General features: G+C 72.0%; 52 protein-coding genes and 1 pseudogene (1 of these 53 running past the window's edge). 37 read left to right on the top strand and 16 right to left on the bottom strand.

Annotation, left to right across the window (positions count from 1 at the left end; all coding sequences use genetic code 11):
- Window positions 1-122: 122 nt before the first annotated feature.
- The 8 genes from BJ979_RS01585 to BJ979_RS01550 all read left to right on the top strand — a co-directional run bounded on the left by BJ979_RS01585 (window position 123) and on the right by BJ979_RS01550 (window position 9,913).
- Entirely contained in the window at window positions 123-965 is an 843-nt protein-coding gene (locus BJ979_RS01585) for a sugar phosphate isomerase/epimerase family protein (RefSeq protein WP_179564546.1), read from the top strand.
- Between the two features lie 5 nt (window positions 966-970).
- Window positions 971-2,017 (top strand): Gfo/Idh/MocA family protein, encoded by a 1,047-nt coding sequence (locus tag BJ979_RS01580; RefSeq protein WP_179564544.1) that lies wholly within the window; start codon window positions 971-973, stop codon window positions 2,015-2,017.
- The gene (locus BJ979_RS01575) at window positions 2,014-3,180 is read left to right on the top strand and encodes a Gfo/Idh/MocA family protein (RefSeq protein ID WP_179564542.1); all 1,167 of its coding nucleotides are present in this window, start codon (window positions 2,014-2,016) and stop codon (window positions 3,178-3,180) included. Before BJ979_RS01580 ends, BJ979_RS01575 begins: the two co-directional genes overlap by 4 nt.
- 247 nt (window positions 3,181-3,427) lie before the next feature.
- Window positions 3,428-4,966, top strand: coding sequence for an ABC transporter substrate-binding protein (locus BJ979_RS01570; protein ID WP_179564540.1), 1,539 nt, complete (start codon window positions 3,428-3,430; stop codon window positions 4,964-4,966).
- A 70-nt stretch (window positions 4,967-5,036) separates the two neighbouring features.
- Window positions 5,037-5,978, top strand: a complete 942-nt coding sequence (locus BJ979_RS01565) for an ABC transporter permease (protein ID WP_179564538.1) — start codon at window positions 5,037-5,039, stop codon at window positions 5,976-5,978.
- Window positions 5,975-7,846 (top strand): dipeptide/oligopeptide/nickel ABC transporter permease/ATP-binding protein, encoded by a 1,872-nt coding sequence (locus BJ979_RS01560; RefSeq protein ID WP_179564536.1) that lies wholly within the window; start codon window positions 5,975-5,977, stop codon window positions 7,844-7,846. Before BJ979_RS01565 ends, BJ979_RS01560 begins: the two co-directional genes overlap by 4 nt.
- On the top strand, window positions 7,843-8,811 hold the full coding sequence (locus BJ979_RS01555; RefSeq protein WP_179564534.1) for an ATP-binding cassette domain-containing protein: 969 nt from the start codon (window positions 7,843-7,845) through the stop codon (window positions 8,809-8,811). Before BJ979_RS01560 ends, BJ979_RS01555 begins: the two co-directional genes overlap by 4 nt.
- Before the next feature lie 82 nt (window positions 8,812-8,893).
- Entirely contained in the window at window positions 8,894-9,913 is a 1,020-nt protein-coding gene (locus tag BJ979_RS01550; protein WP_246286656.1) for a LacI family DNA-binding transcriptional regulator, read from the top strand.
- Between the two features lie 120 nt (window positions 9,914-10,033).
- Here BJ979_RS01550 and BJ979_RS01545 read toward each other — a convergent pair whose 3' ends face one another.
- The gene (locus BJ979_RS01545) at window positions 10,034-10,891 is read right to left on the bottom strand and encodes a sugar phosphate isomerase/epimerase family protein (RefSeq protein ID WP_343046551.1); all 858 of its coding nucleotides are present in this window, start codon (window positions 10,889-10,891) and stop codon (window positions 10,034-10,036) included.
- Between the two features lie 129 nt (window positions 10,892-11,020).
- On the opposite strand from BJ979_RS01545, the gene uxaC reads away from it, so the two are divergent.
- From uxaC to BJ979_RS01520, 5 genes are all read left to right on the top strand, one after another.
- The gene (uxaC, locus tag BJ979_RS01540) at window positions 11,021-12,436 is read left to right on the top strand and encodes a glucuronate isomerase (RefSeq protein ID WP_425502443.1); all 1,416 of its coding nucleotides are present in this window, start codon (window positions 11,021-11,023) and stop codon (window positions 12,434-12,436) included.
- Entirely contained in the window at window positions 12,433-13,893 is a 1,461-nt protein-coding gene (locus BJ979_RS01535) for a mannitol dehydrogenase family protein (RefSeq protein WP_343046550.1), read from the top strand. Before uxaC ends, BJ979_RS01535 begins: the two co-directional genes overlap by 4 nt.
- A gap of 164 nt (window positions 13,894-14,057) precedes the next feature.
- Window positions 14,058-15,590: a glucuronide transporter gene (gene uidB / locus BJ979_RS01530; RefSeq protein WP_179564530.1), complete on the top strand. Its 1,533-nt coding sequence runs from the start codon at window positions 14,058-14,060 to the stop codon at window positions 15,588-15,590.
- Entirely contained in the window at window positions 15,587-16,834 is a 1,248-nt protein-coding gene (gene manD / locus BJ979_RS01525; RefSeq protein WP_179564528.1) for a D-mannonate dehydratase ManD, read from the top strand. Before uidB ends, manD begins: the two co-directional genes overlap by 4 nt.
- A 219-nt stretch (window positions 16,835-17,053) precedes the next feature.
- Window positions 17,054-17,587: a gluconokinase gene (locus BJ979_RS01520; RefSeq protein WP_343046549.1), complete on the top strand. Its 534-nt coding sequence runs from the start codon at window positions 17,054-17,056 to the stop codon at window positions 17,585-17,587.
- A 394-nt stretch (window positions 17,588-17,981) separates the two neighbouring features.
- Here BJ979_RS01520 and BJ979_RS01515 read toward each other — a convergent pair whose 3' ends face one another.
- The 3 genes and pseudogenes from BJ979_RS01515 to BJ979_RS01500 form a co-directional block, all read right to left on the bottom strand.
- Window positions 17,982-18,152, bottom strand: a complete 171-nt coding sequence (locus tag BJ979_RS01515) for a hypothetical protein (protein ID WP_179564526.1) — start codon at window positions 18,150-18,152, stop codon at window positions 17,982-17,984.
- 84 nt (window positions 18,153-18,236) lie between these two features.
- A pseudogene (locus tag BJ979_RS18025) lies at window positions 18,237-19,013 on the bottom strand (VOC family protein).
- Window positions 19,014-19,066: 53 nt separating this feature from the next.
- Window positions 19,067-20,224 carry a Gfo/Idh/MocA family protein gene (locus BJ979_RS01500; protein WP_179564519.1) on the bottom strand — a complete coding sequence of 386 codons (1,158 nt, stop codon included), beginning with the start codon at window positions 20,222-20,224 and terminating at the stop codon, window positions 19,067-19,069.
- Window positions 20,225-20,586: 362 nt separating this feature from the next.
- Here BJ979_RS01500 and BJ979_RS01495 point away from each other — a divergent pair, with 362 nt between their 5' ends.
- A complete protein-coding gene (locus tag BJ979_RS01495) occupies window positions 20,587-21,987 on the top strand; it encodes an MFS transporter (RefSeq protein ID WP_179564517.1) in 1,401 nt (466 codons plus the stop codon).
- A gap of 115 nt (window positions 21,988-22,102) precedes the next feature.
- Here BJ979_RS01495 and BJ979_RS01490 read toward each other — a convergent pair whose 3' ends face one another.
- The 4 genes from BJ979_RS01490 to BJ979_RS01475 form a co-directional block, all read right to left on the bottom strand.
- Entirely contained in the window at window positions 22,103-23,032 is a 930-nt protein-coding gene (locus BJ979_RS01490) for an LLM class F420-dependent oxidoreductase (RefSeq protein WP_179564515.1), read from the bottom strand.
- A 105-nt stretch (window positions 23,033-23,137) separates the two neighbouring features.
- The gene (locus BJ979_RS01485; protein WP_179564509.1) at window positions 23,138-23,842 is read right to left on the bottom strand and encodes a GntR family transcriptional regulator; all 705 of its coding nucleotides are present in this window, start codon (window positions 23,840-23,842) and stop codon (window positions 23,138-23,140) included.
- 27 nt (window positions 23,843-23,869) lie between these two features.
- A complete protein-coding gene (locus BJ979_RS01480; RefSeq protein WP_179564507.1) occupies window positions 23,870-24,868 on the bottom strand; it encodes a 2-hydroxyacid dehydrogenase in 999 nt (332 codons plus the stop codon).
- A 124-nt stretch (window positions 24,869-24,992) separates the two neighbouring features.
- Window positions 24,993-25,916 carry a LysR substrate-binding domain-containing protein gene (locus BJ979_RS01475; RefSeq protein WP_179564505.1) on the bottom strand — a complete coding sequence of 308 codons (924 nt, stop codon included), beginning with the start codon at window positions 25,914-25,916 and terminating at the stop codon, window positions 24,993-24,995.
- Between the two features lie 165 nt (window positions 25,917-26,081).
- On the opposite strand from BJ979_RS01475, the gene BJ979_RS01470 reads away from it, so the two are divergent.
- The 7 genes from BJ979_RS01470 (at window position 26,082) to BJ979_RS01440 (ending at window position 32,327) form a co-directional block, all read left to right on the top strand.
- Complete coding sequence (locus tag BJ979_RS01470) at window positions 26,082-26,858, top strand: LamB/YcsF family protein (protein WP_179564503.1); 777 nt, start codon at window positions 26,082-26,084, stop codon at window positions 26,856-26,858.
- Between the two features lies 1 nt (window position 26,859).
- Window positions 26,860-27,660, top strand: a complete 801-nt coding sequence (locus tag BJ979_RS01465; RefSeq protein ID WP_179564501.1) for a 5-oxoprolinase subunit B family protein — start codon at window positions 26,860-26,862, stop codon at window positions 27,658-27,660.
- Window positions 27,657-28,757: a 5-oxoprolinase subunit C family protein gene (locus BJ979_RS01460; RefSeq protein ID WP_179564499.1), complete on the top strand. Its 1,101-nt coding sequence runs from the start codon at window positions 27,657-27,659 to the stop codon at window positions 28,755-28,757. The genes BJ979_RS01465 and BJ979_RS01460 overlap by 4 nt, the downstream gene beginning before the upstream one ends.
- A gap of 44 nt (window positions 28,758-28,801) precedes the next feature.
- Window positions 28,802-29,479, top strand: coding sequence for a 4-carboxy-4-hydroxy-2-oxoadipate aldolase/oxaloacetate decarboxylase (locus BJ979_RS01455; RefSeq protein ID WP_179564497.1), 678 nt, complete (start codon window positions 28,802-28,804; stop codon window positions 29,477-29,479).
- Between the two features lie 79 nt (window positions 29,480-29,558).
- Entirely contained in the window at window positions 29,559-30,644 is a 1,086-nt protein-coding gene (locus BJ979_RS01450) for a M24 family metallopeptidase (RefSeq protein ID WP_179564495.1), read from the top strand.
- A gap of 31 nt (window positions 30,645-30,675) precedes the next feature.
- Window positions 30,676-31,458: an aldo/keto reductase gene (locus BJ979_RS01445; protein WP_343046548.1), complete on the top strand. Its 783-nt coding sequence runs from the start codon at window positions 30,676-30,678 to the stop codon at window positions 31,456-31,458.
- A gap of 2 nt (window positions 31,459-31,460) precedes the next feature.
- Complete coding sequence (locus BJ979_RS01440) at window positions 31,461-32,327, top strand: NAD(P)-dependent oxidoreductase (protein ID WP_246286845.1); 867 nt, start codon at window positions 31,461-31,463, stop codon at window positions 32,325-32,327.
- A 114-nt stretch (window positions 32,328-32,441) separates the two neighbouring features.
- On the opposite strand, the gene BJ979_RS01435 is transcribed toward BJ979_RS01440, so the two are convergent.
- Window positions 32,442-33,221 carry a hydroxypyruvate isomerase family protein gene (locus tag BJ979_RS01435; protein WP_179564491.1) on the bottom strand — a complete coding sequence of 260 codons (780 nt, stop codon included), beginning with the start codon at window positions 33,219-33,221 and terminating at the stop codon, window positions 32,442-32,444.
- Window positions 33,222-33,386: 165 nt separating this feature from the next.
- Here BJ979_RS01435 and BJ979_RS01430 point away from each other — a divergent pair, with 165 nt between their 5' ends.
- The 11 genes from BJ979_RS01430 (at window position 33,387) to BJ979_RS01380 (ending at window position 44,506) form a co-directional block, all read left to right on the top strand.
- Window positions 33,387-34,595, top strand: a complete 1,209-nt coding sequence (locus BJ979_RS01430; RefSeq protein ID WP_179564489.1) for an aspartate transaminase — start codon at window positions 33,387-33,389, stop codon at window positions 34,593-34,595.
- Window positions 34,596-34,661: 66 nt separating this feature from the next.
- Window positions 34,662-35,435 (top strand): SDR family NAD(P)-dependent oxidoreductase, encoded by a 774-nt coding sequence (locus BJ979_RS01425; RefSeq protein WP_179564487.1) that lies wholly within the window; start codon window positions 34,662-34,664, stop codon window positions 35,433-35,435.
- Window positions 35,428-36,423: a sugar phosphate isomerase/epimerase family protein gene (locus BJ979_RS01420; protein WP_218853408.1), complete on the top strand. Its 996-nt coding sequence runs from the start codon at window positions 35,428-35,430 to the stop codon at window positions 36,421-36,423. The genes BJ979_RS01425 and BJ979_RS01420 overlap by 8 nt, the downstream gene beginning before the upstream one ends.
- Before the next feature lie 58 nt (window positions 36,424-36,481).
- Window positions 36,482-37,270 carry an SDR family NAD(P)-dependent oxidoreductase gene (locus BJ979_RS01415; RefSeq protein ID WP_179564485.1) on the top strand — a complete coding sequence of 263 codons (789 nt, stop codon included), beginning with the start codon at window positions 36,482-36,484 and terminating at the stop codon, window positions 37,268-37,270.
- On the top strand, window positions 37,267-38,043 hold the full coding sequence (locus tag BJ979_RS01410) for an SDR family NAD(P)-dependent oxidoreductase (protein WP_179564483.1): 777 nt from the start codon (window positions 37,267-37,269) through the stop codon (window positions 38,041-38,043). The genes BJ979_RS01415 and BJ979_RS01410 overlap by 4 nt, the downstream gene beginning before the upstream one ends.
- A 62-nt stretch (window positions 38,044-38,105) precedes the next feature.
- Complete coding sequence (locus tag BJ979_RS01405) at window positions 38,106-39,140, top strand: alcohol dehydrogenase catalytic domain-containing protein (RefSeq protein WP_179564481.1); 1,035 nt, start codon at window positions 38,106-38,108, stop codon at window positions 39,138-39,140.
- A 149-nt stretch (window positions 39,141-39,289) separates the two neighbouring features.
- Window positions 39,290-40,624, top strand: a complete 1,335-nt coding sequence (locus tag BJ979_RS01400) for an MFS transporter (RefSeq protein ID WP_179564479.1) — start codon at window positions 39,290-39,292, stop codon at window positions 40,622-40,624.
- Between the two features lie 69 nt (window positions 40,625-40,693).
- Window positions 40,694-42,352, top strand: a complete 1,659-nt coding sequence (gene araB / locus BJ979_RS01395) for a ribulokinase (protein ID WP_179564477.1) — start codon at window positions 40,694-40,696, stop codon at window positions 42,350-42,352.
- A gap of 41 nt (window positions 42,353-42,393) precedes the next feature.
- A complete protein-coding gene (locus BJ979_RS01390) occupies window positions 42,394-43,104 on the top strand; it encodes an L-ribulose-5-phosphate 4-epimerase (RefSeq protein ID WP_179569892.1) in 711 nt (236 codons plus the stop codon).
- Window positions 43,101-43,703 carry a gluconokinase gene (locus tag BJ979_RS01385; protein WP_179564475.1) on the top strand — a complete coding sequence of 201 codons (603 nt, stop codon included), beginning with the start codon at window positions 43,101-43,103 and terminating at the stop codon, window positions 43,701-43,703. Before BJ979_RS01390 ends, BJ979_RS01385 begins: the two co-directional genes overlap by 4 nt.
- A 38-nt stretch (window positions 43,704-43,741) precedes the next feature.
- Window positions 43,742-44,506, top strand: coding sequence for an SDR family oxidoreductase (locus tag BJ979_RS01380; RefSeq protein ID WP_179564473.1), 765 nt, complete (start codon window positions 43,742-43,744; stop codon window positions 44,504-44,506).
- A gap of 73 nt (window positions 44,507-44,579) precedes the next feature.
- On the opposite strand, the gene BJ979_RS01375 is transcribed toward BJ979_RS01380, so the two are convergent.
- The 3 genes from BJ979_RS01375 to BJ979_RS01365 form a co-directional block, all read right to left on the bottom strand.
- On the bottom strand, window positions 44,580-45,662 hold the full coding sequence (locus BJ979_RS01375; protein WP_343046547.1) for a D-2-hydroxyacid dehydrogenase: 1,083 nt from the start codon (window positions 45,660-45,662) through the stop codon (window positions 44,580-44,582).
- The gene (locus BJ979_RS01370; protein WP_179564471.1) at window positions 45,659-46,414 is read right to left on the bottom strand and encodes an SDR family oxidoreductase; all 756 of its coding nucleotides are present in this window, start codon (window positions 46,412-46,414) and stop codon (window positions 45,659-45,661) included. The genes BJ979_RS01375 and BJ979_RS01370 overlap by 4 nt, the downstream gene beginning before the upstream one ends.
- A gap of 168 nt (window positions 46,415-46,582) precedes the next feature.
- Entirely contained in the window at window positions 46,583-47,155 is a 573-nt protein-coding gene (locus BJ979_RS01365) for an IclR family transcriptional regulator domain-containing protein (RefSeq protein ID WP_179564469.1), read from the bottom strand.
- A gap of 138 nt (window positions 47,156-47,293) precedes the next feature.
- Here BJ979_RS01365 and BJ979_RS01360 point away from each other — a divergent pair, with 138 nt between their 5' ends.
- From BJ979_RS01360 to BJ979_RS01350, 3 genes are all read left to right on the top strand, one after another.
- The gene (locus tag BJ979_RS01360; RefSeq protein ID WP_179564467.1) at window positions 47,294-48,109 is read left to right on the top strand and encodes a hypothetical protein; all 816 of its coding nucleotides are present in this window, start codon (window positions 47,294-47,296) and stop codon (window positions 48,107-48,109) included.
- Entirely contained in the window at window positions 48,106-49,530 is a 1,425-nt protein-coding gene (xylB, locus tag BJ979_RS01355) for a xylulokinase (RefSeq protein ID WP_179564465.1), read from the top strand. The genes BJ979_RS01360 and xylB overlap by 4 nt, the downstream gene beginning before the upstream one ends.
- Before the next feature lie 214 nt (window positions 49,531-49,744).
- Window positions 49,745-49,993 (top strand): hypothetical protein, encoded by a 249-nt coding sequence (locus BJ979_RS01350; protein WP_179564463.1) that lies wholly within the window; start codon window positions 49,745-49,747, stop codon window positions 49,991-49,993.
- A gap of 187 nt (window positions 49,994-50,180) precedes the next feature.
- Here BJ979_RS01350 and BJ979_RS01345 read toward each other — a convergent pair whose 3' ends face one another.
- The gene (locus BJ979_RS01345; protein WP_179564461.1) at window positions 50,181-50,645 is read right to left on the bottom strand and encodes a MarR family winged helix-turn-helix transcriptional regulator; all 465 of its coding nucleotides are present in this window, start codon (window positions 50,643-50,645) and stop codon (window positions 50,181-50,183) included.
- 56 nt (window positions 50,646-50,701) lie between these two features.
- Here BJ979_RS01345 and BJ979_RS01340 point away from each other — a divergent pair, with 56 nt between their 5' ends.
- Window positions 50,702-51,346: an MBL fold metallo-hydrolase gene (locus tag BJ979_RS01340; protein ID WP_179564459.1), complete on the top strand. Its 645-nt coding sequence runs from the start codon at window positions 50,702-50,704 to the stop codon at window positions 51,344-51,346.
- 20 nt (window positions 51,347-51,366) lie between these two features.
- On the opposite strand, the gene BJ979_RS01335 is transcribed toward BJ979_RS01340, so the two are convergent.
- The 3 genes from BJ979_RS01335 to BJ979_RS01325 all read right to left on the bottom strand — a co-directional run bounded on the left by BJ979_RS01335 (window position 51,367) and on the right by BJ979_RS01325 (window position 55,958).
- Window positions 51,367-51,726, bottom strand: a complete 360-nt coding sequence (locus BJ979_RS01335) for a DUF5655 domain-containing protein (protein WP_179564457.1) — start codon at window positions 51,724-51,726, stop codon at window positions 51,367-51,369.
- 87 nt (window positions 51,727-51,813) lie between these two features.
- Complete coding sequence (locus tag BJ979_RS01330; protein WP_179564454.1) at window positions 51,814-52,743, bottom strand: aldo/keto reductase; 930 nt, start codon at window positions 52,741-52,743, stop codon at window positions 51,814-51,816.
- A 68-nt stretch (window positions 52,744-52,811) separates the two neighbouring features.
- Window positions 52,812-55,958 (bottom strand): aminotransferase, encoded by a 3,147-nt coding sequence (locus tag BJ979_RS01325; RefSeq protein ID WP_179564452.1) that lies wholly within the window; start codon window positions 55,956-55,958, stop codon window positions 52,812-52,814.
- A 553-nt stretch (window positions 55,959-56,511) separates the two neighbouring features.
- Between BJ979_RS01325 and BJ979_RS01320 the strand changes: the two genes are divergently transcribed.
- Window positions 56,512-56,835: the 5' portion of a TolB family protein gene (locus BJ979_RS01320; RefSeq protein ID WP_179564450.1), read on the top strand. The gene runs 603 nt beyond the window's last position; only the first 324 of its 927 coding nucleotides appear in the window; the start codon lies at window positions 56,512-56,514; its stop codon lies beyond the right edge, outside the window.

Below are 56,835 nucleotides of genomic sequence, written 5' to 3'. Positions count from 1 at the left end.
CATCGCCCCGATCACATTTTGGCAACCGCTTGCACAACTCGGATCACCGCCCTACAGTGATGGCCACGGCCACCCGAGAGGGGTGGTATCCCCGATGCCGTGGAAAGCGATGTGAGGCGACGATGACGACCCCGACCTGGACGCTCTCGGGCTTCGGCGATGAGATCGACCCGGACCCGGCCATCCAGGTCGCCGTTCTCAAGGCGCTCGGCGCGAACCACATCGAGGTGCGCAGCGCCTGGGGCGTCAACGTGGTCGACCTCGACGACGAGCAGCTCGCCGCGCTCGCCGACATCCTGAAGAACGCCGGCATGGGCGTCAGCGCGATCGCCTCGCCGATCGGCAAGGTCGACATCGCCCTCGACCCCGAGCTCGAGGTCGCCCGACTGCGCCGCATCATCCGCGTCGCGCAGGCGCTCGGCACCGACCGCATCCGCATCTTCTCCTTCTTCCGCGCCGAGGGCGTGAGCGTCGACGAGATCCGCGAGCCGGTCATCCACGCGCTCACGCTGCTCGCCGCCGAGGCCGCGTCGGCCGGCGTCGTGCTGCTGCACGAGAACGAGAAGGCCATCTACGGCGACACCCCCGAGCGCGTGCTCGACCTGGTCACGGCCGTCGACTCGCCCGCCCTGCGCCTCGCCTGGGACAGCGCCAACTTCGTGCAGGTCGGCGTCGCCCACCCGCACGACGACGGCTTCGAGCAGCTCGCGCCCTACATCGACTACCTGCAGGTGAAGGATGCGCTGACCGCCACCGGCGAGGTCGTGCCGGCTGGGCAGGGCGACGGCCAGGTCGCCGACACGATCCGCGCCCTGCGCGACCGCGGCTACAGCGGCTTCGCCTCGCTCGAGCCGCACCTCGCGGCCGCGCACGAGCTCGGCGGCTTCTCGGGTCCGACCGCGTTCGGGGAGGCCGGGCGCGCGCTCGCCAAGATCCTCGACGCCGAGGGGATCGCGACACGATGAGTGACATGAGCGACAGCACCGCCCTCGTCCGCGCCGCCGTCATCGGCTGCGGCGACATCTCAGCCGTTCACCTCGCCGCGATCGCCGCGCGCCCCGGCACGCGTCTCGTCGCGATCGCCGACACCGACGTGGGTCGCCGCGAGGCCGCATCCGCGACCCACGCCGTGCCCGGATTCGCCACGCTCACCGAGCTGCTGGATGCGATCGAGGTCGACGTCGTGCACATCACGACCCCGCACTCCGAGCACGCCCCGCTCGCGATCGAGGCGCTCGGCCGCGGCGTGAACGTGCTGCTCGAGAAGCCCTTCGCGCACAGCCTCGAGGCCGGCCGCGCACTGGCCGACGCCGTAGCCGCGCCCGGCGCCGGAAAGCTCGCCCTCTGCTTCCAGAACCGCTACAACACCCCGGTGCGCGCGCTGTTCGATCGCCTGCGCTCGGGCGACCTGGGCGAAATCCGCGGCGCCGTCGGAACCGTGCTCTGGCACCGCACCGCCGACTACTACCGCAACCGCCCGTGGCGCGGCACCTGGTCGGGTGGCGGCGGCGGACTGCTGATGAACCAGGCCATCCACACCCTCGACCTGCTGCAGTGGATGCTCGGCCCCGTCGAGCAGGTCAGCGGCAGCGCATCCACCCGCTCGCTCGCCGACGTGATCGAGGTCGAGGACACCGCCGAGATGCTGCTCACCCACGCCGGGGGAGCGCAGAGCGTATTCTTCGCGACGCTCGCCAACAGCCGCAACGCGCCCATCGAGATCCAGCTCGAGACCGAGCACGCCGTCGCGACCCTGCGCGGAGACCTCACGATCGAGTGGGCCGACGGCCGCGTCGAGACCGTCACCGAGCCGGTCACCGCGACCGGCGAGCGCTCGTACTGGGGCGTCTCGCACGAGCTGCTGATCGACCACTTCCACTCGACCCTCGCCGACCCCGAGCCGTTCTGGATCGGCGTCGACGCCGGCCTCGACACCCTCACCACCATCAACGCGGTCTACGACGCCTCGTTCCCCGATCGAGCCGCCCGCACCGCAGTCAAGGAGACAGCAGAATGACCGACCAGGTCCGCCTCGGCATCGTGGGCTACGGCGCCCAGGGCTCGATGTACGCGAAGCTCATCCGCGACGGCGCGGTGCCGAGCATGACGATCGGCGCGATCGCCGACATCGACGCCGACAAGCGCGCGAAGGCCGCCGAGGCCAACCCGGGCGTGGCGATCCACGAGAGCTTCGACGCGCTCGTCGCGAGCGGCGACGTGGATGCGGTCATCACCACCGTTCCGCACTTCCTGCACCCCGAGATGGGCATCGCCGCCCTCAACGCGGGGCTGCACGCCCTCGTCGAGAAGCCGGCCGGCGTCTACACGAAGCAGGTCGCCGAGCTCAACGCGGTCGCCGCCTCCAAGCCCGAGCTGACCTTCGCGATCATGTTCAACCAGCGCAACAACCCGCTGTACCGCCGCCTCAAGGAGATCGTCGACGCGGGCGAGATCGGCGACATCCTGCGCACCAACTGGCTCATCACGAACTGGTGGCGTCCGCAGGGCTACTACGACCAGAGCGAGTGGCGCGCCACCTGGGGCGGCGAGGGCGGCGGCGTGCTCGTCAACCAGGCGCCGCACCAGCTCGACCTCTGGCAGTGGATCTGCGGCGTGCCCAAGTCGGTGTTCGCCAAGGCCGCCTTCGGCTACCGCCGCGAGATCGCCGTCGAAGACGAGGTCACCGCGCTGATCGACTACGGCAACGGCGCCACCGGCGTCTTCGTCACCGCGACGCACGACATCGTCGGAACCGACCGCTTCGAGATCCTCGGAACCCAGGGCAAGATCGTCGTCGAGGGCAGCAAGACCGCCACCGTGACCCGCCTGAACAAGCCCGAGATCGAGCTCAGCGCCGGCATGGACATGAGCGACGTCATGCGCCTCTTCATGGGCGAGTTCGACCCGGCCGAGCTCTACACGACCGAGGTCATCGAGTTCGAGTCCGCCTGGGGCGGCCAGCACGCCGGCGTGCTCGAGAACTTCGCGCAGGCCATCCTCACCGGCGCCGAGCTGCTCGCACCGGGCAGCGAGGGCATCAACGGGGTGCGACTGGCGAACGCCATCCACCTCTCCGCCTGGACCGGACGCGAGGTCGACCTCGACTCCGACCCCGACGTGTACCTGGATGCGCTCAACGAGCACATCGCCGAGGAAGGGAAGTTCCCGACCCGGGCCTGAGCTGACGAGCGGGTCGCGACACCGCGGCCCGCTCCACTCCCCGAACGCGCCGCGACCGGCCCGTGACACCGCACGGACCCGGTCACGGTGATCCGTCGCGCCCCGGCGCGATCAACCGCACCACCAGAACGCATCACCCGAACACGGAACGACAGCACCACCTGCACAGCACCACACGAACACCGCACCACCGCCATCCCGGCACCCCTGCACTGCACTCGACGACGAGATACACACAGGAGAGACGATGAAGTTTCGCAAGATCGTGACGGGCATCTCCGTCACCGCCGTCGCGGCGCTCGCCCTCGCGGGCTGCGCCCCCGGAGGCTCCGGCGACAGCTCGGGCGCATCCACCGACCAGATCCTCACGATCGGCGCGCTCGGCGACATCACCGACTGGGATCCCGCCCAGGCGCACGTCGGCCACGCGCTCCAGCCCTACCAGGCGCCCTACGACACGCTCATCCTGCGCGAGCCCGACGGCAAGCTGTCGCCGATGCTCGCCACCAAGTGGAGCTACGACGACAGCCTCACCAAGCTGACCGTCGACCTGCGCGACGACGTGACCTTCAGCGACGGTGCGAAGTTCGACGCGGATGCCGTGGTCGCCAACTTCACGCACTTCCAGAAGGAGAACGGCCGCCAGGCCGCCCAACTGGTGAACCTCGACAAGGCCGTCGCCACCGACGAGGACACCGTCGAGATCACCCTCAAGCAGGCCGACCCGGCCTTCACCTACTTCCTCAGCCAGGCCGCCGGCCTGATGGGCAGCCCGAAGGCGCTCGACGGGGACGGGATCGGTGCCGACCCGGTCGGCACCGGACCCTACGTGATGGACAAGAAGGCCTCGGTGGCCGGATCGCAGTACGTCTTCACGAAGCGCAAGGGCTACTGGAACCCCGACCTGCAGAAGTTCGGCGGCGTGACCTTCAAGATCCTCATCGACGTGACCGCCCGCACCAACGCGCTCGTCTCCGGCCAGGTCAACGCGACCCTGCTGGACGCCCGCAGCGCCGCGCAGGCCGAGGGCGCCGGCTTCACGCTGACCAAGTCGCAGGTCGACTGGGGCGGACTCCTGCTGCTCGACCGCGACGGGAAGCTGCTGCCCGAGCTCGGTGACGTTCGCGTGCGCCAGGCGATCAACTACGCGCTCGACCGCAAGGCCCTCGTGAAGTCGCTGCAGGTCGGCTACGGCACCCCGACCGCTCAGGCCTTCGGCCCGGCATCCGGCGCCTACGACAAGTCGCTCGACAACGCCTACCCCTACGACCCCGCCAAGGCGAAGAAGCTCCTCGCCGAGGCCGGCTACGCCGACGGCTTCACGCTGACCGTGCCCGGTGTCGCGTCGTTCGAGACGATCTTCGCCGCCGTCGGCCAGCAGCTCTCCGAGGTCGGCATCACGCTGAAGGCCGACCCGGTGCCCGACCAGGAGATCGTCAACAAGATCGCCGGCGGGTCGTACCCGGCCGCCTACTTCCAGCTCTTCCAGGGCGAGGCGTGGGTCGCGATCAACCAGATCATCTCGACCAACGCGCTCTACAACAGCCTCGACAGCACGACGCCCGAGCTGCAGAAGCTCATCGACGAGGTGCAGGCCGCGCCGAGTGCGAAGGAGGGCGACGCGGCGGCGAAGAAGATCAACGAGCTCGTGGTCGATCAGGCCTGGTTCGCACCGCTCTACCGCCTCGACCAGCTCTACTTCACCGACAAGACGGTGACGGTCGTCGCGCAGACGCAGATGGCGATCCCGTCCATCTACAACTACGCCCCCGCCGGGGCCAAGTAGGTCCGATCCGCATCGCGGGGGCGAGGATGCCTCCTCGCCCCCGCACCGGATCCTCGACGAAGGAGTCGACATGCTCAGCTTCACGCTCCGCCGCCTCGGCGCCGGCGCGGTGCTGCTCGTGGTGATCAGCGCGCTCGCCTACGTGCTGATGTTCGCCTCGGGCACCAACATCGCCCGCAACATCCTCGGCGAGACCGCGACCGAGGATCAGGTCGCCCTCAAGCAGCAGCAGCTCGGGCTCGACCAGCCGCTCTGGCAGCGCTACCTCGGCTGGGCCGGGTCGGCGCTCACCGGCAGCCTCGGCCGCTCGTGGTTCGGCTCCGAGCCGGTCGCGCAGACCATCGCCACGCGCCTGCCCGTCACGCTGACGCTCGTGCTCACCGCGATCGTGCTGACCGCGATCATCGCCCTCGCGCTCGGCGTGCTCGCCGCGACGAAGCGCGGCTGGGTCGACAAGCTGCTGCAGGTCTCGGTGGTCGTCGGGGATGCGATCCCCGGCTTCGTGCTGGCGATCATCCTCGCCTTCGTCTTCGCCATCCAGCTCAAGCTCGTCCCGGCGGTCAGCACGATCACGCCGAACGCGCCCGCGAGCGCGTGGCTGCTGTCGCTGACCCTGCCGGTGCTCGCGATCGTGATCAACGCGGTCACCTCCAGCGCGCAGCAGATCCGCAGCGCCGTCATCCGCCAGTACGAGCGCGACTCGATCCGCACCCTGCGCAGCCGCGGGCTCGGCGAGGGGGAGATCCTCTTCAAGCACGTGCTGCGCGGAGCCTCGCCCGCCGGACTCACCGTGCTGAGCCTGCAGTTCATCGGCATGCTCGGCGGCGCCGTGATCATCGAGAAGCTCTTCGCCATCCCCGGCATCGGCAACCTGGCCGTCACGGCCACCCAGCTCGGCGACGTGCCCGTGGTGATGGGCGTCGTGCTCTACACGGTCGTGATCGTCGTCATCGTGAACCTGCTGGTCGATCTGCTGAACGGCTGGCTCAACCCGAAGGTGCGTGTCGCATGACCTCCGCCACCCGCAGCGCCGGACAGACCGGCGACGTCGTCCGGCCGAACACGCTGCGCCGCCTGCTGCGCAACCCGCTCGGCCTGATCTCGATCATCGTGCTCGGCATCCTGCTGATCGTCGCGATCATCGGCCCGTGGATCGCGCCCTACAGCCAGACCCACGCCGACATCGCGGCGTCGCTCGCCGGGCCCTCGGCCGACCACCTGCTGGGCACCGACTCTCCCGGTCGCGACGTGCTCAGCCGACTGCTCTTCGGCACGCAGCTGACGATCTTCTCCGGCCTGCTCTGCGCAGCCGTCGCGATCGCGATCGGCCTGCCCTCGGGCCTGCTCGCCGGCTACTACGGCGGCTGGTTCGACTCGGTCGCCGGCTGGGCCGGCAACATGCTCATGAGCCTGCCCGGCATCGTCGTGCTGCTCGCGGTGCGCGCCGCCCTCGGGCCGTCGGTGTGGATCAGCATGATCATCTTCGGCGTGCTGCTCAGCCCCGGCTACTTCCGGCTGACGCGCACGGCCGTGCAGTCGGTGCGCAACGAGCTGTACGTGGATGCGGCCCGCGTCGCGGGCCTCTCCGACGGCCGCATCATCGCGCGGCACATCTTCTCGGTCGTGCGGGCGCCCATCATCATCCAGACCGCCATCGTCACCGGCGTCGCCATCTCGATCCAGGCGGGCCTGCAGTTCCTCGGGCTCGGCGACCCCGGCGAGGCCAGCTGGGGTGCGATGGTCAACGAGGGCTTCAAGAACATCTACGTCGCCCCGGGGCTGATCGTGGCGCCGATCGTCATGATCGGCCTGACGATCGGCGCGCTCGTGCTGCTCGCCAACGCGCTGCGGGATGCGCTCGAAGACGGACAGAAGGTGTCGCGCAAGCGGCGGCTCACCGACATCGCGACCGGCGCCGTGACCCTGGCGATGCCGGTCGTGAAGACGGGCGGCTCGGCCGAGCGCGCGGCGGCGCCGGCTCGCGGCAAGCGCGCCGCGGCGACCGTCGAGGCCGGCACCGAGCACCACCTCGTCAAGGTCACCGGCCTCGGCGTCGGGTACCCGCAGGCCGACGGCAGCACGAAGCACGTCGTCGACGACGTGAGCTTCCACGTCGACCGCGGCGAGGTGCTCGGCATCGTCGGCGAATCGGGATCGGGCAAGTCGCAGACCGCCTTCTCGATCCTCGGGCTGCTGCCCGACAACGCCGAGATCATCGCCGGCAGCATCCAGTTCGACGGCAGGTACACGGTCGAGCCGGGCGACACGAAGGTCGACCAGGCGCGGGTGCGGCCGCTGCGCGGCAAGCGCATCGCCTACATCCCGCAGGAGCCGATGTCGAACCTCGACCCGAACTTCACGATCGGGCACCAGCTCTCGCGCCCGCTGCGTGTGGTGATGGGGATGTCGAAGGCAGCCGCGAAGGCGCGCGCGATCGAGCTGCTCGGCCTGGTCGGCATCGTCGACCCGGTGCGCACCTACGACCTGCACCCGCACGAGATCTCGGGCGGCATGGCGCAGCGCGTGCTCATCGCCGGCGCCATCAGCTGCGAGCCCGACCTGATCATCGCCGACGAGCCGACCACAGCCCTCGACGTGACCGTGCAGGCCGAGGTGCTCGACCTGCTGCGCGGACTGCAGAAGCGCATCGGCATGGGCATCGTGCTCGTGACGCACAACTTCGGCGTCGTCGCCGACCTCGCCGACCGGGTGCTCGTCATGCAGTCGGGCCACGTCGTCGAGAGCGGCGAGGTGCGGCAGATCCTGCGCGACCCGCAGAACCCCTACACGCGGATGCTGCTCAGCGCCATGCTCGAAGGGAAAGAGCCCATGACGATGCTCACCGAGGTCGGCCGCGAGCGGGCGGGGGTCCGCGCATGAGCGCGGCGCAGCCGCTGCTGACCGTCGACCAGCTCGAGGTCGCCTACCCCGGCCGCGGATTCCGGGCGAAGCCCGCCCGCATCCTCAAGGGCGTCTCGATCGAGATCGGCGCCGGCCGCACGCTCGGCCTCGTCGGCGAATCCGGCTCGGGCAAGACCACCCTCGGTCGGGCCCTGCTCGGGCTCGCGCCGGTCACGGGCGGTCGCATCACCTTCGACGGCAAGGACGCGACGCACGTGTCGCGAGCCGAGCGCAAGCGGCTCAGCCGCGACATGCAGGTCGTCTTCCAAGACCCGTACACCTCGCTCAACCCGGCGATGGAAGTCGGCGCGATCCTCGCCGAGCCGCTCGTCGTGCAGGGCATCGGAGGAGTGGACGCGAAGAAGCGCATCGCCGAGCTGCTCGACCAGGTCGGGCTGCCGAGCGACAGCATCCACCGTCTGCCGCGCGAGTTCTCGGGCGGACAGCGGCAGCGCGTCGCGATCGCCCGCGCCCTCGCGCTGCGGCCCAAGCTGATCGTCTGCGACGAGCCCGTCAGCGCCCTCGACCTGTCGACGCAGGCGCGCGTGCTCGACCTGTTCCTCGCGATCCAGCAGGAGACCGGGGTGTCGTACCTCTTCATCTCGCACGACCTCGACGTGGTGCGCCACATCAGTCACGAGGTCTCGGTGCTGTTCCGCGGCGACATCGTCGAGCACGGGCCGGCCGAGCAGGTGACGCGCGACCCGCAGCATCCGTACACGAAGCGGCTGCTGCTGGCCTCGCCGGTGCCCGACCCCGATCGCCAGGCCGTGCGCCGTCGCGAGCGGCGCGAGCTCATCGACGCGGAGGCGGCGGAGGCGGCGGAGGCGGCGGACGCGGCCGGGTCCGCGGGAGCGTCGGCGGAGTCGTCGACCGGCGCCGGCGCGGCCACAGCGGATGCCCGCCCGAGCGAGAGCGAGCGCTCGGATGCTCTCCGAGGCTGAGGGGGGCTCTGCCAGTACACCGGTCGCGCCCGACTCCGCGGATAGCATGGGGCGTTCGCGCCCGGAGCGGAAAGGGGGGCGCATGTCGAACGCCGACGGCCCGCGCCGAGGACCCGGATCCGCCCCGACGATCTACGACGTCGCGAAGCTCGCCGGGGTCAACCCCTCGACCGTCTCGCGCGCGCTCAACTCGCCCGGGCGCATCAACGCCAAGACCGAAGCCCGCGTCCGTGCCGCCGCCGAAGAGCTGCGCTATCGCCTCAACCCGATGGCGCGCGCCCTTCCGACCGGCAAGACCGGCACGCTCGGGCTCATCCTCAGCGACATCACGAACCCGATGATCGCGGGCATCGTGCGGGGAGCCCAGCAGGCCGCGGCCGAGCACGGCTACACCCTGGTGCTCGCCGAATCGCAGGAGGACAGCGAGCTCGAGAGCACCGCGGCCGATCGCATCCTGCGCAGTGTCGACGGCGTCGTGCTCGCGGCGAGCCGCCTCGACGACGCGCAGATCCAGCAGTTCGCCGACGAGCGCCCGCTCGTGCTCATCAACCGCGACTCCGATGGCGTCGACTCGGTCATCGGCGACGTCGAGCCCGGCATCGACGAGGCCGTCGCGCACCTGCACCTGCTCGGGCACGATCGCATCGTCTACCTGTCGGGTCCGACCCAGTCGTGGATGAGTCGGCACCGCGCCGAGGTCATCCAGGCGGTGGGTGCGCGCCGCGGCGTCGCGATCGACGTGGTCGGCCCGAATCGGCCGACGCTCGACATCGGGCCCGAGGCGCTGCCGCGACTCGTGGCCGCCGGGGCGACCGCCGTCATGGCCTACAACGACGTCATGGCGATCGGGCTCATCCGCGCGGCCGGACACCAGGGGATGGTCATCCCCGACGACCTCAGCATCGTCGGCTTCGACGACGTCTTCGGCGCCGACTTCACCTCGCCGCCGCTGACGACCGTGCAGATGCCGCTGCTCAACCTGGGCGACCTCGCGGTGCGCCGACTGCTCGCGAAGATCGACGGCGACACGGCCGCGCCGAAGATCGAGCCGCCCGTGTCGCGGCTCATCATCCGCGGCTCCTCGGGGCGCGCCCGCGTCTGAGCTGCGCCGGGTGCGCCGTCATCGCGCCCGCTGCATCCGCATCCTCACCGCACGCGAAAGGGGCGGCGACCATGTGGTCGCCGCCCCTTCGTGCGCGTCGGGATGGCCCGACGCGGCGGGTCAGAACAGGTCGCCGAAGCCCAGCTCGACCAGGTTGTCGTGCGAGGTCTGCAGGCAGTCGAAGACGTCGCGGCCGTAGAGCTGGTCCTGCTCGACGAGCAGGTACTCGGCGCCGGCGGCGATGCTCGCGGGGATGACGCCCTTCCAGTCGAGGTTGCCCTCGCCGACCTCGGCGAACTGCACCGAGGAGGTGAAGTAGCCCATGAAGCCCGCGTGGTCGCCCTTCTCGAGCAGCTCGAACGCCTCGCTCGGCAGCTGGCCGATGCGGTAGTCCTTGAGGTGCACCATCTTGACGCGGCCGGCGAAGCGCTCGATCGTGCGCTGGGGGTCGACTCCGCCACGCTGCAGCCAGTGCGCATCCAGTTCGATGCCGACGGTGGGGGAGCGGTCGGCGATGATGTCGAGGGCGTAGCGCCCGTCGTACTTCGCGAACTCGACGTGGTGGTTGTGGTAGTAGAGGTGCAGCCCCTGCTCTTCGAGGCGCTGCGCGTAGCTCTCGGCGGCGTCGCAGAAGCCGTGCAGGCTGTCGAGGTCGGCGAGCGCCGTGAGGGGCATCATGCCCATGCGCACCATGCTCGCGCCGAGGCGCTTCGTGTCGGCGACGATCTTGTCGAAGTCGGTCTCGAGGGCGTCGTTGGCGGCGGTCGACTTGTCGAGGCTGGCCGAGGTGGACGAGAACTCGAACCCGAGCTCGTCGCGGGCGCGCACCAGTTCGTCGATGTTCTCGGTCGTCATGGGGATCTGCGAGATCTCGATCGCGCGGTAGCCGATCTCGCGCACGCGCTGCAGCGTCGCGAACGCCCCTCGCTCTTCGATGCTGCCCTTGAGCATCATCGCCTGAACTCCGATCACTGCCACGTCGGCCTCCTCGCCATGTCGTGCCTGCGCACGCCGCGGTGGTGCGGCGTCGCAGGGCCAGTCTGGACCCGTCGTCATCATTTTGGCAACCGGTTGACAAAATCGACGGGACTGCGCTTCACTTCAACCGTGCCGATGACGCTGCGACTCGATCCCGACCGACTGCTCCCCGCCGACCCCGCGACGCGCGAGGTGGCCCGCAGTCTCTACGCGTCGACGGCCGAGCTGCCGATCGTCTCGCCGCACGGCCACGTCGACCCGCGGCTGATCTTCGACGACCAGCCCTTCCCGAACCCGGCCGAGCTGTTCATCCGCTACGACCACTACGTCACGCGGCTCATGCACGCCGCCGGCGTCGAGCTGGCCGACCTCGGCATCCCCGCCGCCGACGGCCGCCCGATCGCCGAGCCGCGCCAGGTGTGGCGCATCTTCTGCACGCACTGGGGCCTCTACGCCGGCACCGCCTCGGGCTACTGGCTGCAGCACACCTTCTCGACGCTGTTCGACATCGACGAGCACCCCTCGGCCGAGAACGCCGATGCGCTCTACGACCGCATCCAGGCCGCGCTCGAGACGCCCGAGTTCCGCCCGCGCGCGCTGTTCGCCCGCTTCGGCATCGAGGTGCTCGCCACCACCGACGACCCGCTCGACGACCTCGCCGTGCACGCCGCGCTCGCCGCCGACCCGACCTTCACCGGCCGCGTCGTGCCGACGTTCCGCCCCGACGGCTACATCAACCCGCTCGCGCCGGGCTATGCCGAGAACGTGCGCGCCCTCGCCGCCTGGGGCGACTACGCGGTCGACGACTACGCCGGCTACCTGCGCGCGCTCGAGCACCGCCGCCGCCACTTCGTCGAGCACGGCGCCGTCTCCGCCGACTTCGGCGTGCCGCAGCCCTACACGGTCGACCTCGGCGTCGAGCGCGCCGCGGCTCTCTACGCCGAGGCCGTCTCCGGCTCGATCTCCGCGGCGGATGCGCGCGAGCTGCTCGGCCACATGCTGCTCGAGTCGGCCCGCATGAGCGTCGACGACGGACTCGTGATGACCATCCATCCGGGCGTCTTCCGCAACCACTCCAGCTCGACCTTCCAGGCGTATGGCCCCGACACCGGCCACGACATCCCGGTCGCCGTCGAGTACGTCGAGAACCTGCGGCCGCTGCTCGAGCGCTACGGCAACCACGCCGACCTGCACCTCGTGCTCTTCGCGATCGACGAGACCGTCTACTCGCGCGAGATCGCGCCGCTCGCCGGCTTCTACCGCTCGGTGTACGTCGGCGCGCCCTGGTGGTTCATCGACGCGCCGGATGCGGTGCTGCGCTTCCGCGCGGCCGTCACCGAGACCGCGGGCTTCTCGCGCGGCTCGGGCTTCATCGACGACACCCGCGCCTTCCTCTCCATCCCGGCCCGGCACGACATGTCGCGCCGCCTCGACGCCGCCTTCCTCGCGCGTCTCGTGGTCGAGGGCCGCATCGACCGCGCCGCGGCCGAGCAGATCGCGGGCGACCTCGTCGTCGCCCAGCCGACGAAGGTGTTCAAGCTGTGACCGACACGACCACCGAGGCGTCCGTCGCATCCGCCTCCGCCGCATCCGGCCCCGCGCTTTCGCGGGCTGCGCTCGCCGCCGCCGGTCAGCCGCTGCCCGCCGCGCCCGTGCGCCTCGTGCACCTCGGCCTCGGCGCCTTCCACCGCGCCCACCAGGCTTGGTACACGGCGCACGCCGATGACGCCGCCGACTGGGGCATCGCCGCCTTCACCGGCCGCAGCCCCGACGCGGCCGACCAGCTGCGCCCGCAGGACGGCCTGTTCACGCTCATCGTGCGCGACGAGCGCGACGACCGCGCCGAGATCGTGCCGAGCATCGTCGAGGCGGTGTCGGGGGACGACGTGAGTCGTCTGGTCGAGCTGCTCAGCGCGCCGTCCACCGCCGTCGTGACGCTGACGATCACCGAGCCCGGCTATCGCAGCCGGCCCGACGGCTCGCCCGACCTCGACGACCCGGCCGTGGCCTCCGACCTCGTCGAGCTGCGCGGCGGCGGGCGCCCCGCCACCACCATCGGCCGCCTGGTCGCCGGGCTGGATGCGCGCCGCTGGGCCGGCGCCGCGCCGATCGCGATCGTGCCCTGCGACAACATCCCCGACAACGGCCGCTTCGTGCGCGCCGCCGTCGTGGGCCTCGCCGAGGCCGCCGGGCTGTCGGAGACGGCCGCCTGGATCCGCGACGAGGTCTCGTTCGTCGCCACCTCGATCGACCGGATCACACCGCGCTCGACCCCCGACGACCGGGCGGCCGCCGAGATCCTCACCGGCTGGGTGGATGCCGCGCCGGTCGTGACCGAGCCCTTCCGCGACTGGGTGCTCGAGGGCGACTTCCCCGCGGGTCGCCCGCAGTGGGAGAGCGCCGGCGCCCGCTTCGTCGACGACATCGAGCCCTTCGAGCGCCGCAAGCTGTGGCTGCTCAACGGCGCGCACAGCCTGCTCGCCTACGCCGGGCTTCTGCGCGGTCACGAGACCGTCGCCCAGGCGGTCGGCGACCCCGAGTTGCGCGCTCAGGTCGAGGCGTTCTGGGACGCGGCGTGCCGCCACCTGCCCGACGGACTCGACCTGCCCGCCTACCGCGCGGCCCTGCTCGAGCGCTTCGACAACGCCCGCATCGAGCACCGCCTGGCCCAGATCGGGCAGGAGGGCTCGGCGAAGCTGCGCGTGCGCGCGGTTCCGGTGCTGCTCGCCGAGCGGGCGGCCGGGCGGGATGGTGCGGCCGCGATCGCCGCGCTCGTCGCCTGGGCGGCGCTGCAGCTCGACGGTGCGGCTCCGCCGGACGCTGCCGAGGAGGCGATCGCCGCGGCGCGCGCCGCCGACGAGCCGGTGACCGAGCTGCTGCGACTGCTCGATCCGGCGCTCGCCGACGACCCCGCGATCGTCGCGGCGGTCGCCGCGGGCGTGGCCGCGGGCCGCGGGTCTGCCGGTCACGACGCCGCCGACCGTGAGGTCGCCGGAGCCTGAGCCGACGCGGATGCGCCCTGGCGCGCATCCGCGTCTTCTTCCTTCATCTGGCAACCGCTTGCCAAAATCCACCGATTCTGATTCACTCGACACGTCTTCCGACACGGGATCACCCGACCCCACGCGATGACGCGGACGCAATGGCGCGAAAGGGAACGACAGCAATGACCACCACCACCGAGCCGGCCACCACCGGCCAGGCGGCACCCCGCCGGCTCAGCGCGCTCACGCTCGCCGGCTACGGCGCCGGAGACGCCGCGAACAACCTCGCCTTCACCACGGCGACGATGTTCCTGCTCGTCTACTACACCGACGTCGCCGGCATCGGCGCGGCCGCCGCCGGGACCCTGCTGCTCGTCGTGCGCATCTTCGACGCCTTCGCCGACGTGTTCGCCGGCCGCATCGTCGACCGCACCTTCTCGAAGCGCTTCGGCAAGTTCCGCCCGTTCCTGCTGTTCGGCTCGCTGCCGCTGCTCGTGCTGAGCTTCCTCACGTTCAACGTGCCGCAGATCGGCGAGACGGGCATGCTGATCTACGCCTACCTCACCTACGCGGCGCTCGGCCTGGCGTACAGCCTCGTCAACATCCCCTACGGCTCGCTCGCCGGCGCGATCACCCAGACCTCCAAGGAGCGCGCGAAGCTCTCCAGCGCCCGCACGATCGGAGCAGCCGTCGTCGGCGCCTTCCTCGGCGTCGCGATCGCCCCGCTCATCACACCCGAGAACGACCTGCAGTCGATCTTCACCTTCATGACGCTCGGCTTCATCGTCGTCGGCTTCGCGCTCTACCTCTTCACCTTCTTCACCGCGAAGGAGACGGTGCGCCGCGACGTCGCCCGCATCAGCGCCAAGCAGAGCTTCGCCGTCATCAAGAGCAACGTGCCGCTCGGCCTGCTCTGCGCCGCCTCGTTCGTCTTCCTGACCGGGATGCTCGCCATGAGCAGCGTGCAGCTCTACTACCTGCGTGATGTGCTGCACGCCATCGGCCTCTACCCGGTCATCGCCGTCGTGCAGATCGGCGGCACCCTCGGCATCGGCGTCATCATGCCGACGATCGTGCGCCGACTCGGCAAGCGCACGGCCTTCCTCGTCGGCGCGGTGATCGTCATCACCGGCGGCGCCGTCGCCTTCTTCTCGCCCGCCTCGGCCGGCGTGACCGGCTTCATCGGACTGCTCATCTCGACGCTCGGCGTCTCGTTCGTCGGCATGCTGCTGTGGGCCCTCGAGGCCGACACGGTCGAGTACGGCCAGTGGAAGACCGGCGTGCGCGGCGAGGGGATCATCTACGCGGTCTTCTCCTTCACCCGCAAGACCGGCCAGGCGGTCGGCGGTGCGCTCGCGGCCTACGCACTCGCCATCGGCGGCTACGCCGCCGGCGCCGCGCAGCAGAGCGAGGGCGCCGAAGTGGCCATCCGCTTCGCCGTGGGCGCCATCCCCGCCGTCGCCGGCATCCTCGCCTTCCTCATCATGTTCTTCTACCCGCTCACCGACGCTCGCCACCGCGAGATCGTCGCCGAGATCGACGAGCGCGGGCACGTCAGCGACCCGTCGCTCTCGACCGCTGCGTTCGTGGCCGGATCGGACGACGCGGGCCTGGGCGCCCTCGGCGACCGCCGCGCATCCGCCGCCGACGGTCCGACCGACGACGGCCCCGACGACACCGCATCCCCCTCGACCGACAAGGAGCCCCGTTCGTGAAGATCGAATCCGCCGAGGTGCTGGTCTCCAGCCCCGGCCGCAACTTCGTCACCCTGCGCATCACCACCGACACCGGTGTGACCGGCCTCGGCGACGCGACCGTCAACGGGCGTGAGCTCTCGGTCGCCTCGTACCTCGCCGACCACATCGTGCCGCTGCTGATCGGCCTCGACGCCCACCGCATCGAAGACACCTGGCAGTACCTCTACCGGGGCGCCTACTGGCGCCGCGGGCCCATCACGATGGCCGCGATCGCCGCCGTCGACACCGCCCTCTGGGACATCAAGGCGAAGGTCGCCGGCCTGCCGCTCTACCAGCTGCTCGGCGGCCGCAGCCGCGAGGGGCTGCTCTGCTACGGCCACGCCTCCGGCGCCGAGCTGCCCGAGCTGTTCGACTCGATCCGCCACCACCAGGAGGAGGGCTACCGCGCCATCCGCGTGCAGACCGGCGTGCCCGGCCTGCCCAGCGTCTACGGCGTCGCCTCCAGCGCCAACGCGGCCACCACGGCCGACGGCGTCACGAGCCGCTACGACCACGAGCCGGCCCGCCCCGGTGCGAAGCCGGTCGAGGAGTCGTGGGACACGCGGGCGTACATCCGCCACATCCCGACCGTCTTCGAAGCCGTGCGCAACGAGTTCGGCCCCGAGCTGCCGCTGCTGCACGACGCCCACCACCGCCTCACCCCGATCGAGGCGGCGAAGGTCGGCAAGAGCCTCGAGCCCTACGACCTGTTCTGGCTCGAGGACGTGACACCGGCCGAGAACCAGGCCGTGCTGCGCCGCGTGCGCGAGCACACCACGACGCCGCTCGCGATCGGCGAGGTCTTCAACACGATCTTCGACTACAAGGACCTCTTCGAAGAGCAGCTCATCGACTACGTGCGCAGCCCTGTCACCCACGCGGGCGGCATCACGGGCCTCCGCCGCATCTTCGACTACGCGGCGGTCTACCAGATCCGCTCGGGCGTGCACGGACCCACCGACGTCTCGCCGGTCGGCCTCGCCGCCGCCATCCACCTCGGCATCGCGATCCCGAACTTCGGCATCCAGGAGTACATGAAGCACTCGGAGGCGACGCACGAGCTGTTCCGCCCCGGCTACACCTTCGAAGACGGCCTGCTGAAGCCGAGCGAGACCCCCGGACTCGGCGTCGACTACGACGACGAGGTCGGCGCCGCGCACGCCTACGCGCCGGCGTACCTGCCGGTCAACCGCCTGCTCGACGGGTCGATGCACAACTGGTGAGCGGATGCGGGGCGCGGCCGAGCCGGACCACCGGCGGCTCGGCCGCTCCCTCGTCCACCCCGTTCGCCTCCACCCCTTCGCAACTCAGGAGAATCGGGCCGACCGGCCGGTTTCCCGGCGTCTCGAGCCGTTTCTCCTGAGTTGCGTGACCCGAGCCTGCCGGCCGCAGCGGGCGGGCGATCGACCCATCCACCGCACCCCTGACAGTCAGGAGCTGACGTGACGAACACCGCGGAATCCGCGAACCCCGTGACGCCGTCGATCGTCGTGATGGGCGTGCAGGGCTCGGGCAAGTCGACCGTCGGCCGGCTGCTGGCCGAGCGGATCGGAGTCGAGTTCCTCGACGGCGACGACCTGCATCCCGCCGCCAACAAGGCGAAGATGGCCGGCGGCGAGTCGCTGACCGACGAGGATCGGGTGCCCTGGCTGAAGGCGATCGGCGAGCGACTGACATCGGCGCGGGAGGATGGCCGCACGATCGTCGTCGCCTGCTCGGCGCTCAAGCGCTGGTATCGCGAGCTGCTGCGCGCGAGCGACGACGGGCTCGCGTTCCTCTGCCTCGACGGCGACGCCGCGCTCGTCGCCGAGCGGCTCTCGCACCGCAACCACGAGTTCATGCCCGCGACCTTGCTCGCGAGCCAGTTCGCGACGCTCGAGCCGCTCGCCGCGTGGGAGGCCGGCGTCACGGTGCCGGTCACGCTCGCGCCCGCCGAGATCGTCGAGCGTGCCGCGGCCGAGTTCGCCGCGCGCTGAGCGCTCCCGCCCGCCGGCTCCGGCCGCGGAGCGTCGATCCAGGTGGCGCAATTCAGGAGGATCCGCGCCTCACGACCGGGCCGGATCGAGTCGATTCTCCTGAGTTGCGACAGGGATGCAGCACAGCGTTCGCGCCGCACGTCTGGCTGCGGTGACCTGCTCAGAAGCCCGCCGCGCCGAAGTCAGTCGCGCTGAAGCCCGCCGCCCCGCCGCCGGGCGACCGTCAGCCTGAGGGGGCCGCGGTCGCCGGCGGGGCGGTGTTCAGCAGGATGCGATCCGCGGCCTGACGGATCACACCATGTCGCGTGCATCCGCATCCGCATCCGCATCCGACCGGACGGGCCGGGCGCGCGATCCGTCTGCGGTCCGCTGCGATACAGCGAGTCGAGTGCGGTCAGCTCCCGGAGCGCTTCGCCCCGATCGAGCGACGCACGAACCCGATCGCGGCCGTGGCGATCACGAGCACGATGCCGATGATGCCGAGCCACACCAGGCCCTTGATGGCGAACCCGACGATCGCGAGGATCACCCAGAGCGCGATGAGGACGATGACCAGAGTGAGCATGCCCCGACGCTACGCCCGCTCAGGAGCGCGTCGGCCCGCATCGGGCCGGTGCACGGCGCGCGTACAGGTGCATCGTGTCCCGGCTCAACCCTCCAGCACGCGCGGGCGGTCGACGAACTCGATCACGACGCCGTTCGGGTCGGTGATCGATCCGACGCGGCCGACGCCGCCGGCCGCCGGGCGCGACGGTCCGTCGGGCTCGCCGCCGGCGGCGACGAGCCGGGCGAGTGCCGCATCCACGTCGTCGACCGCGAGCGCGATGTGGTGCAGCCGGGCGCCGTCGTGCACCGTCGGCAGCAACTCGACCACGTCCTCCGCGTGGTGCAGGTAGGTGAGCGTGGTGTCGAGCGCGGGGATCGGGGTCTAGCGGGCGACGGCCATGCCGAGCCCGTCGCGGTAGAAGGCGAGCGAGCGGTCGTGGTCGTCGGCCTGCAGGGCGAAGTGGTCGATCGCGTGGATGTGCGGATGCGGCGTCGTGCCGCTGCGCAACGGCAGGTCGCGCTGCAGCAGCTCGATCGCGACCCCGTCGGGGTCGAGCACGAGCGCCTGACGCCCCACGCCCGAGCCGGTGGCGCGCGGCTCGACGGTGACCGTCGCGCCGGCGTCGCGCAGCCGATCCACGTCGCCGTCGAGGTCGTCGCTGAGGTAGCCGAGGTGGTTCGCCCCGGCGGGCGCGGTGCCGGCGGCGAACTCGATCAGCTCGACCAGCCCCTGCGCGAGCTGCAGGTAGGCGATGCGCATGCCCGCCGCGGCGACCTCGGCGCTCCACACGGGCTGGGCGCCGAGCAGGTCGACGTAGAAGGCGACCGAGCGGTCGAGGTCGTCGGTCACGATGCCGAGATGGTTCAGTTCGTAGATCACAGGTGCTCCTCGTCGAGTCGGGTGATGGGGTGGATCGGTGACGGTCCGGTCGGTCAGGTGAGGGGACGCGGGATGTCGACCGGCAGCCCGGTGGCCGCCGACCGGTAGATGGCGTCGATCACGGTCAGCGTGTCGACGGCGTCGGCGATCGTGACCCGGTGGCGTCGGCCGAGGCGGATGTCGTCGGCCAGCGCCGTGTACTGGCGGGCGTGACCCGAGGCATCCACCGTGGCGTCGCGGCTCAGCTCGGGGTCGGGGGCGTCGATCTGGTTGGCCGTGCCGTGCAGGCCCATGTCGCCGACGTCCGCGGCGTTGCCGTTGTCGCGGCCGCTGCCGTCGTCGGATGTCCTGGCGAGGTGCAGGTAGCGCAGGTCGCCGTGCTCGATGACGGCGCTGCCGCGGGTGCCCATGATCTGCAGTCGCGCGGCGAGCCCGGGGTAGGCGGCGGTGGTGGCGTGCACGGTCGCGAGCGCCCCCGACTCGAACTCGACGAGCGCCGTCAGCGTGTCCTCGACCTCGATGCGCTCGTGGGCGAGCACCGCGCTGCGTGCCGTGACGCGGCGGGCGGGGCCGAGCATCCAGAGCAGCAGGTCGAGGGTGTGGATGCCCTGGTTCATGAGGGCGCCCCCGCCGTCCTGTGCCCAGGTGCCGCGCCACTCGGCGCTGTCGTAGTAGCGCTGGCTGCGCCACCAGCCGACCGAGGCGACCGCCGAGGTCAGTGCGCCGAATCCGCCGTCGTCGAGGTGCGCGCGTACGCGGTCGGCGGCGGGGCTGTAGCGCTGCTGGCTGACCGCGGCGGCGACGAGACCGTGCTGCGCCGCGGCGCGAGCGGCGGTCTCGACGAGCGGCCGGGCCCGGTGCGGATCGATGTCGACGGGTTTCTCGATGAGCACGTGGCGACCCGCCTCGAGCGCGCGCATGCCGAGCTCGACATGGGTGCCGGTGGGCGTCGCGATGGCGACGAGACCGACGCGGGGGTCGCTCAGCGCGTCGTCGATCGTCATCGCGGCGACCGGCTCGATCGCCCAGTCGGAATCGAGCCCGTTGTCGCGCAGGAACCGCGCCGCGCTGTCGCGGGTGCGTGCGGCCACGCCGACCAGCTCGAGGGACGGCACCGCGCGCACGGCGCGGATGTGGGTCAGGGCGATGGCGCCGGCTCCGATGATCGCGACACCCCGGCGTCCGGGGGCGGCGGAGGCGGATTCCGTCATCGGGTATTCCTCGGGTGAATGCTGGCAAACGATTGCATGATTGCGCGCGCAAGGCGATTGTGCGCGATCCCACCAAACTATTGCCGGGTCTGTTCGATTGGCAAGCGCTTGCCAAATCCGACGCGCTCCGCACTCGCGCAGTCGCGCCCGCGCCGTGGCGGCGCCGGCATCCCCGCGCGCCGGTATGGCTCCATAACGGATGCCGATGCTCGGCCGGTCGGCGGCGGATCTACCGTGGCTCGAAAGCGCCCGAGGCGCTCGCACCACAGCACCCGATCGCGGGTGGAAGAGCGCCGGCGATGGGGTCGCGCGCGGAATCCGCACCGCGAATCCGAAGCCCTCGAACTCTCGACGGAGACCACATGACGACCACGGAGACACCCAGGAAGACGCCGGCGAAGGCTGCGTTCGCCGCCTGGATCGGCACGATGCTCGAGTACTACGACTTCGCCGTCTACGGCACGTCGGCGGCGCTCGTGCTGAACATCCTGTTCTTCTCGCCCGAGCTGCCCGAGGGCATCAGCGTGCTGCTCTCGCTGGTCACCTTCGCGGTGGGCTACGCGGTGCGTCCGCTCGGCTCGCTCATCCTGGGACCGCTCGGCGACCGCTTCGGCCGCAAGTTCGTCATGATGCTCTCGCTGTTCGGCATCGGCGGCTGCACCTTCCTCGTCGGCTGCCTGCCGACCTACGCGCAGATCGGCGTCGCCGCCCCGATCCTGCTCGTGCTGCTGCGCGTCATCCAGGGCCTCTGCCTCTCGGGCGAGCAGGCCAGCGCGATCTCGATGAGCCTCGAGCACGCCTCCGAGAAGCGCCGCGGCTTCCTCACCAGCTTCACCACCCTGGGCGCCTCCTCGGGCACCCTGCTCACCCTGCTGATCTTCATCCCGATCACCGCGATGCCGCAGGACATCCTGCTGAGCTGGGGATGGCGTCTGCCGTTCTGGTTCTCGGGCATCGTCGTCGTCGTGGCCTACATCATCCGCCGCAACGTCGAGGAGCCGCCGAAGTTCCTCGAGACCAAGTCGCTCAACATCACGGTCTCGCCGCTGCGCCAGGTGCTGCAGTTCCACTGGCGCGCGGTGCTGCGCATCGTCTTCTGCGCCCTGATCGCGGGCACCAGCTACATGACGCAGACCTTCTCGATCGCCTTCGCCACCTCGGGATACAAGCTCGACAAGCCGACGATGCTGCTGGCCACGACCGCCTCGGCGATCGTCGCGATCATGCTGACCCCGGTCGCCGGGTTCCTGACCGACAAGGTCGGGCGCAAGCCGATGTTCCTGATCGGCACGCTCGGCGCGGGCCTGACGATGTTCCCGTTCCTCTGGTCGATCACGACCGGCAACTGGGCCCTGATCTTCCTGTTCGGCATCATCAACTACTCGCTCTTCTACTCGATGGTCAACGCGACCTGGCCGTCGTTCTACTCGGAGATGTTCCCCTCGCGGGTGCGCGTCTCGGGCATGGCGCTGGGCACGCAGATCGGCTTCGCGATCTCGGGTGCCGCCGGGCCGGTGCTCGCCACGGCGCTCGCCGGCGAGGACCTGCGCGGCTGGGTCGGCCCGTCGCTCGTCGCGGCCGCCTTCATGGTGCTCGCCTTCGTCGGCGGTCTCACCGCGAAGGAGACGCGCAAGCACACCCTCGATGAGCTCGACGACCTGCACCAGAGCGATAAGGAGAAGGAGCTCATCGCGAGCGCCAGCTCGCCCGCGTCGACGCCGCTCGGCGCCGCGGCGGCCGCGAAGGCGGGCATCACCGACTAGTCGTCGAGGGCGGGATGCGCTGAAACCGCCGCCTCTGCGAGAGCCGGCCCGATTCGAGTGAATCGGGCCGGCTTCGGCGTGCGGCCGGAGTCAGAGGCCGCGGGGCTGCAGGGGCTCAGAGACCGCGGAGGTGCGGCAGCACCTCGGCGCCGAGCAGCTCGACCAGGTCGAGGTCCTGCGCCAGCCGCGTCTGCAGGTAGATGCGGGTGGCGCCGAGCTCGCGGATGCGGGCGATCTTCTCGAGCGCCTCGGCGACTGTGCCCGAGACGGTGTTCTCGCGGAACGCGACCGGGTCGAGCCCGCGCGACTCGACGCGGCGGGCGTAGTCGCGTTCGTCCGTGCCGACGATCGTCGCGAGCGCGACCGAGTAGACGAGCGAGTCGGGGTCGCGGTCGATCTTCTCGGCGGCGCGGCGCACGGCGGCGAAGCGATCGGCGATCACCGCCTCGGGCTGGAAGCCGATGTTGAACTCGCTCGCGTACTCGGCCGCGAGGCGCGGCGTGCGCGCCTTTCCGCCGCCGCCGATGATGATCGGCACCGGGTTCTGCGTCGGCTTCGGCAGGGCGGGGGAGTCGCTCAGGGTCCAGTGCTCGCCGGCGTAGGAGAAGCGCTCGCCGACCGGCGTCGACCAGAGGCCGGTGATGATCTGCAGCTGCTCCTCGAAGCGCGCGAAGCGGTCGTCGGGGAAGGGCAGGCCGTAGGCCTCGTGCTCTTCGCGGAACCAGCCCGTGCCGAGGCCGAGCTCGACGCGCCCGCCCGACATCTCATCCACCTGGGCGACCGTGATCGCCATCGGGCCGGGCGCGCGGAAGGTCGCCGCGGAGACGAGCGTGCCGAGGCGGATGCTGCTGGTCTCGCGGGCGAGCCCGGCGAGCGTGATCCACGAGTCGGTCGGGCCGGGCAGGCCGTCCTGCCCCGGCATCGCGAGGTAGTGGTCGGAGCGGAAGAAGCCGTCGAAGCCGAGCCGCTCGGCGGTCTGCGCGCAGGCGAGCTGGGTGGCGTAGTCGGCGCCCTGCTGGGGCTCGATGAAGATGCGGGCGTCCATGGTTCCTCCGTGCGCCGCGGCGGCGCGGGTCGGCGATCGGCGGTCGGCAGTCGAGGTCGGGGAGTGCGAGCGGGATGCGGGTGCGGCACCCGCGGGCCGCGCGCGTCAGTCGGAGTCGAGCGAGAGCTCGAGCACCCGGTGCAGGTGCGCGGCCATGGCGGCGTCGGCGGCCGCGACGTCGCCGGCCGCGATGGCGGCGGCGATGGCGCGGTGCTCGGCGATGGCGGCGTCGGCGTCGGTGACGCCGAGGCGCACCGACTGGCGCACGCGCTGCGCCTGCGCGTCGATCGTGTGCGCGAGGCGCACCAGGTAGCGGTTGCGGCTGCCGTCGAAGATCGCGTCGTGGAAGGCGTGGTCGATGCGCAGGTACTCGCGCCAGGCGAGCCCGTCGGCGGCGTCGAGTCCGGCGGCGGCGCGCTCCTGCTGGGCCGTCAGCTCGTCGAGACGGGCGGCGAGCTCCGGGTCGGCGGCGGCCGCGGCGCGGCGGGCCGCGGCGACCTCGAGCACGCTGCGCGCATCCACCAGCTCGGCCAGTTCGTCATGGCGGAGGCGGGCGGCGACGGCGAAGCCCTTGTTGGCGACGTGCTCGACGAGCCCGGTCGACTCGAGTTGCACGAGCGCCTCGCGCACGGGCGTCGGAGAGACGCCGAGCTGCTGGGCGATCGCGTCGACGCGCAGGGCGCTGCCCTCGGCGATGGCGCCGGTGACGAGCAGCTCGAGCACGGCCTCGTGCACTTCTTCGCGCAGCCCGGCGCGGCGGCGCAGCGGGCGGGTCTGGGCGAGGCCGCCGGCTGCCGTGACCTCGCTCATGGCCTCAGCGTACTGAGTGGGCACCGCTCAGCTCCGCACCGGCACGGCCTCGGGGTTGACGATCGTGGCGGGCGCCTCGCCGCGGGCGATGGCGAGCACCGAGTCGATCACGCTGCGCGAGACGGCCTGGGCGAAGGCGTCGGTCCAGCACAGGGCGTGCGGGGCGAGGATGACGTCGTCGCGCCCGATGAGCGGGCTCGAGGTCGGCAGCGGCTCGGCCTCGAAGACGTCGAGGGCGGCGCCCGCGATGCCGCCCTGCTCGAGGGCGCGCACGAGCGCGGTCTCGTCGACGACGGAGCCGCGGGCGACGTTGATGAGCTGGGCGTGCGCGGGCATGAGCGCGAGCTCACGCTCGCCGATGAGGTGGGCGGTGCCGGCGTTGCCGGCGACCGTGACGATCACGTAGTCGCTGGTGGCGAGCAGCTCGTCGAAGCCGACGAGGGGGATGCCGAGCTCAGCCGCCTCGGCGCTGCGGTCGCTGCGGTTCCAGGCGACGGTCTCGACGCCGAGCGCGCTGACGAGGCGGGCGGTCTCGCTGCCGATGCCGCCGAATCCGATGACGCCGACGCGGCGGCCGGTGAGGCCGCGGCCGTGCCAGTGGTGGCGCTCGCCCCAGCGCCCGTCGCGCACCAGGTGGTCTTTGACGACGAGGTTGTGGGCGGCGGCGAAGAGCAGCGCGACGGCGGCGTCGGCGACGGGGCGGCGCACGGCCTCGGAGGTGTTGGTGACGGCGACGCCGTTCGCGGTGGCGGCGTCGATGTCGATCGCGTCGAAGCCGGCGCCGAAGCGGGCGGCGTGCTTGAGGCGGCCGTCGCCGGGCAGCGAGGCGGCGGTGAGCTTCTCGCCGCCGAGCACGATCACGGCGTCGACGCCGTCGAGCTGGTCGGCGCGCAGCTCGGCGACGTCGTCGGCGAGCACCTGCCACTCGATGCCCTCGGCGTCGAGTCGGTCGAGACCGAGGTCGCCGAAGATCGTCGTCCCGTGGTCGTCGGCCATGCCGCGCGTGATGGCCACTCGGTAGGTCATGTCGCTCCCTCGAAATCCGATATTCAATAGGATACGCATGCCGGCAGCGGCGTCAGCGCGGCGGCGTCAGCGCTGCCGTCTCCAGCGCAGCCGGCATCACCCCTCGGGCTCAGGGATGTTCGCCCTAGGGCTGCTCGCCCTCGTGGGCCGCGCCCATCGTCACGAACTCGTGCAGCACATCCGTCACCGCGATGATCGCCGGCGACCGCGGCTCCTCGTCGCGCGTCGCGACCGTGAACGACGACATGATCGTCGGCTCGACGATGCGGCGGATCGCGAACTCGCCGCCCGCGAACATCGCCTCCGCGGCCGGGCGGGGCAGCACCGTCACACCCAGTCCGAGCGAGATCGCCTCGCCGAGCGGGCGCATGTGCTCGAGCTCGACCACGACGTCGAGCTCCATGCTGTTCTGCCGGAACGCCGACTCGAGCAGCCGGCGCAGTGTGTGCGAGCGCGGCGGCAGCAGGAACTGCAGCGGGCCCAGGGCCGACAGCGGCACCTCCTCGGCGCTCGCGCCCGGAACCGGCATCTCGGCCGGCGTCACCAGGCACAGCTCGTCGTGCGACACCCGGTCGAAGCGCACGCCCTTCACCGGGCCCGGATCGAAGATCAGCGCCGCATCCAGCTGACCCATGCGGATCGCCTGGCTGTGCACCACCGTCAGCGTCTCGACCAGACGGATCACGATGCGCGGATAGCGGGAACGGATCGCCTGCAGGATCGGCACCATGAGCATCGACCCGATGCTGAACGTCGCTAGGCCGATCATGACCGTGCCCGAGGGGGTGTCGGAGTCGGTGTCGAGCTCCTTGCGCACGGTCGACTCGAGTCGCAGGGCGTCGAGGGCGTAGCGGTACACGGCCTGGCCGGCCGCCGTCGGCTCGACGCCCTTGCGGCTGCGCACCAGCAGTTGGTGCCCGAACTCGTTCTCGAGCGACGCCACGTGCTGGCTCAGCGCGGGCTGCGCCAGGTGGAGCATCTCGGCCGCGCGGGTGATCGTGCCCGCGTCGACGATCGTCACGAAGTACTGCAGGCGACGCGTGTCCATGCAGGGGATGGTAGCCCCGCCGCGGCCGCCCGCCGGGACCGCGGCGCGCATCCATATCCACGCTCTATGCGTCCATCCCGAAGGGGTATTGGCCGGGCTCCGACCGCCGCGCCTAGCGTCGCTGATGTCGGCGGAAGGTGTCCGTCGACGGGGAGGAGCAGGCTCATGGCTGCAGCGATCGACCTCGTCGCCGATCTCGGCGAGGGCTACGGCTCGTACACGATGGCCGACGACGAGGGCCTGCTCGAGATCCTCACCTCGGCGAACATCGCCTGCGGCTTCCACGCCGGCGACCCGCGCATCATGGACCGCACGGTGCGGATGTGCGCCGAGCGCGGCGTCGGCATCGGCGCGCACCCCAGCTTCCCCGACCTCAACGGCTTCGGCCGTCGCGCGATGGACCTCACGGCCGAGGAGGTGCGCACCGACATCCTGTTCCAGCTCGGCGCCCTCGCGGCGTTCGCCACCGCCCACGGCACGAAGGTCAGCCACCTCTGCCCGCACGGCCGCCTCGGCAACCTCGTCATCACCCGCGCCGACTACGCCGCCGCGATGACCGACGCCGTCGCGCAGTTCGACCCCTCGATCGTCGTCGTGACGCAGGCCGGCGAGGTCGTGACGGCGGCCGCCGAGCGGGGGCTCACGATCGCCATGGTCGCCGCGATCGACCGCAACTACGAAGACGACGGCACGCTGACGCCGCGCAAGGAGGCCGACGCGGTCATCCACGACCCCGACGTGATCGTCGCGCGCACGCTGCGCATGGTCACCGAGGGCACGGTCGTCGCGCGCTCGGGCAAGGTGCTGCCGATCGAGATCGACTCGGTGCTGCTGCACGGCGACGGCCCCGACTCGCTCGCGCTGGCGCGCCGCATCCGCGACGAGCTCGTCGCCGCCGGCGTGACCCTCGCCCCGCTCGCCGAGATCGTCAAGGGACGCTGACATGCGGGTATCGCTGTCGCCGAGCGGGGAGGGCGCGCTGCGTCTGACCGTCGCCGACGCAGATGCCGAGACCGCCTGGCAGACCGTGCACCGCGTCGCCGACTGGATGACCGACCGCCCGCTGCCGGGCGTGCACGGCGCGGTCGCGACCTACGAGTCGATGCTCGTCGAGTTCGACCCGATGGTGCAGTCGTTCGAGGCGCTGGAGCCGCTGCTGCAGCTCATGGCGCGCGACGCGCTGCGCGACGCCCCGGTCGACGCGCATCCGCGCCGCCGCTTCGAGCTGCCTGTCGTCTACGGCGGCGAGCACGGGCCGGATCTCGCGTTCGTGGCCGACTTCCTCGGCATCTCCGAGGCGGAGGTCGTGGCGCTGCACACGGCCGAGGAGCGCGTCGTGCGCTGCCTCGGCGGGCCCGCCGCCTCGTGCATGATCGACGGCCCCGACTTCGCGAAGCCGATCCCGCGCCTCGCCGACCCGCGCCTCGAGGTGCCGCCGAACGCCATCTCGGTCGCCGGCGTGCAGGGCGTGCTCGGGCCGGTACGCGCGCCGAGCGGATGGCGGCTCATCGGCCTCTCGCCGGTGAGCGTCATGGACATCACGAGCCCGCGTCTCGTGCCCTACCGCCCCGGCGACTCGATCCGCTTCCGCGCCATCGCCGCCGAGCAGTGGGGCGACTACGAGGGCACGTTCCTCGCCGATCACGTGATCGACGACGACGACGCCGGCGACCGCGCCGTCTCGGACGCCGGCTCCGCCGCGGCGCCGGTCGCGCTGCGCTCCGACCTGGGGATGGCGTCATGAAGGTGCTCGAGGCCGGACACGCGGTCGTCACCGACCTGGGCCGCTTCGAGGGCCCGGCCCTCGGCTTCTCGGTCAACGGCGCGCTCGACCAGGCCTCGGCGAAGCTGGCGAACATCCTCGTCGGCAACCCGGAGTCGGCGCCGCTCATCGAGATCACGGCCAGCCTGCTGACGGTGCGCCTCGACCGCCGCGCGGTCGTCGCCGTGACCGGTGCGCCGGTCGAGCTGCGGGTGGATGGGCAGCCGCATCCGGCACTGACGCCGCTCAGCCTGCCCGCCGGAGCCGAGATCGCCATCACGATCACCGGACCCGGCCTGCGCAGCTACCTCGCCGTGCACGGCTCGGTCGAGGTGCCGACGCTACTCGGCAGCGTCGCGCCCGACAGCATGATCGGCTTCGGAACCCGGCTCGTCGCCGGAGCCGACCTGCCGCAGCTCGTCGAGGCGCCCGCGCTCGGCAACCCGCACCTGCGCGTGCCGCTCATCCACCTCGGGCTCCGCGGTCCCGCGGTGCCGAGCGAGCCCGTCATCGACGTCACCGACGGCCCCGACCGCGAGGAGTTCGGAGCCAGCGCCGAGAAGCTGTTCGCGGCTCCGTTCACCGTCGACCCGCGCAGCAACCACGTCGGACTGCGCCTCACCGGCGCGACCCCGCAGCGCGAGACCGCCAGCGAGGTGCTCTCGCGCGGGGTGCCCGTCGGCGCCGTCGAGGTGCCCTCCGACAGCCAGCTGCTCGTGCTGCACCGCGGCCGCGGCGTGACCGCCGGCTACCCCGTGCTCGCCGTGCTCACGACCGGCGCCCTCGACCTTATGGCGCAGGTGCGCCCCGGCCAGACCGTGCGCTTCCGTCGGGTCAGCGTCGCGCGTGCGCGCGATGAGCACCGCCGTCGCGAGCTCGCCCTCGGTCACGCGCGCGATCGCGTGCAGACGGCGCTCGTCGAGCACGGGCTCGAGCTGCCCGGTCGCACCGCGACCGACCCGGCCCGCACCGGCCTCGGCGTCGCCTCCGACTCGGGCGCCTTCGACGGCGCCGAGCTCACCACCGACTTCGACTTCGCCTCCGACACCGCGGCCCGTGTCGGGGCGCACCGCGCCTGATCGCGGCCGCACCGCATCCCGCCACAGATAACAAGGAGAACCGCATGATCCACGTCCGCACCAAGTTCGACCGCCCTGACCCCGAGCTGGTCGCCGCGATCGGCAAGTTCTCGTCGGCCACCATCCACGAGGCGCAGGGTCGCAAGGGCGCGATCTCGTACAAGATCAAGCCCATCGACAACAGCATGGAGTTCTGCGGCCCCGCCGTGACCGTGCAGGCCCAGCCGGGCGACAACATCATGGTGCAGGTCGGCATCAGCTACGCCCAGAAGGGCGACGTCGTCATCGTCACCGCGGGCGAGCTCGCCCACTCGGGCGGCTTCGGCGACGTGATCGCCACCGCCTCGCACGCCAAGGGCCTCGCCGCCTTCGTGACCGACTCGGGCATCCGCGACAGCGCCGACATCCGCAAGCTCGGCTTCCCCGTCTTCTCGGGTTCGATCAGCATCGAGGGCACCGTCAAGGAGACCCTCGGACCGGTGAACTACCCGATCGCGATCGGCGGCCAGATCGTCGAGCCCGGCGACATCATCAAGGGCGACGCGGATGGCGTCGTCGTCGTGAAGCCGGAGGAGGCGGCCGAGGTCGCGCGCCTCTGCCAGGAGCGCGAAGACCACGAGGCGAACATCCGCGCCGAGCACCGCAAGCAGGAGCGCATGCTCATCGAGATCCACGGGCTCACCGAGAAGCTCAAGGCCAAGGGCCTCATCGTCGAGGAGTGATCCTCGGCAGGGGATGCGTCGGTGTGACGTCGCCGCATCCCGCTCCGTTCCTGCGCACCATCGAAGCACCGGGAGAGACATGACCGACAGCTCCACCGCCCTGACCGCGCGGCGCGCCCGCGTCGCCGCCGAACTCGACCACGCCGGCCGTGGCGCCGTCGTCGCCGAGTCGCCCGCGGCGATCGCCTTCCTGACCGAGGTGGATGTGCGCGGCTTCTCCGGGCGCGGTCCGGTCGCGGTGGCGCGGCGCGACGGCAGCGTCGCGCTGGTCGCCTCGCTTGCCGACCGCCCGCTCATCGAGGGCGCCGGCTACGACGGCGAGGTGCGCTACTGGACGCTCGGCCGCACCGCCGAGCGCACCCGGCTGCGCGAGATCGTCGCCGCGGCCGCACCCGATGCGGTCACGCCGGGCGCCCCGACCGACACCGAGCTGCTGGATGCGGCCATGCGCACGCGCGACGCCGACGAGATCGTCCGCCTGCGCGAGGCCGCGAACCTCGCCGACATCGGCTACACGGCGATCGTCGACCGCATGACGCGCGACCTGCGCAGCCTTGAGATCGTGCGCAACGTCGACCGCTCGCTGCGCTCGGCGGGCGGCGGCGGATGGTGGTCGCCGCTCGAGCGCGCCGAGGGCGCCAGCGTCATGACGCACTACCCGGTGCAGTCGATCGCGGTGCTGCTCGGCCGCGGCGTCGAGCCCGGCGTGCTCGATGTCGCGTCGACGCTGCCCTTCGCGCTCTACCCGCTGTCGCGCGGCTACGCCGGCGCCGCGGGCACCACGATCGTGCTCTCGGCGCCGAGCGCCGAGCTGCGTTCGCAGGCCGAGGCGCTGGGCGCCGGAGTACAGGCGGCGCTCGCCGCGCTCGCGCCGGGCGTCACCGGCGGCCAGGTGCACGCCGCCTTCGCCGCCGCGCTCGGCGGCACCGTCCCGCTCGCCGACGTCGACCCGCTGCTCGGCTACTCGATCGGCACCGGCATGGGCGGCGTGCTCATCGATGCGCACTCGCGCGACGAGCTGCAGCCCGACGAGGCCATCAGCATCCGCGCCGCCCTCCCCGGCGTCGGCGGATCGGGCATCGCCTTCCAGACCACGGCGCTCATCACCGAGTCGGGCGCCGAGGTGCTGAACCGCGTGCCGATGCGCCTCATCGAGCTGTACTGACCGGCGCCCGCCACATCCGAGAGGACCGATCGTGACTTCCGTTCCCACGACCACGCTCGCCGCCGGCGCCGTCATGCCGCTCGTCGGCTTCGGCACGCACCCGCTGCGCGGCGACGCCGCCCGCGACGCCGTGCTGACCGCGCTCGAGGTCGGCTACCGCAGCGTCGACACCGCCACGCGCTACCGCAACGAGGATGCGGTGGGCGCCGCCCTCGCCGCGACGAGCGTTCCGCGCGACGAGATCTTCGTCACCACGAAGCTGCCGCCGGATGCGGTCGGCCTCGAACGCGAGCACCTCGACGCGAGCCTGCAGGCGCTCGGCGTCGATCAGATCGACCTGTGGCTCATGCACTGGCCGCCCGGCGGCACCGCCGGCGTCGGCACCTTCCGCCGCATGGTCGAGGCGCGCGAGCAGGGCCTCGTGAAGGCGATCGGCGTCAGCAACTACCGCCTCGCCCTGATGGACGAGCTGAAGGACGCCACCGGGCACTACCCCGAGGTCGTGCAGCTGCAGTGGAGCCCGGTGCACTTCAGCCCGCGCTTCCTCGAGAAGTGCGCCGAGCGCGGCATCGTCGTCGGCGCGCACAGCCCCTTCCGCAGCGCGCGCCTCGACGACCCGGTGCTCACCCGCATCGCCGACGCGCACGGTGTGACCGTGAACCAGGTCATCGTGCGCTGGAACGTGCAGCACGGTGTCGCCGTGGTGCCGAAGTCGGCCAACCGCGAGCGGATGGCGACGAACCTCGACGTGCTCGGCTTCGAGCTGAGCGACGACGAACTGGCCGCGATCGACGGCCTCAGCGAGCTGGAGTGACGATGACCTCGGAGGCGGCCGTCGCCGCCGTGCTCGGACTCGGCCCCATGGGACGGCCGATCGCCGAGCACCTGGCGGCGCGGTTCGCGACCGAGGTCTGGAATCGCACTCCGCAGGTCGCGGCGGAGCTCGCGGATCGGGCGCGCGTGGTGGCGCGCCCGGACGCGATTTCCGCCGCGGCCGTCTTCGCCTGCCTGCCCGACATCGATCAGCTCGATCAGGTCGCGCCGGATGCGGTGCTGACCGCCTGGCGGGCGAACGGCGTCGAGCGGGTCGTGGTGCTCAGCACGACCTCGCCCGCGAAGGTGCGGGGCTTCGCGGCGCGGGCCGCCGCATCCGGTCTGGCCGTCGTGGATGCGCCGATGAGCGGCGGCGACGCCGGGGCGCGCGAGGCGCGGCTGAGCCTCATGGTCGGCGGTGACGCCGCCGAGCTGGAGGCCGTGCGCCCGCTGCTCGAGACCTTCGCGACGACCATCCGCCACCTCGGCCCGGTCGGGGCGGGTGCGGCGGGCAAGCTCGCCAACCAGCTCGTCGTCGCCGGAACCCTGGCGGCGCTCGCCGAGGCCCTCGATCTCGCGCGCCGGGCCGACGTCGACGACGTCGCGCTCGTCGACCTGCTGCGCGGCGGACTCGCCTCCAGCGCCGTGCTCGACCTCAAGGCCGACAAGCTGCTCGGGCGCCACTACGAGCTCGGTGGCAGCACCGCCAACCAGGTCAAGGACCTCGTCTACGCGACCGGGCTCGCCGACGAGCTGGGCGCCGAGCTGCGCCTGTCGCGGGCCGCGCTCGACCTCTACCGGCGTGCCGTGGACGCGGGCTTCGGCCAGCAGGATCACGCCGCCGTGCAGGAGATCCTGCGCCGCGACTGACCTCGCGCTTCTCCGCGAAAGTACGCACTTTGCGCGCCTGCGGGGGCTCCGGTGGGCGCAAAGCACGTACTCTCGCGGAGACCTGGGGGCCGGATGCGCCGCGAGGGAGAGCGCTCAGCCGAGCAGGCCGCGGTCTCGGAACCACTGCAGGCTCGCGACCGTCTCGACGGCCGGGTGGTACTCGAGGCTGACCCAGCCGGCGTAGTCCGAGTCGCCGACGACCTGGAAGAAGCGGTCGAAGTCGACGGCGCCCGAGCCCGGCTCGTGGCGGCCGGGCACATCCGAGATCTGGATGTGGCGGATCACCGACGCGAGGTGCGCATCCAGCTGTTCGACGACGTCTTCGCCGGCGCGCACCGAGTGGAACACGTCGTACTGGATGCCGGCCGACGGCCGGTCGAGCTCGGCCAGCAGTTCGGCGGTCGCGGTGGTCGTGCCGAGGTAGGCGCCGGGCACCTCGGTGCGGCTGATCGGCTCGACGACGAGCGCCGTGCCAGCCGCCTCGAGGGCGGTCGCGGCGGAGCGCAGGTTGGCGATCAGGGTCGCCCGGGCCTCGTCGGTCTCGGGCGCCGGGCCCGAGGGCGTGTTGACGCGGTAGGGCTTCAGCCGCTCGGCCGAGGCGACACCGCGGGCCAGGTCGCCGGCGAACTCCGCCTCGCGTCCGGTCTGCGCGACGTAGCCGCGCTCGCCCGCCTCGTAGTCGCCGACCGGCAGGTTGAACAGCACCAGCTCGAGGCCGTTGCGCCGCAGCGCCTCCGCGATCGCGTCGTGGTCGTGACGGTACGGGAAGAAGAACTCGACCCCCGTGAAACCGGCCTCGGCGGCGCGGTCGAAGCGCTCGAGGAAGGGGTGCTCGCGGAAGAGCATGGTCAGGTTCGCGGCGATGCGGGTCACCCTCCCGACGCTAGGCGCGGCGCCCGCGACCTCGTCTCGCGGCTTCGCTATGCCGCCATAGCGAACGCCGATGCTCCAGCCGATGACGCGGCCCGAGCCGCTCCCTACCGTGAGATCGAGAGACCGCGAGGGCGTCGAGCCCACGACACACAGAGGTGGACATCCATGGACGAGCGGAAGCTGGCTCAGCGCGTGCTGCGCATCGAGGAGTCGCCGAGCGGGGCCGCCGCCGAGCGCGTGCGCCGCCTGCGCGCCGAGGGGCACCGCATCCTCAGCCTCACCGTCGGCGAGCCCGACTTCGACACGCCCCGCAACGTCAAGGACGCGGCGATCGCCGCGATCGAGGCCGGCGACACGAAGTACACCTCGGGCAACGGCACCGCCCCGCTCAAGAAGGCGATCCTCGACCGGGTCGAGCGCCGCACCGGCCAGCGCTACACGGATGCGCAGCTCGCGGTCGGCGTCGGCGGCAAGCAGGTCATCTTCACGGCTCTGCAGGCCACGCTCGACGCGGGCGACGAGGTCATCATCCCGGCGCCCTACTGGGTCTCGTACCCCGACATGGTGCGTGCCAACGAGGGCGAGCCGGTGATCATCGAGACCACCGAACAGCACGGCTTCCGCATCCAGCCCGAGCAGCTGCGCGCCGCGCTGACCGAGCGCACCCGCTGGATCATCCTCAACGCCCCCAGCAACCCGACCGGCGCCGTCTACTCGGCCGAGCAGCTGCGCGCCCTCGCCGAGGTGCTCGCCGACTTCCCCGGCGTCGAGGTGCTGACCGACGAGATCTACGACGAGATCTACTACGGCGACGACCGCGTCGTCTCGATCGTCGAGGCCGCCCCCGAGCTGCGCGAGCGCGTGCTCGTCGTCAACGGCGTCTCGAAGACCTACGCGATGACCGGATGGCGCGTCGGCTACGGCGTCGGCCCCGAGTACCTGGTGCGCGAGATCAACAAGCTGCACTCGCAGACCACCTCGAGCACCGCCTCCATCAGCCAGGCCGCCGCCGCCGAGGCGCTCGCCGGCGACCAGTCGGCCGTGCCGGCGATGGTCGAGGTCTACCGCAGTCGCCGCGACCTCGTCGTCGAGGGCATCAACTCGATCGAGGGACTCAGCACGCTGTCGCCCGACGGCGCCTTCTACCTCTATGTCAACTGCGCCGGACTGCTCGGCCGCACCACCCCGTCGGGCTCGGTGCTCGAGAACGACGAGGACGTGACGCTCTACCTGCTCGACGAGGCGAAGGTCGCCGTCGTGCACGGCGCCGCCTACGGTCTGTCGCCGTTCTTCCGCATCTCCTTCGCGACCGACGAGGCCACGCTCACCGAGGCCGTCGAGGCGATCCGCGGCGCCGTCGCGAAGCTCGCCTGAGCCGCGGACGACGCAGCCGACGCACCGCGCACGCCCCGACCCGACATCCCCGACGACGAGGACGACATGACCGACAGCAGCACGACCCCCCACGGCACCGCGATCATCACCGGCGCCGGCTCCGAGCGCGGCATCGGCCGCGAGCTCGCGAACCGGCTCGCCCCGGCGGGCTGGTCGCTCGCCCTGCTCGATCGGGATGCCGACGCGGTCGCGGCGCTCGCCGCCGAGCTGGCCGAGGCCCACGGCATCCAGGCCCTCGGCCTCGCCGCCGACGTGGCCGACCCGGCCAGCGTCGACGCCGCGATCACCGAGGTCGAGGCGAAGCTGCCGGCCGTGCAGGCGCTCGTCAACATCGCCGGCATCAGCTCGCCCATCCCCTTCCTCGAGCTCGACCTGGCGACCTGGGAGCGCGTGCTGCGCGTCAACGCGACCGGCACCTTCGTCGTCACCCAGCGCGTCATGCCGGGGCTCGTCGAACGGAAGTACGGCCGCGTCGTCAACCTCGGCTCGACCGCGATGCAGAACGGCGGCGGCACCTACAGCAAGTCGTCGTACGCCGCGTCGAAGGGCGCCGTGGATGCGTTCAGCCGCGCCGTCGCGCTCGAGATGGCGCCGCACGGGGTCACCGTCAACGTGGTCGCCCCGGCGACGATCGACACCGACATCATGGGCGGCCGCATCACCGACGACCGCGCCCCGCAGTTCCTGGCGCAGCTGCCGGTCGGCCGCCTCGGCACGACCCGCGAGGTCGCCGCGCTGATCGACTTCCTCATCGGCGAGGAGGCCGGCTACATCACCGGCGCGACCTACAACATCAACGGAGGCATCCGCATTGGCTGACACCGACGCCGCCGCGCCGCCCGTCACCCGCCCGTCGCTCGCCGTCGACCCCGGGTTCGCGTCGCCGCACACTCCCGAGGACTGGCCGATCGCGGCCGCGATGCTGCAGTTCGCCGGCACGACCGCCGGCGGCAGCCCGGTCACCGGGCAGCCCGCCGAGGTGTGGCGCGCTCTGCTGCAGCCCGCCGTCGACGCCGGCTACACGGCGATCGAGCTGGCCAGCAACTGGGTGCGCGCGGGAGATCTCGACAGCGCCCGTCGCGCCGAGCTGAAGGACGTGCTGGCGGATGCCGGGCTCGCCCCGGTCTCGGTCGCGGTGCCGCGCGAGAGCATCCTCAACCGCGACGCCGACAAGGCCGCCGCCGCCCTCGCGTTCTCGCACCGCTCGATCGACGCGGCCGCCGAGCTCGGCGCCCCGATCGTCTGCTTCGGGCTGCACGACGTGCTCACCCCCGAGCAGAAGGCCGTGCAGTGGTTCTGGACCGTGCCTGGCGACCCCGGCCCCGCCGACGCCGAGACCCGCGCGAAGGCGATCCGCGAGTACCGCGAACTCGCCGACCACGCCGAATCGCTCGGCCTCGAGATCTCGATCGAGATGTACGAGGAGGGCTTCCTCAGCTCGGGCGCCGCCTCGGTCGACTTCCTCGACGAGATCGGCTCCTCGGCCGCCGGGCTCAACCCCGACCTCGGCAACCTCGTGCGCCACCAGGGCCCGATCGAGCCCTGGGAGCACACCGCCGCTCAGGTGCTGCCGCGCACCAACTACTGGCACGTGAAGAACTACTCGCGCCTCGAGAACCCGGCCGCCGGGGTCGTGCTCACGCATCCCTCGACCCTCGCCACCGGGATCATCGACTACCGCCGGGGGGTGCACTACGCGATCGCGCACGGCTTCTCCGGCGCCTTCGTCGTCGAGCACTACGGCGGCGACGGACTCAGCGTCGGCGCCGAGAACGAGCGCTATCTGCGCTCGATCCTGCCGCGCTGATCGAGCGCATCCGCACCCATTGCATCCACCTCATCACCGAGAACCACCGGAGCACCGCATGAGCGTCCCCGCCTATCCCGCCACCGCCTTCCCCGACGAGCGCACCGCGATCGTCACCGGCGCCGCCAGCGAGCGCGGCATCGGCCGCGGCATCGCCCTGCGCCTCGCCCTCGAGGGCTGGGCCGTCGCCGTCGTCGACCTCGACAAGGAGGCCAGCAAGGCCGTCGCCGACGACATCTCGCGCAGCACCGGCGCCGTCGCCGCGGGCTTCGGCGCCGACATCTCGAACGCCGACTCGGTGGATGCGGCGCTCGCCGACATCCAGGCGACGCTGCCCCAGGTCGTCGGCCTGGTCAACAACGCCGGCGTCAGCTCGCCGGTGCCGTTCCTCGAGGTGAGCCGCGAGGAGTGGAACCGGGTCGTCGACATCAACCTCACCGGCACCTTCCACGTCACGCAGGGTGCCGCGCGCATCATGGCCGCGAACAGCGTCGGCCGCATCGTCAACATCTCCTCCGCCTCCGCCCAGCGCGGGGGAGGGGTGTACGGCCGCGCCGCGTACTCCGCGTCGAAGGCCGCGCTGCTCGGCCTCGCGCGCACCCTCGCCCGCGAGCTCGGCCCGCACGGCATCACCGCCAACTCGGTCTCGCCGGGGTCGATCGACACCGACATCATGGGCGGCCGTCTCAGCGACGAGCGCAAGACGCAGCTGCTGCAGGAGCTGCCGGTGGGCCGCGTCGGAACCGTGGATGACGTGGCCGCGGTCGTCGCCTTCCTGCTGCGCGAAGAGGCCGGCTACCTCACGGGCGTCACCTACGACGTCAACGGCGGATCGCACATCGCATGAGCGCCGACGTCGTGAACCCCGCCGCGAAGCCGGCCGACGAGCTCGGCTTCTCCGTCGACCTGACCGGCCGCACGGCCGTCGTCACCGGCGCGAGCGGCGGCCTCGGCCGCGCGATCGCCGAGCTGCTGCTGAAGAACGGCGCGAGCGTCATCGGCCTGCAGCGGCGCACCGACGTGGGTCTCGAGGGCGACTACACGGCGGTCGCCGTCGACCTCGCCGACGCGGCGTCGATCGCGGGCGCGGTCGACGGCATCCTCGCCGAGCGCGAGGTGCACATCCTCGTCAACAACGCCGGCATCAACATCCGCCACCGCTTCGAGGAGTTCCCGCTCGACGACTTCGACCGCGTCATGCAGGTGAACCTGCGCGCCGTCGTCGAGCTGACCCAGCTCTTCGCCCGGCCGATGCTCGAACGCGGCACCGGCACGATCATCAACATCGCCTCGATGCTCTCGTTCACCGGCGGCTACACGGCCGCCGCCTACGCGACCTCGAAGGGCGCCGTCGGCCAGCTCACCAAGACGCTGTCGAACGAGTGGGCCGCCCGCGGCGTGCGCGTCAACGCGATCGCGCCCGGCTTCATCGACACCGAGATGAACACCGCCCTGCGTGCGGACGAGGTGCGCGACCGGCAGATCCGCGAGCGCATCCCCTACGGACGCTGGGGTCGCGCCGACGACATCGCCGGCGCCGCGCTATTCCTCGCCTCGCCCGCCGCCGAGTACGTGCACGGCGTCGTGCTGCCGGTCGACGGCGGCTACCTCGGACGCTGACGCGCCCCGCGTCGCACCGCATCCCGCATCCGCAACCCGTCGAAGACACCAGGAGTGAACCCATGAGAGCAGTCGTCGCCCGCGGCGCCGGAGACCTCGTCGTCACCGAGCTGCCCGCGCCCGAGGTCGCCGCCGACCGCCTGCTGGTGCGCATCGTCTACGGCGGAATCTGCGGCTCCGACCTGCACTACGCCAAGGACGGCCGCAACGGCGCCTACGAGATCCGCGAGCCGCTCGTGCTCGGGCACGAGGTCGTCGGCGTCGTCGAGAGCGTCGGGGCGGATGCGGTCACCCCGCAGAAGGTCGGCGACCGCGTCGCCATCCACCCGGCCACCCCGCCGCCCCCGCCCGGCGGCGTCGAGGGCGCCGGCGTGAACACGCAGCCCGGCGGCACCTACCTCGGCAGCGCCTCGACGTGGCCGCACACGCAGGGCGGCTTCACCGAGCTGCTCGAGGTGCTGCCCGACCAGCTGCGCGCGCTGCCCGACGAGCTGCCGCTGCGGCGTGCGGCCCTGGCCGAGCCGCTCTCGGTCGCGTTGCACGGCGTGCGCCGGCTGGGCTCGGTCGTGGAGGGCGCGAAGGTGCTCGTCAGCGGCGCCGGGCCGATCGGCAGCCTCGCCGTCGCCGCGCTGAAGCGCGCGGGCGCCGCCCACGTGACCGCCGCCGATCTGCAGCGCGCCCCGCTCGAGGTGGCGCGCCGGGTCGGTGCGGATGCGGTGGTGCAGCTCGGCGTCGACCCCGAGCCGGAGCCGGGCTCCTTCGACGTCGTGGTCGAGGCCGCGGGCGTCGTGCCGTCGCTCGTCTCGGCGCTGGAGCGCGTGCGCGTCGGCGGCACGGTGCTGCAGCTCGGCATGCTGCCCGCCGGTCCGCTGTCGGTGCCGATCGCGGGCCTGATCGCCCGCGAGATCACCCTGCTCGGCTCGCAGCGCTTCGACATCGAGCTGGATGACGCGGTGCGGATGCTCGCCGAGCACCCCGAGCTGGATGCGGTGGTGAGCGACGAGTTCACGCTCGACGAGGTGACGGAGGCCTTCGCCCGGGCCGCCGATTCCTCGCGCTCGTGCAAGGTGCTGCTGCGCATCGGCGACGCGGAGTAGCGATGGCTCCGGCCGTCGTGGTGACGACGCCGCGGCGGTCGGGTCTTGTCTCTCGATAAGAGATTCAACAGAATATAGAATGTTGCATCCGGGAAACGGCCCGGAAACACAGCGCTTTTAGCTTCGACGAAGACGACGAAGGGAACCCCATGACCACCGAGACCACCCCGCCCCCGGCATCCGCCGCCGGCGCGACCGTGCCCGCCGAGCGCACCCGGATCGAAGGGAAGTCGGTCATCGCCGGACTCTCCGGCATCTTCGTGGAGCTCTACGACAACGCGATCTACGGCTTCCTCGCCGGCACGCTCGCGCTCGTGTTCTTCCCCGCCGACAACGCCGGCACCGGGCTGTTCCTCACGCTCGTCGCTTTCGGCATCCCCTTCTTCATCCGCCCCCTGGGCGCCGCCGTCGGCGGCCACTGGGGCGACCGCATCGGCCGCCGCAAGGTGCTGATCTTCCTCGTCACCACCATGAGCGTCGCCACCGGCGCGATCGGCCTGCTGCCGGGCGCCGCCCAGATCGGCATCATCGCCCCCATCGCGCTGGTGCTGCTGCGCTTCGTGCAGGGCTTCTCGATGGGCGCCGAGACCGGCAACGCCAACTCGTACCTCAGCGAGAACGCGCCGCACGGCAAGCGCGGCCAGGTCGTCAGCTACGCCAACGCCGCCACCTTCCTGGCGATGATGGTCGGCACCTTCTTCGCCGCCGGCCTCATGGCCGGACTCGGCCAGGAGACCATGACCGAGTGGGGATGGCGCCTGCCCTTCCTCGTCGCGCTGCCGCTCGGCCTCGTCGCCCTCTGGGTGCGCATGAGCGCCGGCGAGAGCCCCGAGTTCGAGAAGGTCGAGACCAAGAACCTCGTCGTCACGAACCCGCTCAAGGAGGCCTTCCTCGACAAGGCCGGCCGCCGCGGCATGCTTCTCACGATCCTGCTGCCGCTCTTCAACAGCTCGGGCTACTTCATCCTCTTCATCTACATGCCGAGCTTCATGACCTCGCAGCTGAAGTTCGAGTCGGTGCAGGCGCTCACCATCACCGGCCTCGCCCTGCTCGTCGGCGCGCCGTTCTCGCTGCTCGCCGGCCGTCTCTCCGACCGCTTCGGCCGCCGGCCGCTGCTCGCCGGGTCGTCGTTCGCGATGGTCGTGCTCGGCCTGCCCTGCTACTGGCTGCTGACTCAGGGATCGTTCGCGACCGCCCTCATCGGCACGGTCATCATGTCGATCGTCTTCGCCGGCACCTTCGGCGTCGTGCAGAGCACCATGACCGAGCTGTTCCCCACCCGCTTCCGCACCGCCGCCTACGGCTTCGGCTACAACATCGGCACCGCGATCTTCGGCGGAGCGGCCCCGGCCCTCATCGCGGGACTCATCGCCGCCACCGGCAGCATCTGGGTGCCCGCCTTCTACCTGATCGTGACCTCGCTGGTCGCGGGCATCACCGCCCTGCGCATCCGCGAGACCGCGTTCACGCCCCTTCCCGAGTGACCCCTCGGCCCGGTGCGCCCGGGCCACGAACCGCCGCGCCGAGGGCGCAGCGCTGAAACGGAGCAAGCAGTGAGCACCGGCGACGCCTGCGTGATCGGAATCGACTACGGAACCCTGTCGGGGCGCGCACTCGTCGTGCGCGTCTCCGACGGTGCCGAGCTCGGCTCGGCCGTGCACGAGTACCGCCACGGCGTGCTCGACACGGCCCTGCCGAGCGGACGTCGTCTGCCGCCCGACTGGGCGCTGCAGGTGCCCGACGACTACCGCGAGGTGCTGCGGGTCGCCGTGCCCGCGGCGATCGCCGACGCCGGCATCGACCCGGCGCAGGTGATCGGCGTCGCGACCGACTTCACCGCATCCACGCCGCTGCCGGTGGATGCGGACGGCACCCCGCTCAACGAGCTCGACGGCCTCGCCGACGAGCCGCACGCCTACGTGAAGCTCTGGAAGCACCACGCCGCCGGCGCGCAGGCCGACCGCATCAACGCGCTCGCCCGCGAGCGCGGCGAGACCTGGCTGGCGCGCTACGGCGGGTTCCTCAGCTCGGAGTGGGAGCTCGCGAAGGCGCTGCAGCTGCTCGACGAGGCGCCCGAGCTCTACGCCCGCATGCGCTGGTTCGTCGAGGCCGCCGACTGGATCGTCTGGCAGCTCACCGGCGTCTACACCCGCAACGCCTGCACGGCCGGGTACAAGGGTGTGCTGCAGGACGGCGCCTACCCCTCGCGCGACTACCTCGGCGCCCTCGATGAGCGCTTCGCCGACTTCGCCGACACCAAGCTGGATGCGCCGATCGGCCGCCTCGGGCAGGCGGCCGGCACGCTGACCGCCGAGGCCGCCGCCTGGACCGGGCTGCCCGTCGGCATCCCCGTCGCCGTCGGCAACGTGGATGCGCACGTCACCGCCCCGGCCGCGCAGTCGACCCGGCCCGGCCAGCTCGTCGCCATCATGGGCACCTCGACCTGCCACGTCATGTCGGGATCGACGCTCGCCGAGGTGCCGGGCATGTGCGGCGTCGTCGACGGCGGCATCATCGACGGGCTCTACGGCTACGAGGCCGGGCAGTCGGGCGTCGGCGACATCTTCGCCTGGTTCGTGCAGAACGCGGTGCCCGCGGCGCTGACCGAGCAGGCCGCGGCCGCCGGCGCGAGCATCCACCAGCTGCTGACCGACCTCGGTGCGGAGGCGCCGGTCGGCGCGCACGGGCTCGTCGCCCTCGACTGGCAGAGCGGCAACCGCTCGGTGCTCGTCGACCACGAGCTCTCGGGCGTCTTCGTCGGGCTCACGCTCGCGACCACCCCGGTCGAGATGTACCGCGCGCTGCTCGAGTCGACCGCGTTCGGCACCCGGCGCATCGTCGAGGCCTTCGGCGAGTCCGGCGTGCCCGTCAACGAGTTCGTCGCGGCCGGCGGACTCATCCGCAACGCGACGCTCATGCAGATCTACAGCGACGTGCTGCGGATGCCGATCTCGATCATCGGCAGCGAGCAAGGTCCGGCGCTCGGCTCGGCGATCCACGCGGCCGTCGCCGCGGGCGCCTATCCGGATGTCGCGGCCGCCGCGGCGGCGATGGGCCGCGTCGAGCGGGCCGTCTACACGCCCGACCCCGCTCGCGCCGATGCCTACGACCGCCTGTACACGCACTACCGCCGCCTGCACGACCTGCTCGGCGACACGGAGAAGGGCATCATGCACGACCTCAAGCGGATGCGACGGGAGGTGCTGGCGTGAGCGGCGCGGCATCCACGACGGCGGCCTCGGCGGGGGCCTCGGTGCCTGCCGCCGATCTCGATCTCGACGCGCCCGGCCTCGCCGACGCGATCGCGCGCGTGCGCGCCGATGTCGCCCGACTGCACGACGAGCTCGTGCGCTACCGCCTCGTCGTCTGGACCGGCGGCAACGTCTCCGGCCGCGTGCCCGGCGCCGACCTGTTCGTGATCAAGCCGTCCGGCGTCGACTACGACGACCTGAGCCCGGAGAGCATGATCCTCTGTGACCTCGACGGCCACGTCATCCCGGGCACGCCCGGCAGCGAGCGCAGCCCCTCCAGCGACACCGCCGCGCACGCCTACGTCTACCGCAACATGCCCGACGTCGGCGGGGTCGTGCACACGCACTCGGCCTACGCGACCGCCTGGGCGGCGCGCGCCGAGCCCATCCCGTGCGTCATCACCGGCATGGCCGACGAGTTCGGCGGCGAGATCCCGGTCGGCCCCTTCGCGATCATCGGCGACGACTCGATCGGCCGCGGCATCGTGCAGACGCTCTCGGGTCACCGCAGCCGCGCCGTGCTGATGCAGAACCACGGCCCCTTCACGATCGGGAAGGATGCGCGCGACGCGGTCAAGGCGGCCGTCATGCTCGAGGCCACGGCCGAGACCGTGCACCTCGCGCGGCAGCTCGGCGAGCCGATCGTCATCCCCGACGAGCACGTGGACGCGCTGTTCCAGCGCTACCAGAACGTGTACGGGCAGCGCGCATGAACGGCGACACCCGGGCGTCGCGGCCCGTCGGACCCGTCGTCGTGATGGGCGTCAGCGGCAGCGGCAAATCGACCGTCGGGGTCGACCTGGCGACGGCGCTCGGCGTGCCCTTCGTCGACGGCGACGCCCTGCACCCGGCCGCGAACATCGCCAAGATGGCCGCCGGCATCCCGCTCGACGACGCCGACCGGGCGCCCTGGCTGACCGCGGTCGGCGAGGCGCTCGCCGATGGCGCCGCGGCGCACGGCGGCATCGTGATCGCCTGCTCGGCACTGCGCCGCGCGTACCGCGATCGCCTGCGCGCCCTCGCGCCCGGCCTCGTCTTCGTGCACCTCACCGGATCGCGTGAGCTGCTCGCCGCGCGCCTCGCCGGCCGCAGTCACGAGTTCATGCCCTCGACCCTGCTCGACTCGCAGCTCGCGACCCTCGAGCCGCTCGAGCGCGACGAGGCGAGCATCGCGCTCGACGTCGGCGAGCGCGTCGACGACCTGGTCGCGTCGGCCGCGCGCGGGCTGCGCGGAGTGCGCGCGGCGTCGCCGTCGGCCGCGGCTGCGGCCGCGGCGCTCCCGGCTGCGACGCCCGCCGCGACTCGCCCCTGACCTTCTCTCCCCGACCTCACGATCCACCGGAGCACCCCATGACCTCCCTCTTCGACCTCACCGGCCGCCGCGCCCTCGTCACCGGCTCGAGCCGCGGCATCGGCCTCGCCCTCGCGACCGGCCTCGCCGAGAACGGCGCCGACGTCGTGCTGCACGGCCGTGACCAGACCGCCCTCGCCAACGCCGCCGCGACGCTCGAGCGCGTCTCCGGCCGCGCCCCGCGCACGATCGCCTTCGACGTGACCGACGCCGACGAGGTGGATGCGGCCATCACCGAGCTCGAGGCCGAGGCCCCGATCGATGTGCTGGTCAACAACGCCGGCATCCAGCGGCGTGCGCCGATCGCCGAGTTCGACCTCGGCGACTGGAACGACCTCGTCGCCACGAACCTGACGAGTGCGTTCCTCACCGCGCGGCGCGTGAGTCGGGAGATGATCGGCCGCGGCGCCGGCAAGATCGTCAACATCGGCTCGGTGCAGTCGCAGCTGGGCCGGGCGAACATCGCGCCCTACGCGGCGACCAAGGGCGGCATCGCCATGCTGACCAAGGGACTCTGTGCCGACCTCGGTCCGCACGGCATCCAGGTCAACGCCCTCGCCCCCGGCTACTTCGCGACCGAGCTGACGAAGGCCCTCGTCGACGACGCCGACTTCAGCGACTGGGTCGCCAAGCGCACCCCCGCCGGGCGCTGGGGCCGCACGGAGGAGCTCGTCGGAACCCTCGTGTTCCTCTCCTCCGGCGCCTCCGACTTCGTCAACGGCCAGGTCGTGTTCGTCGACGGCGGCATGACCGCGGTCGTCTGACCCGGATGACGCCGAAGGGCCGGATCCGCTGCGGCGGTTCCGGCCCTTCTCGTTCACCCGAGTGCGGTGCGGGTCAGTAGAACTCGACCGTGTCGACCCGGTTGATGAGCTCCTCGCCGTCGAGCAGCCGCGTCGCGTTGCGCGCGAAGAGCTCGGCGATGCGGCGGTCCTCGTCGGCGTCGAGGCCGGCGGTGTGCGGGCTGATGAGCGCGTTCGGCAGGTCCCACAGCGGGCTGTCCGTCGCGAGCGGCTCGACCGCCGCCACATCGAGCGCGGCGAAGCCGACCTGACCCGAGCGCAGCGCCTCGATCAGCGCGGGCTCGTCGATCACGGTGCCGCGACCGACGCTCACCAGCGTGAGACCCGGGCGGGCCGCCGCGAGCACCTCGGCGTTCAGCAGCCCCTCGGTCGCCGCCGTGCCCGGCAGCGTCGTGACGAGCGCGTCGATCGTGGGCATGACCTCGAGCAGGTCGTCGGGGTGCACGATCGACGCGACGCCCTCCGGGCGCTCGGGGCGACGGCTCAGGCCGATCACCTCGACGTCGAGCGCGGCGAGCTTCTTCGCCACGACCGCGCCGATGCCGCCGAGACCGGCCACGAGCACGCGCTGCGCGCTGATCTGGCCCATGAGCCAGCGTCCGCTCCAGTCGTGGGCACGCTGCTGCTGCAGCAGGCGGGGCAGCGACTTCGCGCCGGCGAGCACGCCGAAGACGGCGAACTCCGCGAGCGGTCCGCCGTGCACGCCGGCCGAGGTGCTGAAGGCGACGCGCGCGAGCTGGTCGGCATCCAGGCCCGCGGCCTTCACCTGACCGCCGCCGCCGGCCGCCATGGTGTGCACCCAGCGCAGGCGCGGGTTCGCGGCGACCGCACGGGCGAGCGCGGCGGGGTCGACGTCGGGGATGCCGTAGAGCGCATCCGCCCCGTCGATCAGCGCGTCGAGCTCGGCCTGCTGCTCGGGACTGCGCGCGAAGCCGGGAGCCGGCGAGAAGTCGGCCGGCCAGCGCATCTCGTGCACCAGCTCGGGCCGGTGCACGAGCTCGATGCGCGGCTCGAGGCGGGTCAGCAGCTCGGCGTTGTCGGCCGAGAGCGGCGCCGCGACGACGACGCGGAGGCGGTCGGAGCCCAGTGCGGCTGAACCCGGTCGGTCAGAGCTCACTCGGCGCGCCGATCGAAGGTGAGGCCGCCCGGAACCTGGAACGTCGGCATGATCTCGATCAGCCCGAGGTTCGCATGGCGCGGCGCGGCGATCGCGTAGTCGATGGCGCCGACGATGTCGGCCGTGGTGAGCGACTCGTAGCCCTCGTAGTAGGTCTCCCACGCCTCCTTCATCGCCTCGGGGCTGCCGCCGAGGTTGCGGCCGAAGATCTCGGTCTCGACGCGGCCGGGGCTGACCTCGGTGACGCGGATGCGCTTGCCGAGGGTGTCGTTGCGCAGCTGACGCGAGATCTGGTGCACGGCCGCCTTGGTCGCGTGATACGCGGTGTGGCCGAAGAAGTTGTAGTGCCCGGCGATGCTGGAGATGTTGACGATGTGGCCCAGGTCGCGCTCGACCATGCCCGGAACCAGCAGGCGGCTGAGGTGCAGCACGGCGCGCAGGTTCACATCCACCATCGCGTCGACCGTGTGGCGCTCGACGTCGAGGATGTTGCCGGGCGCGCTCACGCCGGCGTTGTTCACGAGCACGTCGATCTCGAGGTCGCCGAGCTCGCGCTCGATCGCGTCGGTGTCGGTCAGGTCGACGGCGTGCACGATCGCCCCGGTCTCGGCGGCGAGCTCGGCGAGGCGGGCGGCGTCGCGCGCGACGGCGTGCACGGTCAGGCCGCGCTCGGTGAACTGGCGCACGACGGCGGCGCCCATTCCGGTCGAGGCTCCGGTGACGAGGGCGGTCGAGTAGTCGCTGTAGGTCATGTTCCTTCTCTCCTGACGGAGCCCGCGACCGTGTGCTCGGCGACGGCTCGTCGGGTCGGCAGGCTGCCTTCGCACCGTAAGTTCGCGCGCGGGCCGTCGACAACGACCGCATCGCTCGGATGCCATACCGGATCCTTATGCCCGGGTCGGGGCGGATGCGCGCGGCGGTCAGAGCGCGCGCAGCGGCTCCCGGGATCCGGGCGTCTCCGCGTGACCGGCGCCGAGCTCGGCGGCGACCCGGCGCAGCGCCGCCACGACCGTGACGTAGCGCTCGCTCGACTCCCGCATCCGGTCGGGCAGCACCTCGACGAGGGCGACGCCGAGCACCAGGGGTGAGCGCGCCGCCTCCGCTCCCGAGCCGGCCGACACCGACACCGGCACCGGCACCGGCACGGCGACGCCGAAGACGCTGGGATGCGTCGCCGCGCGATCGAGCGCGTAGCCGCGCTGCCGCGTCGCCCGCACCTCGGCGAGCACCGCCGCCGCGGCGTCGCCGTAGCGCTCCGCGATCTCGGCGTCGTCGAGCTGCGCCAGCAGCGCCAGCCCGACCGCGGTGGTCTCGGCCGGGCGCCGGTCGCCCGGGGCGGCGCTCGAGGCGAAGGGCTCGCGTCCGTCGTGCCGGGCCAGGAACCGCGCCGTGCGGCCGTCGAGCTCGGCGAGCTGCACGAGCTGGTGCGCGAGCTCGTCGTCGCCGCGCACGGTCGGGCCGAAGACGTCGAGGAGGTCGGATGAGGCGCTCATGTCAGCCGATCGTGGCACCGGCGCGGTCCGCGCATCCACACGGATTCGTTCTCCCGCGATAGCGAAACCGGGGGCACGGGCGGCTCGGAGCTCCGGTCACGATGTCAGCGACTGCTGCTTCGCCGACGAAGGGATCCGGTGCCCGAGATGCACACGACGACGGCGCCCCACGGCAGCGCCCGCCGCTTCCGCGAGGGATGCCGCTCGCGCAGCGCCTGCCCGCACTCCGGCTCGGAGCGGTACCTCACCTGCGCCGAGGCGTACACGGCCGCGGCGGGGCGCGCCGACCTCGCCGCCCTGCCCGACACCACGCGACTGCCGCGGGGCGACGCGCCCGCCGAGACCGTCCGCAGCGAGGCGGCGCTCGTGCACGGCACCCCCTTCGGCTTCCGCCGCGGATGCGCGCATCCGCTCGACTGCCCGCACTTCGACACGGCGCTGCCGACCTGTCTCGAGGCGCAACGCGCCTACCGGAGCGGCTACCGCCGACGTCGCGCCGACGGGCGGATCGAGCACGGCAGCTGGCGCGGCTACGTCGCCGGATGCCGCGACGAGCAGCGCTGCGTCGAGATCCAGGGCGGCGGTCTGAGCTGCGCCGAGCACCGCCGGCGCCGGCGTCGGCGTCTCGCTCGCGAGCGCGGCGTCGTCGAGCGAGCGCAGCTGCTCGATGCCGGCGACTGCGTGCGGGCGATCGGACGTCTCGTGCGCGAAGGGCATTCGCTGCGAGCTCTCGCCCCGCGGCTCGGCGTCGGCTCGTCGACGCTCAGCCGTCTTCTCGTCGCCGCCGACCGGGGCGATGCGGCACGGGCCACGGCGCCGACCCTGACGCGGATGCGGGCGGCGCTCGCCGACCTGACCGTCGAGGCGACGGCGGACTCGGCACCCGCGGAATCGGCGCCCGCGCGTCGTGGTGCTGGCGCGGCCGTGCTCGCAGACGGCAGGCTGGCCGGATGAGCCTCGTCGCCGGAGTCGACTCCTCGACCCAGAGCTGCAAGATCGTCGTGCGCGACGCCGAGACCGGGGCCGTCGTGCGCACCGGCCGCGCCGTGCATCCTGAGGGCACCGAGGTGCATCCGGATGCGTGGTGGCAGGCGCTGCTCGCCGCGGTCGCCGATGCCGGCGGTCTGGATGACGTCGTGGCGATCTCGGTCGGAGCGCAGCAGCACGGCATGGTGGTGCTGGATGCGGCGGGCGAGGTCATCCGCCCGGCGCTGCTCTGGAACGACACGCGTTCGGCCGAGGCGGCCTCCGACCTGATCGCCGAGTTCGGCGCCGAGGAACTGGCGCGGCGCACGGGCTCGGTTCCCGTCGCGTCGTTCACGGCGACGAAGCTGCGCTGGCTGCGCGACGCCGAGCCCGAGAACGCGGCCCGCGTCGCCGCGGTCGCCCTGCCGCACGACTGGCTGAGCTGGCGGCTGCGCGGCTTCGGTCCGGCGACGGCCGCCCACCTCGGCGACGACCCCGCGGGCCTGGCCGACCTCACGACCGACCGCTCGGATGCGAGCGGCACCGGCTACTGGTCTCCTGTCACCGACGACTGGGACCGCGAGCTGCTGACCGCGGCCCTCGGGCACGATGCGGTCCTGCCGCGCGTGCTCGGGCCCGGCGAGCACGCGGGCACGACCGGAACGCATCCGGGCATCCCGGGCGGACTGCTCGTCGGTCCGGGAGCCGGCGACAACGCGGGCGCCGCGCTCGGCCTCGACGCGCGGCCCGGCGACGTGGTCGTCTCGCTCGGCACGAGCGGCACCGTCTTCGCGGTCACCGACACCGTCGTGACCGACCGGAGCGGCACGGTCGCGGGCTTCGCGGATGCCGCGGGCGCCTTCCTGCCGCTGGTCGCGACCCTCAACGCGGCGCGGGTACTGGATGCGGTCGCCCGGGTGCTGGGTGTGGATCACGCCGAGCTCGGCCGCCTCGCTCTGGCCGCCGAGCCGGGCTCGGGCGGACTCGTGCTGCAGCCCTGGTTCGAGGGCGAACGCACCCCGAACCTGCCGGATGCGACGGCGTCGCTGTTCGGCATGACGCTGGCCGCGACGACCCGCGAGAACCTCGCCCGCGCCGCGATCGAGGGCATGCTCTGCGGACTGGCCGAGGGGCTGGATGCCGTGCTCGCGCAGGGTGTCGACGCTCACCGCATCCTGCTGATCGGCGGCGCCGCGCAGAGCGACGCGGTCGCGCAGATCGCGGCCGAGGTCTTCGGCCGTCCGGTCGTCGTGCCGACCCCGGGGGAGTACGTCGCCGCGGGCGCCGCCGTGCAGGCCGCGTGGGCGCTCACCGGAGCCCGCCCGACGTGGACGCCCGAGGTCACGACGACGGTCGACGCCGCCCACGCCCCGATCATCCGCGAGCAGTACGCCGCCCACCGCGGCTGAGTCGCTGGGCCGCTGAGTCCCAGCGCCGCTGAGCCGCTGAGCCGCGGGGACCATGGGCGACCGGCTCCAGTCAGTCCACGGAGCCACCGTCGATCGCGGGGGTGGGCCCGTGGTCCCGACGTGATCGCGGCCGCTTGACCCTGCCCCGAGGGCACGGCCTGGGATGAGGATGTCGCCTCATCCGGGGCGGATCCTCACGTCGGAAGGCAGGACCATGAAGGCGCTCCGCGGCGTTCTCACTCTTCTCACGGTGCTCGGCGGTCTGGTGACCGTCTCGTTCACCGTCAACTCGCTCAACCCGCGCGCCTTCGGCTGGCTGCCGGATGCCGTCCACGGCTTCATGTCCGACTACGACTGGGTGCGCTGGGTCGCCGCGGGCGTTCTCGTGCTGTCGGTGCTGCTCAACCTCGCACTCGAGAGCGCGAGCAAGCGCGCGGTGGATGCGGGCGAGCAGCGTCGCTGATTGCGGCCCTGTGCGCGGCAGACGCGGCTGGACGCGCCGCTCCTCGCGGATGTCCGGCGCGGAGGCCGCGAGCACAGCGTCGGCTGAGCTCGCACACCGCCGCGCAGCGCGTCGTGGTGCCCCGCTCGACCCGACGCTGTGCATCGAGCGTGGCCGGCCGAGCGCGGGCGAGCAGTGTCGCTGGGCCTCAGCCCTCCGCGCGATCGTGCAGCACGCCGGCGAGCTTGCCGAGGGCGGCGGTCGCGGTCACGAGGGCGGCGCGCTCCTCGGCGCTGAGCACGGTGTGCGCGGCCCCGTGCAGCGCGGTCGAGCGGCGCACCCGCAGCTCGCGGATCATCGCCGAACCGGCCGGCGTCGCGGCGATCAGCAGGCCGCGCGCATCCGCCGGGTCGGGGGAGCGGGTCGCGAGTCCCTGCTTCTCCAGCTCGGCGACGGTCGCGCTCATGGTCTGATGCCGCACCCGGCGCCGTCGCGCGAGCGTCGCGATGCTCTGCGGACCGTCGCGCTCGAGGAAGCCGAGGGCCTCGATCTGACCGTCGGGCGTCGTCTCGGTGCGGCGGATCGCGCGGACGCTCTCGCCGATCGCGGCCCGGAAGGCGTTCGCCTGCTCGAGGCTGAAGCCGCCGGCGCCCGCGTCCGCTCGCTCGTCCATCCGCCCATCCTGACTCATCTCACATTTATACAGGCGGACTGTATATAGTGCGAGCCATGGAACTCACCAAGCACACCCACGCCACCATCGTGCTGAGCGACAGCGACCGCAGCCTCGTCATCGACCCGGGCGCCTACACGCCGAATTCGGCCGACCTCGTCGCCGCGACGACCGCCGTGCTGATCACCCACGATCACCCCGACCACTACGACGCCGGCATCCTCACCGCGGCCCTGGCCGCCCAGCCCGAGCTGCGCGTCTGGGCGCCCGCGAACGTCGCCGCCGAGCTCACGGCCGCGGGCGCTGACGCCGACCGCGTCACCGCCGTCGGCGCCGGAGACGGCTTCGAGGCCGCCGGATTCCCGGTCGAGGTCGTCGGCGGAACGCACGCCGTCATCCACTCCGACATCCCCGAGATGAGCAACGTCGGCTACCTCATCGCCGGCGACGTCTACCACCCGGGCGACGCGTACTTCGTGCCCGAGCAGAAGGTCACGACGCTGCTCGTGCCGACCTCGGGGCCGTGGGCGAAGCTCGGTGAGCTCGTCGACTTCGTGCGCGCCGTGAAGCCGGTGCGCGCCATCCAGATCCACGACCTCATGCTCAGCGACGCCGGCAAGGGCTCCTCCGCCCAGTTCGCGCAGCAGCTCACCGGCATCGAGCTCGTCACCCTCGCCGACGGGCAGAGCATCACGCTCTGAGCCGTCGCGCCGTCGCCGCGTCAGCGCGTGCCGCCGCCGACCGTCTCGCAGGCCTCGTGGATCAGCGCGCGGATGCGGTCGTCGAACTGCTCGAGCTCGCGCAGCGAGTAGCGGTGCATCGTGATCTTCTTCGTCGTGGCGAAGGCGGTGCGCGGCTTCGGGTCGTCGACCTCGCGCAGCAGTTCGATCCCGAGCTCGAGGTAGTGGCTCTTGATGTACGCGGAGGTGAAGGAGCGCCGGCGGGCGTAGGTCACATCCGCCGAGTGGATGCGCTCCTCGACTCCGTCGAGCGAACGACAGAACTCGCGGAACGCGCTGAGCTTCGCGAGATCGTCGTCGTCGAGCCCGCGCGTCAGCTCACTCCAGGTTCCGTCGACCATCGTCTGCTCCTCCCGGGGGGTTCGAGGTTCGTGCGAAATGGCCGGAACGGCGGTGCCATAGCGGCCATATCGCTCGAACCTCGTGGGTCAGGGCAGCGTGTGCCCCGCCGCGGTGAAGAGGCGGTACCACTCCTCGCGGCTGAGGTCGACGCCGCCGCCCGCGGCCGAGTCGATGACGCGGCGCGGGTTGGTGGTGCCGAGCACCGTCTGGATGTTCGCCGGGTGGCGGGTGATCCAGGCGACGGCGATGCCGGTCGACGTGACGCCGTGCGCGGCCGCGATCTCGTCGAGCGCGTCGTTGAGGTCGGCGTAGTTCTCGCGGTCGCCGATGAAGACGCCGTCGAAGAAGCCCTTCTGGAAGGGCGACCACGCCTGCAGCGTGATGTCGTTGAGGCGAGCGTGATCGAGCATCCCGTTGTCGCGGTCGATCGACTGGTCGAGCTTCACCATGTTCGCGGCGATGCCCGACGCGATGATCGGCGCGTGCGTGATGCTCAGCTGCACCTGGTTGTAGTCGAGCGAGACGTTCAGTGAGCGCTTCAACAGGTCGATCTGCAGCGGGGTGTGGTTCGAGACGCCGAAGCTCTTCACCTTGCCGCTCTGCTTGAGGGTGTCGAAGGCGGCGGCGACCTCGTCGGGCTCGACGAGCGTGTCGGGGCGGTGCAGCAGCAGCGAGTCGAGGTAGTCGGTGTTCAGTGCGGCGAGCGACTCGTCGACGGTGGTGAGGATGTGCTCGCGCGAGAAGTCGAACATCCCGGGCCGGATGCCCACCTTGCTCTGGATGATCACCTTGTCGCGGTCGGCGGCGCTCACCGCACCCGAGTCGCCGAAGCGCTGCTCGCACTGGTGGCGCGAGCTGCCGTAGATGTCGGCGTGGTCGAGCATGTTGATGCCGCTGTCGAGGGCGGTGCGCACCAGCGTGCGGATCTGCTCGTCGTCGAGCTCGCTGATGCGCATGAGGCCGAGCACGACGGTGGATGCCGGCTGGGCCAGGTTGGGCAGGTCGAGGGTCTTCATGCGCCCATCCTGTCGGCCCGGCACCCGCCGGCGCCGGTCCTCGGAGGTTCTCGCCAGGCCGGCGGCGCTCACCACCCCGTCGTCAGCACCCGGTCGAGCATGTCGACGAAGTAGTCGGCTGATTCGGGCGTGAGGCAGAGCGGGGGCTTGATCTTCAGCACGTTCTGGAAGTCGCCGGTCGGCTGCATGATCACGCCCAGCTCGAGCAGGCGGTCGCAGATCGCGGCCGTCTCCTCGGTCGCCGGCTCGAGGGTCTCGCGCGAGCGCACGAACTCGAGGCCGAGGTAGAGGTCCGAGCCGTGCACGGGGCCGACGATCTCGTGCGTCGAGGCGAGCGCCCGCAGCCGTGATGCGAGGTGCGCGCCGACGACCCGCGCGTTCTCCTGCAGTCCCTCGCTCTGGATGATGTCGAGCACCGTCATCCCGATCACCGACGACACCGGCGACCCGCCCGTCGACGAGAAGAAGTAGCCGCCGGTGCGGTACCGGTCGGCGACGGCCTTCGACGTGACGACGATGCCGATGGGATGCCCGTTGCCGACCGACTTGGCGACCGCGACGATGTCGGGCACCACATCCTGCTGCTCGAAGCCCCAGAACCACTCGCCGAGGCGGCCGAATCCGACCTGCACCTCGTCGGCGATCGCGAGTCCGCCCTCGGCGCGGACGGCCGCGTAGACCTCGCGCAGGTAGCCGTCGGGCAGGGCGACGCCGCCGGCGTTGCCGAAGTAGGTCTCGGCGATGAATCCGGCCGGGGCGTGACCGGATGCGGCGATCTGGCGGATGCGCTCGACCGCCTCCGGTGCGTACCGGACGGCGTCGGAGGCGCGATGCGTTCCGCGGAAGCTGTTCGCCGCATCCACCGTGTGAACCCAGTCGGGACGCGTCGCGAGCGCGTTCGGGTTGTCGGCGATCGAGGTCGAGACGGCATCGCTCGCGTAGGTCCAGCCGTGGTAGGCCTCGCGCATCGCGATCACATCGCGGCGTCCGGTCGCGGCCATCGCGAGGCGGATCGCGAGGTCGGTCGCCTCCGAACCCGAGTTGACGAAGAACACCGTGTCGAGCTCGTCGGGCAGCGTCGCCGCGACCCGCTCGCCGTAGTCGACGATCGCGTCGTAGTTGAAGCGAGAGTTCGTGTTGAGCAGCTCGAACTGCCGGCTCGCGGCCGCGGTGATGCGCGGATGCGCGTGCCCGACCGAGGTCACGTTGTTGACCATGTCGAGGTAGACGCGGGCGTCGGTGTCGACGAGCAGCTCGCGCCAGCCGCGCTCGATCTGCGGCGGACGCGCGTAGTAGTGCTCCTGCACCTCGGCCAGCACGTGCTCGCGGCGGTCGAGGGTCGTGGCGTCGCGGGCGGATGCCGACGTGGCGGCGAGCTCGTCGAGTCGCGCGCGCACCGGCTCGGCGAGCGCGAAGGCGGTCGTCGGGTCGCCGACGAGGGCGCCCCAGCCGACCAGGTAGCCGGGCTCGACGAGCGCCGGGATGGATGCGGACGCATCCGCCCAGCACAGCGTCGCGGTGACCTCGCCGCCCGGCACGACGAGGTCGTCGGCGGCGACCGGCGCCGCGTCGCCGGAGTCGGTGATGACGGGGGATCCGACGGGGTCGGCGGCGTCGCCGGCGCCGGCCGGGGCGGCGGCAGCGGGCGCGCCGAGCGCCGCGCTCGCGAGCGACAGGGTCACGCCGCCGGTCGTCAGCTCGATCGCGCCGGGCACGGCACGGGCGACGATGTGCTCGGGCAGGTCGCGCAGCACGAGGTTGCGACTCAGCCAGAGCAGCGCTCCGGTCGGCGCGGTCGCGGGGGCGTTCGGTGTGCGCAGGGGAGCGCCGGCCAGACGCGGCCGACCGGCCGGGACGAGCACGGCGCCGACGGCGCTGGCGCGGGCGCGTGCACCGATCGCACTCGCGCCGCCCGTCGCACCGCCGCTCATGCCGCACGACGACCCGGCGGCGCTCGCCGCATCCGCTCGTCCGTCGCGCACCGCCGCCGCGATCCCGCGCAGCAGCGCGCCGTCGTGCGTGAATGCGCCGCGGTCGTTGAGGGCGCCGGTGGTGCCGGCATCCAGCACGACGACGGCCTCGCCAGGCGGCACGAGCGAGAACAGCTCGGCCGCGGGCCAGCCGGGCGCCGGCGCGAGCGGCAGCCCGAGCGCGTGTCGGATCGTGCGCGCCATGACCGGCAGCGGCACCGACAGCGCCTGCGACAGGATGCGGTGCTCGCGATCGAGCGCCCCGCTCGCGTAGGCGTTGTCGTCGTCGAGGCGCACCTGCGCGCGTCCGCTCAGCACGAGCACGGCGCCGCGCAGCACGACGAGCGGCCAGAGCGCATCCGCCTCGTCGTCGCTCAGGGGGCTCAGCTCATGGAACGCCCGGATCGCCGGCAGCGCCGACAGCGGCGTGGCCCCGTCGTGGTGCAGCAGCGATGACACGGTCGTGGCGAGCTCGCCGATCGACCACGAGTCGAGCACGTCGCCGAAGTCGATGATCGCGTCGGGCAGGGCGCCGGGCGCATCCGGCCGAAGGATGTTGTCGTCGGTCACGTCGAAGTGGCCGAGCTGGCGGGGCAGCCGGTCGGCGAGCGGCGCGAGCGCGACGGCGGCGTCGCGGGTCGCGGCGAGCACCTCGGCGCGCACGGTCTCGTCGGGTTCGGCGGGAGCGAGGGTCTCGATCACCCGGGTCGCGTGGCGCAGATCCCACTGCAGCACGCGCGCGGAGGCGGGGTGCTCGAGGCCGGCGAGCGCGAGCTGCACGCGCGCGGCGAGCTCGCCCATGCGGGCGGCGGTGCGCGGGTTCAGGTAGTCGGATCCGGTCAGCGTCGACCCGGCGACGAACTCGATCACGCGGGCGTTGAGTCGGCCCTGGCTCGTCTCCCACCAGCCGGCGCAGTCGCCCGCCGGTCCGCGCACGAGCCGGGGGATGCGCAGCTCGGGGGTCGCCGACGCGACCCGCTCGGCGGCGAGGGTCTGCAGCTCGATCTCGGCGTCGCTGAACACCGGGTTGCTGAGCTTGAGCACGCCGAGCGGATGGGCTGCGTCTCCGACATCGGCGGCGTCACTCGCCCAGACCAGGAAGTTCTGGTCTTGCTGGCTGCCGAGCGACTCGACCCGCGCATCCAGACCGAACTCGCTGCGCAGCAGCCGCTCCGCCTCCTCCGCCGAGATCGTCGGCGTCGCGAGCTCGACGTGCGCGAAGTAGTCGAAGAGGGGCGTGCTCATGCGCCCATCCTGGCGGCTCGGGGCGACTCGATCGGTAACGGTCTGTGCTCAGAGGGATCGAGGCGGAGCTTGTCTTCGCCGTTCTCGGACACCGTCACGGCGGCGAGGGGACCAGGCCCGGTCACCATGAAGTCCGCCGCACCCGCGGCACCGCGCGGAAGGTGAAGCAGGGCGGGCCGACTCTCGGCACCCCGATGCTCATCGTCGAGTCGATCGATCTCGTGGAGATCGAGGCATTCCTCCGCCGTGAGGTCGCGCGAATCGAGTCGAAGGACCTGCCGATGCTTCTGAGAGATCTGAGCTGGATCGGACTCCACTGCTGACCTCGTTCGTCGATGAACCCGCGCGAACCCTTATGACGAGACGGTAGGTTCCTTCCGAGCCCGCCCTAGGCGCGTCTACCCGGTAAGGATGCGCCCAGCCCGCAGTCGGAGGGGGAGGTCGCCCGTTCGAGCCGGGCCGGGTCCGGGAGTCTCACCGCGCTGCGGGCGCGATCGGGGGCTCCGCCTCGCGGCAGCGCGGGGACGGCGCGACGCGGCCTACGCTGGCGGGCGTGAGCCCACGTCGTCTCGCGCCGGGTCAGGTCGCGCGCATCCACGTCCACGACATCGCGAGCGGGGCGGATGCGGTGGTGCACGAGAGCCGCGAGGTGCTGTTCGAGGCGCCGAACTGGAGCGCCGAAGCGGACGGCGGCGTCCTGCTGCTCAACGGCGACGGCGTGCTCTGGTCGCTGGCGCCCGAGCCCGGCGCCGAGCCGCGGCGGATCGCGCACGAGACCCTGCCGCCGATCAACAACGACCACGTGCTCGACCCGCGCGGCGGCGCGATCTTCCTCTCGGCCGACGACGGGCACATCCACCGCGCGCCGATCGCGGGC

It is taken from the genome of Schumannella luteola (assembly GCF_013408685.1).
GTDB lineage: Bacteria > Actinomycetota > Actinomycetes > Actinomycetales > Microbacteriaceae > Schumannella > Schumannella luteola.
Note: the sequence above shows the minus strand (reverse complement) of the source record. Positions and strands in the feature narration are given on the sequence as shown.

Coding starts and splice junctions, on each gene's coding strand:
- BJ979_RS01340 (WP_179564459.1), top strand. CDS start 50,702: ATGGAACTCACCAAGCACACCCACGCCACCATCGTGCTGAGCGACAGC.
- BJ979_RS01455 (WP_179564497.1), top strand. CDS start 28,802: ATGATCCACGTCCGCACCAAGTTCGACCGCCCTGACCCCGAGCTGGTC.
- xylB (WP_179564465.1), top strand. CDS start 48,106: ATGAGCCTCGTCGCCGGAGTCGACTCCTCGACCCAGAGCTGCAAGATC.
- BJ979_RS01515 (WP_179564526.1), bottom strand. CDS start 18,152: ATGCTCACTCTGGTCATCGTCCTCATCGCGCTCTGGGTGATCCTCGCG.
- BJ979_RS01480 (WP_179564507.1), bottom strand. CDS start 24,868: ATGACCTACCGAGTGGCCATCACGCGCGGCATGGCCGACGACCACGGG.
- BJ979_RS01410 (WP_179564483.1), top strand. CDS start 37,267: ATGAGCGCCGACGTCGTGAACCCCGCCGCGAAGCCGGCCGACGAGCTC.
- BJ979_RS01345 (WP_179564461.1), bottom strand. CDS start 50,645: ATGGACGAGCGAGCGGACGCGGGCGCCGGCGGCTTCAGCCTCGAGCAG.
- BJ979_RS01430 (WP_179564489.1), top strand. CDS start 33,387: ATGGACGAGCGGAAGCTGGCTCAGCGCGTGCTGCGCATCGAGGAGTCG.
- BJ979_RS01330 (WP_179564454.1), bottom strand. CDS start 52,743: ATGAAGACCCTCGACCTGCCCAACCTGGCCCAGCCGGCATCCACCGTC.
- BJ979_RS01570 (WP_179564540.1), top strand. CDS start 3,428: ATGAAGTTTCGCAAGATCGTGACGGGCATCTCCGTCACCGCCGTCGCG.
- uidB (WP_179564530.1), top strand. CDS start 14,058: ATGACCACCACCACCGAGCCGGCCACCACCGGCCAGGCGGCACCCCGC.
- BJ979_RS01405 (WP_179564481.1), top strand. CDS start 38,106: ATGAGAGCAGTCGTCGCCCGCGGCGCCGGAGACCTCGTCGTCACCGAG.
- BJ979_RS01450 (WP_179564495.1), top strand. CDS start 29,559: ATGACCGACAGCTCCACCGCCCTGACCGCGCGGCGCGCCCGCGTCGCC.
- BJ979_RS01335 (WP_179564457.1), bottom strand. CDS start 51,726: ATGGTCGACGGAACCTGGAGTGAGCTGACGCGCGGGCTCGACGACGAC.
- BJ979_RS01550 (WP_246286656.1), top strand. CDS start 8,894: ATGTCGAACGCCGACGGCCCGCGCCGAGGACCCGGATCCGCCCCGACG.
- BJ979_RS01585 (WP_179564546.1), top strand. CDS start 123: ATGACGACCCCGACCTGGACGCTCTCGGGCTTCGGCGATGAGATCGAC.
- BJ979_RS01555 (WP_179564534.1), top strand. CDS start 7,843: ATGAGCGCGGCGCAGCCGCTGCTGACCGTCGACCAGCTCGAGGTCGCC.
- BJ979_RS01425 (WP_179564487.1), top strand. CDS start 34,662: ATGACCGACAGCAGCACGACCCCCCACGGCACCGCGATCATCACCGGC.
- BJ979_RS01565 (WP_179564538.1), top strand. CDS start 5,037: ATGCTCAGCTTCACGCTCCGCCGCCTCGGCGCCGGCGCGGTGCTGCTC.
- BJ979_RS01490 (WP_179564515.1), bottom strand. CDS start 23,032: ATGGACGCCCGCATCTTCATCGAGCCCCAGCAGGGCGCCGACTACGCC.
- BJ979_RS01415 (WP_179564485.1), top strand. CDS start 36,482: ATGAGCGTCCCCGCCTATCCCGCCACCGCCTTCCCCGACGAGCGCACC.
- BJ979_RS01350 (WP_179564463.1), top strand. CDS start 49,745: ATGAAGGCGCTCCGCGGCGTTCTCACTCTTCTCACGGTGCTCGGCGGT.
- BJ979_RS01385 (WP_179564475.1), top strand. CDS start 43,101: ATGAACGGCGACACCCGGGCGTCGCGGCCCGTCGGACCCGTCGTCGTG.
- BJ979_RS01370 (WP_179564471.1), bottom strand. CDS start 46,414: ATGACCTACAGCGACTACTCGACCGCCCTCGTCACCGGAGCCTCGACC.
- BJ979_RS01560 (WP_179564536.1), top strand. CDS start 5,975: ATGACCTCCGCCACCCGCAGCGCCGGACAGACCGGCGACGTCGTCCGG.
- BJ979_RS01575 (WP_179564542.1), top strand. CDS start 2,014: ATGACCGACCAGGTCCGCCTCGGCATCGTGGGCTACGGCGCCCAGGGC.
- BJ979_RS01400 (WP_179564479.1), top strand. CDS start 39,290: ATGACCACCGAGACCACCCCGCCCCCGGCATCCGCCGCCGGCGCGACC.
- BJ979_RS01470 (WP_179564503.1), top strand. CDS start 26,082: ATGGCTGCAGCGATCGACCTCGTCGCCGATCTCGGCGAGGGCTACGGC.
- BJ979_RS01495 (WP_179564517.1), top strand. CDS start 20,587: ATGACGACCACGGAGACACCCAGGAAGACGCCGGCGAAGGCTGCGTTC.
- BJ979_RS01380 (WP_179564473.1), top strand. CDS start 43,742: ATGACCTCCCTCTTCGACCTCACCGGCCGCCGCGCCCTCGTCACCGGC.
- BJ979_RS01365 (WP_179564469.1), bottom strand. CDS start 47,155: ATGAGCGCCTCATCCGACCTCCTCGACGTCTTCGGCCCGACCGTGCGC.
- BJ979_RS01460 (WP_179564499.1), top strand. CDS start 27,657: ATGAAGGTGCTCGAGGCCGGACACGCGGTCGTCACCGACCTGGGCCGC.
- BJ979_RS01485 (WP_179564509.1), bottom strand. CDS start 23,842: ATGAGCGAGGTCACGGCAGCCGGCGGCCTCGCCCAGACCCGCCCGCTG.
- BJ979_RS01465 (WP_179564501.1), top strand. CDS start 26,860: ATGCGGGTATCGCTGTCGCCGAGCGGGGAGGGCGCGCTGCGTCTGACC.
- BJ979_RS01580 (WP_179564544.1), top strand. CDS start 971: ATGAGCGACAGCACCGCCCTCGTCCGCGCCGCCGTCATCGGCTGCGGC.
- BJ979_RS01500 (WP_179564519.1), bottom strand. CDS start 20,224: ATGACGGAATCCGCCTCCGCCGCCCCCGGACGCCGGGGTGTCGCGATC.
- BJ979_RS01475 (WP_179564505.1), bottom strand. CDS start 25,916: ATGGACACGCGTCGCCTGCAGTACTTCGTGACGATCGTCGACGCGGGC.
- BJ979_RS01325 (WP_179564452.1), bottom strand. CDS start 55,958: ATGAGCACGCCCCTCTTCGACTACTTCGCGCACGTCGAGCTCGCGACG.
- BJ979_RS01440 (WP_246286845.1), top strand. CDS start 31,461: ATGACCTCGGAGGCGGCCGTCGCCGCCGTGCTCGGACTCGGCCCCATG.